Genomic DNA, 57,671 nt, shown 5'->3' with positions numbered 1-57,671 from the left:
CGGCCACGGCGACGGCGGCGCCGATGATCAGGAGGTTGTAGACCACCCACAGCGAGCTGACGATCACCGTGCCGATTTCCGCCGCCGGGCCGGTGAAAAGGCGCCACACGGCGAAGCCCAGGCCGGCCACGTTGAGCGCCGCCAGCCACAGGTAGGGTTGGGCGATGCGCCAGTCGAACTGCTCCTGCGCCATCAGGCCGCCCTTGGCGGTGACGTTGAACTTGCCCTTCTTCGGCGCGAACAGCGCGACCGTGGTCGGGCGGGCGATGTACCAGGCCAGCACGGTCTCGTAGACCTCGCCCCAGAAGGTCTGCCGGTACTCGCCCTGCATGCGCGAGTTGGTCAGGCTGGCGTGGATCATGTGCGGCAGCACGTACAGCAGGATCATCAGCGCCGGGGCGTAGATGATGTAGGCATGCAGCAACAGGAACGCCAGCGGCGCGGTCAGGAACACCAGCCGTGGCAGGCCGGCCAGGAAGTGCAGCATGGCGTTGGCATAGCAAACCCGCTGGAACAGGCTCAGCCCCCGGCCGAACAGCGGGTTGTCGGTACGGAAGATCTGCACCATGCCACGGGCCCAGCGAATGCGCTGGCCGATGTGCGCTGACAGGCTCTCGGTGGCCAGGCCGGCGGCCTGCGGAATGCTCAGGTAGGCCGATGACCAGCCCTGGCGATGCATGCGCAAGGCGGTATGGGCATCTTCGGTCACGGTTTCGACGGCAAAACCACCGATGCTCTCCAGCGCGTTACGGCGCAGCACGGCACACGAGCCGCAGAAGAACGCCGCGTTCCACATGTCGTTGCCATCCTGGATCAGGCCGTAGAACAGCTCGCCTTCATTGGGTCGACGGCGGAACGAGCCCAGGTTGCGCTCGAACGGGTCGGGCGAGAAGAAATGGTGCGGCGTCTGCACCAGTGACAGCTTCGGGTCCTTGAGGAACCAGCCCACCGTCATTTGCAGGAAGGAACGCACCGGCACGTGGTCACAGTCGAAAATGGCGATCAGCTCGCTGTCGGTCACGCCCAGCGCATGGTTGAGGTTACCGGCCTTCGCATGCTTGTTGTCCGGCCGCACGATGTAGCCCACCCCCACTTCGTCGGCGAACGCACGGAAGGCCTCGCGCCGGCCGTCGTCGAGGATATAGATGCGCAGGCACTCGCGCGGCCAGTCCAGGCCCAGGGCAGCCAGCACCGTGGTGCGCACCACCGACAAGTCTTCGTTGTAGGTGGGGATCATCAGGTCGACGGTCGGCCAGTGCGCCGGATTTGCCGGCAGGTTCGCCGGCTTGCGCTGCAATGGCCAGCAGGTCTGGATGTAGCCCAGGATCAGCACGAACCACGAGTAGGTCTCTGCTGCCAGCAGGACCAACCCGCACACCAGGCCGGTGGTGTCATTCCAGTTCAGGGTCGAGGTGTAGCGCCACCACAGGTAGCGGCAGGAGATGAGGGTCGACAGCACGATCAGCATCAGGGTCGGGAAGCGTCCCGGCATGTGCCGCACCAGCAGGGCGATGCCCAGCAGCAGGCAGATGAACACCAGCTGCGCCAGGTAGCCGAACGGTTCGGTCACGCACAACACGGCCAGGCCGATGGCGCCCAGGGTCAGCACGCTGTAGAAAACCCACCGGGCGAACACGCTCAAGCCGCGCAGGCGTGCCGAAGCTTGCTGCTTGAACGCGCTGGCGCGATAGCGCGCAGGCAATTGCTGCAGGCGGTCGATCAGCAGGCCATGGTAACGGCGCAGCACCTGGCGCACACCGCGCAGCTGCGCACGCACTGCACCCCAGGCACGGCGGGCAAACCCCGGTTCGCGAGGCTGCGGTTGGCGCCGCACCAGCAGCCACAGGCTCTGGATCAGCAAGCGCAGTGGGTCGCCCAGGCTTGGGCGCTTGCCCGCCAGTTGCGGGTACAGCCGCTGCCGCTCGGCCAGCAGGGCTTGCCAGGCAGGCGACTCCAGGCGCAGGAACAGGAAGGCCAGCCACACGCCAAGGGTAAACAGCCATGCGACTGGCTGCCGCGCGCCGCGTGTGCGGAACCAGGCGTAGGCCGACAGTGGGGTCAGGGTCACGGCTGGCGCCTCGTCAGGCAGCGTACCGCCAGGCTCTGCACGTCCCGGCTAGCCAGGCTGTGCGGCGCGTAGTGGCCAAGCGGTGCCTTGCACGCCAGGGCCTCGAGGAAGGCCTCGTCGCGGTGCACCACCTGGATCGGCAGGCGATCACGGAACAGGTCGCGCCACACCATCAACAGGTCGCTCTGCAAGCGGCTGGCGGGGTCGTAGCGGTTGACCAGCAGCAGGTCGTAGCGCTCGACCTGCCGGCGCCCCAGCAGCAGATGGCTGGCCATTTCGGCCTCGGCCACCAACACCCGCACATCGGTCTCGACGCTTTGACCAGCGGCATCGGCCGGCAGCTGCGGCAGGTCGAACAACAACCAGTCGAAGTGTTCCGCCAGCTCGGCCTGGCGAGCACGCCAGGCTTCAGCGTCGGGCAAGGGCGGCCGCGTGCCGGCAGGCAGATTGCCGAACGGTATCAGGCACAGGCCATCGAGCACTTCATACATGGCATCGCTGAAGGGGCGCCCTTCCCGCTCGGCAAGCGCCCAGCCCTCGCGCGTGTCCAAGGGCAGGTTGAAATGCAGGCCGAGCAGGTTGCTTGGGCACAGGTCGACCAGCAGCACCCGCTCACCTACGCCCTGCAACGCATGCCCCAGCGCGGCGAGCAAAGCACTGCGCCCCAGGCCACCGCGAACCCCGTGCAACGACAGGCTGGTCATGGTGACAGCACCTCGCGGCGCGGCGCCGCCAGGTACAAGGTGCCCAAGGCACTGCTTCGGCAGCTTTCACCCAGCAACGGCCAACGCTGCAAGGCCTGCTGGACACCCACCAGCAACGAGATGTCCTGGTAGTTCAGGTCCGGCATGTCCAGGTGCTGGCGCAACTGGGCGATATCGTCGCTGCGGTCGGCTGGGTCTGCCTTGCCAGTGATCATGGGCGCTCCTTCGGGACAGGCTGCCAGTCGGGCTGGCCTTGCAGGCGCATGTAGGCGCGCCCCTGGTAGCTCAGTACTTGCGCACCTGCGGTTTCCGCGACCTGTTCGGTGGTCGGCAGATCAATCAGCAGGCTGGGCACATCCAGCACCTGCTGCTGGCCCAGGCCCGCATACACGCGCGAGATAAGCTCGGACAGCGCCAGGTAGCTGGTGGGTGCCGAGACGCGCAGCGGTTCACTGCGGGCAGGCTGGCCCATGCCGATGAACTTCAGGCCCACCGGCACATGGGTGATCGATGGGGTGGGGATTTCACGCATGCCCGACAACTGCATGCGGTCACCATGCAGCGCAGCGCCATGTTCCGGGACAATGGCCACGACCACGCGACGGCCGCTGCGCTCCAGTTCATCGAGGAAGCTGCCCAGCTCGCCGAACAGCCGGGTGGCGCGGGTGGCGTAGTCGGCCACGCGGGTACCGCCGTCGGCGGTGACGATTCGGTTGCCGTCATGCAGGCTGATGCTGTTGTAGAACAGCGTCACATGCTCGGCCGGCGTACCTTTGCGCTGCCCCCACCAGCGGCGCAGCACCTCCAGGTCGCTGGCGATCGGCGAGCCGTCGAAGCCGACCAGTGCCCGCGGGAAGTCGGTGTTGCGCAGGCCGGGTTGAGGCATGTGCTGCTGGGTGATGTCGCCGATGAAGTTGTCGAAGCGGCCGCTGTGGTTGAGCAAGGTGTTGCTCTGAAAGCCCAGCCTGGCCAGGTTCTGGAACAACAGGCACTGCTCCGGGGCGGGCTGGTACAGGCCAGCGTGGGACGACTGCCCGCAACTGGCACGCAGCACGCGGATGGCGGCTGGCCCGCTGTAGGACGTGGCCGAGTTGAACTGGTCGAAGACCACGTCCAGGCGCGAGAACAACGGGTTGTCACGCAGCCCGACGGCGGACAGGTCATCCCAGGCCAGCGAGCAGATGTTGATCACCAGCAGGTCGAACGGCTGTTCATCGGCCTTCATGGCCGGGAATGTTGTCACCCGTTCACGCTCACTGGCGAAGAACCGCTCGAGCCAGCTGTCGAGCGTGGCATTGTCGGCCACCGCGGTGGCCTGCGCCTGTTCGGTGGTGACAGCCGCGGCACCAGGCGCCTGGCTCGCATCGCGCCCCAGCGCTGGCAGGCCGCCGACCGCCAGCCACGCCAGCCCCAGCAGGCTCAGGGTACTCAGCCGTAGCCAATGGCGCAGGTACAGGTAACCCACCAGCAACAGCGCCAGCGCGCCCAACAGGTTCCAGTTGATGAAGCGGCCGAGCAGTTCGAGCAGGTAGTCCCACGAGAAATCGAACACCCCCGGCTGCGCCAGCAGGCGGCTGAAGGGAGGCAGCCAGGTGTCCTGGTAGAACAACGCGATGCCAACCGGTACGGCCACCAGTTGCCGCGCAACGCGCAGCCACCTGCCTGGCAACGGCACCAGCAGAAACGCGGCGAACAACAGGTTCGGCAGCGCCTGGAAGTCGAGCATGCCAAGGGCGACCAGCAAGAACTTGGCCAGGAAATAGAGGTTCCACCCTCCCAGTCCAGGCCAGCGGGCCGGTACCGGGAGGGTGGCGGATGCATTAGTCATTACGGGGTTCCTGGCGTGCAACGCGGTGGCGTACGCCCAGCGGTTTCAGGTAACGGGGTGGAAGACGGCGGCGCAACCAGCCACGCAGCGTGGCGCGCAGGCGCAACAGCAGCAGGGCAAGCGCCAAGGTCACCAGCGCCGTGATGCCGACCACTTGCAGCAGCTGCACGAAGTTCATGCTGTACCCCGCTTGCCCAGGGCGACCCGGCGCGGCGCCAGGGCCGGCCTCGCCTGGGCGGGCAGCTGCGCCGCCGCGTCGAGCCGGGGTGGCTGTGGCACGTTGTCGTCGAGGAAGGCCGGGGTGGCCAGGCTGTCGACACCGGCAAGCACCTCCTGGCTGATGAACAGTTCTTTCCACGACAACTGGAAGATGTGGTCAAGCGCTTGCTCGACGCCTTCGGAGCGGCAGGCGAACAGGAACAGGAACAGCACCTCGCCGACCACGCAGGCGATGTCGCCGTCGCGGCGGAACACCGTGCGCGAGCAGGCTTGCAGCGGGGTCAGGCCAGGGGCCGGGCGCAACACCAGCAACTGGTGGGCGATTTCGCCGTTGCGCACACCGTGCCACATGGTCTGCACGGCTTCGGCGAACGCGCGCGGCGCCACCAGCCCGCAGATGGCCAGCGGCCGCAGGCGTGCGAGCAAGGCATCGAAATCGCTCGGCAGGCGCCGGCGCCAGAGGTAACCCTGGATGCTCTCGACCATGGTCAGGAAGCGCGAAAGGCTGGCGCCGAACGGCACGATCTGGCTGGCCCCGCAAGCCAGCAGCAGCTGTTCATCCTGGTAGCGCAGGGTCGGTGCCATCTCGCGCACCACCAGCTTCAGGGCATTGCCACGCAACTGGCGCAAGCGGTGCAACTGACGCGCCAGGCTATCCAGGCGCTGTCCGCCGTCCATGGCAAAGATGACCGTGGCGGAAACCGCCCTGCCAGCTTTGGCACCGAGTTCCTCGAGGCTCTCGCAGACCTGCCAGTGCTCCGAGAAGGCCGGGGCACCTTCCAGTACCGGGCGCTGGGCCAGGTACAACAGCTCGTCGCCACCTGTATCGCTGGGGGCCTGCGGCGCCCCGGTGGCGGCGAAGCCCGCTTCAAGCCGCGTCAGCTCCACGTCGAGCGTACCGGTCTTGCCGAGCGGGTTGCTCCAGAAATGCTGCAGGTAGCGCACCCCGCCTTTGCCGCGGTAAACCTGGGCCAGGCCATCGACGCCCTGGTTGAACGCACGCAGGCGCTCTACCAGCCCGGCGCTCTGGCCGCTGCTGATGACCAGCAATAGCGCGGCCTCGGCCAACAAGACCGGGCGCAGCGCGTTGCACCAGCGTTCGACGTTGCCGGTACCCCAGACGTCGGCGGGCGCCCGCAGCACCAGCACACGCCCGGCGGCGTCGATACGCGGCAGGTCGTCGACCAGGTGCCGGACGGCTTGCATGTTGGCTTCGTACAGCGCCAGTTCGCCGGGACCCTGCGCGGTATCGAGCGCACCCAGCACCTCGCCGATGGCTTGTGCATCGGCGACCAGGGCTGCCCGAACATGCTCGGGCAACCCCCCGATTACTTGGCGGCATAGCAAGGTGGCGTCTTCTGCGCTGTCACAGGCCAACCAATACAGTCCTTGTACATGAAGCTGGCTGCTTTCGGCGCCCAGGCCCGAAATAGCCAACCACGGCATTCCATTCGTCAAAACACTGGCCCTGCAAAAGTAAATTGAAGCGGGTTGAAGGGTAACTTTGACTCATCTGCCGCTGAGCTTTCATGATGTTCGTCAAAAAAACGACGAATCAAGCAAGCAACATAAAAACCCGTCAATTCTACAGCATCAAGGCAAAATGAAATCAAGCGGAAATGTAATAAATTGCAAAGTTTTGTTAACAACAACCGTAGGGGCAGTGTCAGTCAGTTAAGGTTTGCCGGCTTGACCGGGCTGCCTTGCAGCCCAAGCCCGGCTTATCGACAGCGCGTGCATCGCTGTGGGTCATGGCCATCGGCCAGGCAAGAATTGATTTCCGGAGACAAGCATGTTTCGTATCTTTGAGCGCTGGCTCGACCCCTTCCCCCCTGACGAGATACCACCGCCACCGCTTGGCCTGTTGCGCTTCATGTGGGCCTGCACTCGGGGGGCGCGCGGCTACATCCTGGCGCTTGCGCTGCTCAGTGCCGGGGTATCGATCTACGAAGCCTGGCTATTCGCCTTTCTCGGCCAAGTTGTAGACCTGCTCTCGGCGTGGCAGGCCGGCGGTGCCGTCGGCGCCGAAGAAACCCGGGTGCTGTGGGGCATCGGCATCGTCCTGCTGGCCAGCATCGGGTTGGTGGCGCTGCGCACCATGCTTCAGCACCAGGTACTGGCGATCAACTTGCCGCTGCGCCTGCGTTGGGACTTTCACCGGCTGATGCTGCGCCAGAGCCTGTCGTTCTTTTCTGACGAGTTTTCCGGCCGGGTCACCACCAAGGTGATGCAGACGGCGTTGGCAGTACGCGATGTGTTGTTCACCATCATCGAGATCCTGCCCGGGATCGGCGTGTACTTCATCGCGATCATTGCCCTGGCCGGGGGCTTTGCCCTGAAGCTGATGCTGCCATTCATTGCCTGGGTGGTGCTGTTCAGCCTGGCCATGCTGTATTTCGTGCCCCGCCTGAGCAAGGTAGGCCAGGAACAGGCCAACGCCCGGTCATCGATGACCGGCCGGGTTTCCGACGCCTACACCAACATCACCACGGTGAAACTGTTCTCGCACTCCAACCGCGAAGCGCACTTCGCGCGCGCAGCCATGGAAGACTTCAAACAGACCGGTTTTCGCCAGATGCGTCTGGTCAGCCAGTTCGAAATCGTCAACCAGGCGCTGGTAGTGGGCCTGATCATTGCCGCCGGTGGCTATGCGCTGTGGCTGTGGCACCAGGGCCAGGTCGGCACCGGGGCGGTGGCCGCGATCACCGCCATGGCCTTGCGTATCAACGGCATGTCCCACTGGATCATGTGGGAGATAACCTCGCTGTTCGAAAACATCGGCACCGTGCAGGACGGCATGGCTACCCTCACCCGCGGCCCCAAGGTAAAGGATGCACCGGGCGCCACCGAGCTGGTGACCAAGGGGGGCGCGGTGAGCTTCGACAAGGTCGGCTTCAACTACAACGGCGAGCGCCAGGTGCTTGACGACCTGAGCCTGCACATCCGCGCGGGCGAAAAGGTCGGCCTGGTCGGCCGCTCCGGCGCCGGCAAGTCCACCCTGATCAACCTGCTGCTGCGCTTCTACGACGTGGACCGAGGGGAAATCCGCATCGACGGGCAGAACGTGGCCATGGTCACCCAGGACAGCCTGCGCAGCGCCATCGGCATGGTCACCCAGGACACCTCGCTGTTGCACCGCTCGATTCGCGACAATATCGCCTATGGCCGCCCCGATGCGACCGAGGCGCAGATCCGCGCCGCTGCGGCCAGCGCCCAGGCCGATGGTTTCATCAGCCAGCTCAGCGACCGCCAGGGCAACAGCGGTTACGACACCTTGGTGGGAGAGCGCGGCATCAAGCTGTCTGGTGGCCAGCGCCAGCGCATCGCCATTGCCCGGGTGATGTTGAAGAACGCACCGATCCTGCTGCTGGACGAAGCCACCAGTGCGCTGGACTCGGAAGTGGAAGTGGCCATTCAGGAAAGCCTGGATGAGATGATGCAAGGCAAGACCGTCATCGCCATCGCCCACCGCTTGTCGACGATTGCCGCCATGGACCGGCTGATCGTGATGGATGAAGGGCGCATCATCGAGCAAGGCACCCATGCGGAACTGCTGGCGAAGAAAGGTACCTATGCACGCTTGTGGCAGCACCAGAGTGGCGGGTTCCTGGGTGAGGACCAGGGCGTGGCCGAGGCGATGGAGTAGGCTTGTATCGGAGCGGGCCCGGCGAACACCGGTAAAGCCGGTGCCATGCACCGCGTTGCCTGCTTCGCGGGTAAACCCGCTCCCACAGGGATAGCAGCCGGCCTGGGCCTGTTCCATGCCGGCAGAAACAACTGCCCTGACCAGAACCTCGAACGTTTGCACGGTTCAATGTGGGAGCGGGTTCACCCGCGAACACCGGCAAAGCCGGTGCCATGCACCGCGTTGCCTGCTTCGCGGGTAAACCCGCTCCCACAGGGATAGCAGCCGGCCTGGGCCTGTGCCATGCCGGTAGAAACAACTGCCCTGACCAGAACCTCGAACGTTTGCACGGTTCAAGGTGGGAGCGGGTTCACCCGCGAACACCGGCAAAGCCGGTGCCATGCACCGCGTTGCCTGCTTCGCGGGTAAACCCGCTCCCACAGGGATAGCAGCCGGCCTGGGCCTGTGCCATGCCGGTAGAAACAACTGCCCTGACCAGAACCTCGAACGTTTGCACGGTTCAAGGTGGGAGCGGGTTCACCCGCGAACACCGGCAAAGCCGGTGCCATGCACCGCGTTGCCTGCTTCGCGGGTAAACCCGCTCCCACAGGGATAGCAGCCGGCCTGGGCCTGTTCCATGCCGCCAGAAACAACTGCCCTGACCAGAACCTCGAACGTTTGCACGGTTCAATGTGGGAGCGGGTTCACCCGCGTACACCGGCAAAGCCGGTGCCATGCACCGCGTTGCCTGCTTCGCGGGTAAACCCGCTCCCACAGGGATAGCAGCCGGCCTGGGCCTGTTCCATGCCGCCAGAAACAACTGCCCTGACCAGAACCTCGAACGTTTGCACGGTTCAATGTGGGAGCGGGTTCACCCGCGAACACCGGCAAAGCCGGTGCCATGCACCGCGTTGCCTGCTTCGCGGGTAAACCCGCTCCCACAGGGATAGCAGCCGGCCTGGGCCTGTTCCATGCCGGCAGAAACAACTGCCCTGACCAGAACCTCGAACGTTTGCACGGTTCAATGTGGGAGCGGGTTCACCCGCGTACACCGGCAAAGCCGGTGCCATGCACCGCGTTGCCTGCTTCGCGGGTAAACCCGCTCCCACAGGGATAGCAGCCGGCCTGGGCCTGTTCCATGCCGCCAGAAACAACTGCCCTGACCAGAACCTCGAACGTTTGCACGGTTCAATGTGGGAGCGGGTTCACCCGCGTACACCGGCAAAGCCGGTGCCATGCACCGCGTTGCCTGCTTCGCGGGTAAACCCGCTCCCACAGGGATAGCAGCCGGCCTGGGCCTGTTCCATGCCGTTAGAAACAACTGCCCTGACCAGAACCTCGAACGTTTGCACGGTTCAATGTGGGAGCGGGTTCACCCGCGAACACCGGCAAAGCCGGTGCCATGCACCGCGTTGCCTGCTTCGCGGGTAAACCTGCTCCCACAGGGATAGCAGCCGGCCTGGGCCTGTGCCATGCCGTTAGAAACAACTGCCCTGACCAGAACCTCGAACGTTTGCACGATTCAATGTGGGAGCGGGTTCACCCGCGAACACCGGCAAAGCCGGTGCCATGCACCGCGTTGCCTGCTTCGCGGGTAAACCCGCTCCCACAGGGATAGCCGCCGGCCTGGGCCTGTGCCATGCCGGTAGAAACAACTGCCCTGACCAGAACCTCGAACGTTTGCACGGTTCAATGTGGGAGCGGGTTCACCCGCGAACACCGGCAAAGCCGGTGCCATGCACCGCGTTGCCTGCTTCGCGGGTAAACCCGCTCCCACAGGGATAGCCGCCGGCCTGGGCCTGTGCCATGCCGGTAGAAACAACTGCCCTGAACAGAACTTCGAACGTTTGCACGGTTCAATGTGGGAGCGGGTTCACCCGCGAACACCGGCAAAGCCGGTGCCATGCACCGCGTTGCCTGCTTCGCGGGTAAACCCGCTCCCACAGGGATAGCCGCCGGCCTGGGCCTGTGCCATGCCGGTAGAAACAACTGCCCTGAACAGAACTTCGAACGTTTGCACGGTTCAATGTGGGAGCGGGTTCACCCGCGAACACCGGCAAAGCCGGTGCCATGCACCGCGTTGCCTGCTTCGCGGGTAAACCCGCTCCCACAGGGATAGCCGCCGGCCTGGGCCTGTGCCATGCCGGTAGAAACAACTGCCCTGACCAGAACCTCGAACGTTTGCACGGTTCAATGTGGGAGCGGGTTCACCCGCGAACACCGGCAAAGCCGGTGCCATGCGTCGGCCTTCATCAGTGTTCCATCGCGACGATGGACTGAGCTCAATCCTGGCCCTCAACCAAACACATGCGAAGGCCGGCGCAGCACCGGGTCGAACGGGTTGACCCGCTCGCCGATCGCCGCCGCCTCGCGCTTGAGCAGTGCCACCACGGTCGGCATGCGGTTGGGCCCCAGGCGGTCGCTGATGGTCGCCACGCTCAAGGCCGCCACCGCATGGCCGTTACGATCGAGAATCGGCACCGCCAGGCCGGCCATGCCATCGAGCACTCCGGTGTTGCGCCCGGCATAGCCGAGGCTGCGCACATTGTCGATTTCGGCGCGCAGCATGACTTCGTCGTAATGGTGGAAATCCTTCAACCGCGGCAGGTTGTAGCGGATCACCTCGTCGCGCTCCTCCTCCGGCAGGAAGGCCAGGATGGCCAGGCTGCCCTGCCCCACCCCCAAAGCTACACGGCCGCCAATATCGCCGGTGAAGGTACGGATCGGGTACGGCCCTTCGCTGCGGTCCAGGCACACCGCATCGAACCCCGAGCGTGCCAGCAGGAACAGCGAATCGCCCAGCGACGCCGATAGCCGCAGCAGGCTGGGGCGCACCACATCGCGCAGGTTGCCGGCTTGCCCGGCCTTGGCCGCCAAGGCAAAAAAATCCAGGCTCAACCGGTAGCGCTTGCTGGTCGCGCACTGGTCGACCATGCCTTCTTCAATCAGGCTGCGCAGCAGGCGGTGAGTGGTGGGCTGCGCCAGGCCAACCCGCTGCGCCAGCTGGCTGACCTTCTCGCCCTCGCCGCCGCATTCTCCCAGCGCACGCAATACGGCGAACAATCGCGACACCGCACTGACACCTACTTCCTTGGGCTGCCCATTTCGTTTATCGGAATCCATCTTTCATCCAACCCTTAGAAATTCCACTCAGCGGAATAATTTCAAAATAGCTGTCACTCAGTGAAATTACCCTTTGTCGCCATCCTAATCATTGCCCTACTCTCCGGTCCATAGGGCGATATCACAACATCGGCCGCCGCCACAGAAGCGAGCGCCAACGTCCGTAAAAGCTTTGCTTTTGCCGCTGGCGCTCTGCCCACCCTGAAACTGCCGGTTGACCCCGGTTCCGTTTGCGATGGAGCACAGCCATGACCTTTCTGTTGATCGAAAATCTTTGCAAGCGCTATGGCGCCACGGAGGCAGTGGCCAGCTCGTCACTGGCCATCGAGAAAGGCGAGTTCGTCTCCCTGCTTGGCCCTTCGGGTTGCGGCAAGACCACCACCCTGCAAATGATTGCCGGCTTCGTCGAGGTCACCAGCGGTCGCATCGTCCTCGACGGCCGCGACATCACCCATGCCAAACCGGCCAGCCGAGGCCTGGGCGTGGTGTTCCAGAGTTACGCACTGTTCCCGCACATGACCGTACGCGACAACGTCGCCTTCGGCCTGCGCATGCGCAAGGTGGCCAGCACCGAGATCGCCCGCCGGGTCGACCAGGCCCTGGCGCTGGTGCGCCTGGACAAGCATGCCGAGCGCTACCCACGCGAGCTCTCCGGCGGCCAGCGCCAGCGTGTGGCCCTGGCCCGCGCACTGGTGATCGAACCGCCGGTGCTGCTGCTGGACGAACCGCTGTCCAACCTGGACGCCCACCTGCGTGAAGAAATGCAGTTCGAGATATGTCGCATCCAGAACGAGGTCGGCATCACCACCTTGATGGTCACCCACGACCAGGCCGAGGCCTTGTCGATCAGCGACCGGGTAGTGGTGATGGAAGCCGGGCGCATCACCCAAGTCGATGACCCCTACCGCCTCTACGAACACCCGGGCACACCCTTCATTTCCGACTTTGTCGGCAAGGCCAACCGCCTGCGCGGCGCAATCGGCCCCGGCGGGCAACCGCAGGCCAATGCCCTGGGCCCGCTGACCCTCAGCCTGCGCCCGGAAAAGATCAGCCTCGGCCCGGCCGGTAGCGGCAAGCTCGCAGGCCGCATCAGCTGCCGCTACTTCCTCGGCAGCCAATGGCTATATCGGGTCGACACCGCCCTGGGCAACCTGGCCGTGGTGCGTGCCAACGACGGCAACACACCGCTGGATGAAGGCACACAGGTCGGCCTGGACTGGAACGATGCCCTGCTGCGGGTGCTGAATGCTGGCGAGGTGGCGGCATGAGCGCGGCAAAGCTGCGCAGCAGCGCCTGGGGCTACGGCCTCAGCAGCCCGGCGCTGCTGTTGTTCCTGGCCTTGCTGGTAGCGCCACTGGGGCTGACAGTGCTGCTGTCGTTCAACGCATTCGACTACAGCAGCGGTATCCAGGCCGGCCAGTACACCCTGGGCCATTACCTGAGCCTGGTGACCGACACCTACTACTACCAGATCTTTTTCCGCACCTTCTGGATCAGTGCCCTGGTCACCCTGCTGTGCGTGCTGATCGGCATTCCCGAGGCCTTGGTGCTCAGCCGCATGGGCGCGCCGTGGCGCTCGATCTTCCTGATACTGGTACTGACCCCATTGCTGATTTCGGTGGTGGTGCGAGCCTTCGGCTGGAGCCTGCTGCTGGGCGCCGACGGCCTGGTCAACCAGGGCATCACCGCCCTCGGCGGGCAGCCGGTGAAGCTGCTGTATACGCCCTTTGCAGTGATCATCGGCCTGGTCCACGTGATGCTGCCGTTCATGATCATCCCGGTGTGGACCTCGCTGCAGAAGCTCGACCCTGCCGCCGAGCAGGCTGCGCTATCGCTGGGCGCCAGCCAGTGGACGGTGTTCCGCCGCATCGTGCTGCCACAGATCATGCCCGGCGTACTGTCGGGCACGCTGATCGTCTTCGGCCTGGCCGCCAGCTCCTTCGCCATCCCCGGCCTGCTGGGTGGGCGCCGGCTGAAGATGGTCGCCACCATGATCTACGACCAGTACCTGGCCGAACTGAACTGGCCGATGGGCGCCACCATCGCCGTGGCCCTGCTGCTGATCAACCTGCTGGTGATGCTCAGCTGGAACCGGCTGGTCGAACGCCGCTACAAACGCGCACTTGGAGTCTGAACCGATGACCCGTAACGGCCCGCTGGCCCTGTCCTTTCACGCCCTGGTGATGCTGTTCATGCTCGCCCCGCTGGTGGTGGTGTGCCTGGTGGCATTCACCCCGGAAAACACCCTGAGCCTGCCCACCGCCGGTTTCTCGCTGCGCTGGTTCAGCGCCGTGTTCGAGCGTGCCGATTTCCTCGATGCGTTCTACAACAGCCTGAAACTCGCGGCCCTGGCTGCCTCGCTGGCTACCTTGATCGCCGTGCCGGCGGGCCTGGCGATCACCCGCTACAGCTTCCCCGGCCAAGGCTTCCTCAACGGCCTGCTGCTGTCGCCGATCATCATCCCGCACCTGGTGCTGGGTGTGGCCTTGCTGCGGCTGTTCGCCTTGCTGGGGGTCAATGGCAGCTTCGCCTGGCTGGTGTTCGCCCATGTCGTGGTGATCACCCCTTACGTGCTGCGCCTGGTACTGGCTGCAGCCATCGGTATCGATCGCAGCGCCGAGCAGGCCGCGCAAAGCCTGGGGGCTGGCCGGGTCACGCTGTTCTGCAAGGTCACCCTGCCGATGATCCTGCCCGGCGTGGCCGGCGGCTGGCTGCTGGCGTTCATCAACAGCTTCGACGAAGTGACCCTGTCGATCTTCGTCACCTCGCCTGCCACCCAGACCCTGCCAGTGCGCATGTACGTGTACGCCACCGAATCCATCGACCCGATGATGGCCGCCGTCTCGGCGCTGGTGATCGCCGTCACGGCCCTGACCATGGTCGCCCTGGACCGCGTATATGGCCTGGACCGCGTGCTGGTGGGCAAGCAATGACAAGGAATGCCCCTATGCCCCTGTTCAAGCGCGTGGCCGAACACGACCGCGAGCCTGTGCCCTTCCTGCTCGACGGCCAACCAGCCAAAGGCATGAGCGGCGATACCCTGCTGACCGCCATCCTGACCAATGCCGGGCACCTGCGCGGTAGCGACTTCAGCGCCGAACCACGCGCCGGCTTCTGCCTGATGGGCGCCTGCCAGGACTGCTGGGTACGCCTGCAGGATGGCCGCCGGGTACGCGCCTGCTCGACCTTTCTGGAACCAGGCCATTGCGTGACCCGCGACCCGGGGCGCCAGCCATGAGTGCGATCGTGATCATCGGCGCCGGCCCGGCCGGCATCCGCGCCGCGCAAACCCTGGTGGCCCACGGCGTACGCCCGGTACTGCTGGACGAAGCCAGCCGCGGCGGCGGGCAGATCTACCGCCAGCAACCGGCCAACTTTCGCCGCCCGGCCAAATCTCTGTATGGCTTCGAGGCCGGCAAGGCCCAGGCGCTGCACAGCACCCTTGAACAGTTGCGCGAGCAGATCGACTATCGCCCCGAAACCCTGGTGTGGAACGCCGAGGAGCAGGTGCTGGACACCCTGCACCAGGGTCGACTGGCCGACCGCCTGGCGTTCGACCGGGTGATCGTCGCCACCGGTGCCACCGACCGGGTATTGCCGATACCCGGCTGGACCCTGCCTGGGGTCTATACCTTGGGCGCTGCGCAAATCGCGCTGAAGTTCCAGGGCTGCGCGATCGGTGAACGGGTGGTGCTGGCCGGCAGCGGTCCGCTGCTGTACCTGGTGGCCTACCAGTACGCCAAGGCCGGGGCCACGGTCAGCGCGGTGCTCGACAGTTCACCCTTCAGCGCCCAGGTGCGTGCCCTGCCACGCCTGCTTCTGCAACCAGGCACCTTTGCCAAGGGCCTGTACTACCGCGCCTGGTTGGCCCGCAAGGGTGTGCCGGTGCATCAGGGCGTGACCCTGCTGGGTATCGATGGCGATCAACGCGCCAGCGGTGTGCGCTGGTCGCACGATGGCCAGCAACACGAACTGCCGTGCGACGCCGTGGCATTCGCCCACGCGCTGCGCAGTGAAACCCAACTGGCCGACCTGCTGGGTTGCCAGTTCGCCTGGAACGCGCTCAACCGCGCCTGGCTGCCAGTACGTGATGCCCAGGGCCGGGCCAGCAGCCCCGGCGTGTACCTGGCAGGCGACGGTGCTGGCATCCTCGGTGCCGACGGTGCCGAGATGAGCGGAGAACTGGCCGCCCTGACACTGCTGGCCGACCTCGGCAAGCCCGGCAACCCGCAGCGCCAGCAGCAACTGCAAAAGCGTCTGGCCACCCTGCTGCGCTTCCGCCAGGGGCTGGAGCAGGCCTTTCCTTTTCCCGAGCAGTGGGCCCGCCAGGCCCCGGACCAGCTCACCGTGTGCCGCTGCGAGCAGATCAGTGCCGGGGAAATCCGCGCCACCGTGCGTGCCGGCCACTGGGAAATAAACCGGGTCAAGGCCATGTGCCGAGTCGGCATGGGCCGCTGCCAGGGCCGCGTGTGCGGTGCCGCTGCCGCCGAGTTGATCGCCTGCGAAAGCGGTCGGGCCATTGACCAGGTCGGGCGCCTGCGCGGCCAGGCACCGGTGAAGCCCCTGCCCTTCGGCCTGGAGATAAAACCATGAAGCTGATCGAAGTGGACGCCATCATCGTCGGCGGCGGCATCGTCGGCAGCAGCGCTGCCTTGGTCCTCGCCCGCGCTGGTCGGCAAGTGGCATTGCTGGAGCGCGACTTCTGCGGTTCGCATTCCAGCGGGGTGAACTACGGCGGTGTGCGCCGCCAGGGCCGCTCGTTGGCCCAGTTGCCGCTATCGATGCGCGCCCATGCCATCTGGGGCAATCTGCGCGAATGGATCGGCATCGATGGCGAATACGCCCGCAGCGGCCACCTGAAGCTGGCACGCAGCGAAACCGATTTCGATGCCTTGAAGGCCTATGCCCGGCGCACCCAGGCTTTTGACCTGCGCCTGCAACTGCTTGAACGACACGAACTGCGCCAGCGCTTCCCCTGGGTGGGCGATATCGCCGTCGGCGCCTCGTACTGCCCCGAGGACGGCCATGCCAACCCACGGCTGGTGTCACCGGCCTTCGCCCAGGCGGCCAGGCGCAGCGGCGCCCAGGTGCATGAGCAGTGCAAGGTAGTGGAGGTGGGACACGACGGCCACCGCTTCAGCGTACACACCAGCAGCGGCCAAGGCTTCAAGGCGCCCTGGCTGTTGAATTGCGCCGGCGCCTGGTCGGCGCAACTGGCCGAGCGGTTCGGCGAGCCGGTGCCGCTGACCGCAGCCCACCCAGCCATGCTGGTCACCGAGCCGCTGCCGCTGTTCATGACCGCCAGCACCGGGGTCGAAGGCGGCGGCATCTATGCCCGCCAGGTGGCGCGTGGCAACTGCGTGCTGGGCGGCGGGCGCGGTTTTGCCCTGACCCCGACCACCGCACGCCCGGGGCAGGCCGCAGTGCTCGACATCCTGCGCAACGCCACCGAACTGTACCCGGCACTGGCCGGCGCCCAGGCCATTCGAACCTGGAGCGGCACCGAGGGCTACCTGCCGGATGACGAACCGGTGCTCGGCCCCAGCCTGCACCAGCCTGGCCTGCTGCATGGCTTCGGCTTTGCCGGCGCCGGCTTCCAGATAGGCCCGGCCGCCGGTGAAGCATTGGCGCAATGCGTGGTGCACGGCGCACCGGCAATCAGCCTGGCGGCCTTTTCCATCAACCGTTTTCAGCCCAACCACCACAAGGAAAACCTGTCATGACGCACAAGCAACGTTTGCTCGCCCTGTTCTGCACCGTGCCCGGCCTGTTCGCCTGCCTGCCCGCCATGGCCCAACCCACGTTGTACCTGGGCATGAACGGCGGCACCATGGAGCGGTTGTTCAGCGACAACATCCTGCCCAGGTTCGAGCAGGCCAACGGGGTGAAGGTGGTGATCGTCCCCGGCACCTCGGCCGACATCCTGGCCAAGGTCCAGGCCACGCCGAACAAGCCGTCGATCCATGTGATGGTGCTGGATGACGGCATCATGTACCGCGCCATCGGCATGGGCCTGTGCAGCACGCTCAAGCCCAACCCGACCTTGGCCCAGTTGCCGGAAAAGGCCCTGATCAAGGACAAGGCCGCTGCAGTCAGCCTGGGTGTGACCGGGCTTGCCTACAACAGCCGCCTGTTCAAGGCCAACGGCTGGGCAGCGCCCACCTCGTGGAACGACCTGGCCGACCCGCGCTTCAAGGACAAGGTGGTGTTCCAGTCGATGGCATCGTCCACCTTCGGCCTGCATGGTTTCCTGATGTACAACCGCCTGCACGGCGGCAGCGATACCGACGTCAACCCGGGCTTCACTGCCTGGCAGAAGAACGTGGGCCCGAACGTGCTGGAGTACATCCCCAACTCGGCCAAGCTTTCGGAAATGGTGCAAACCGACGAAGCCGCGCTGTTCCCGCTCACCCCCACCCAGGTGACGGCGCTGAAGCTCAAAGGCATCCCGGTGGAGTACGCTGCGCCCAAGGAAGGTGCCGTGGTGCTCAACCAGGCCGAATGCGTCACGGCCAACAACGACCAGCCGGAGCTTGCGCAGAAGCTCGCCGAGTTCCTGCTCAGCCCCGAGGCGCAGTCGCCGGCCCTGGAGCTGGGTGACCAGATCCCGTCCAACCCCAACACGCCCACCAGCGACAAGACCCGTGGCCAGGTCGAAGCCATGCAGACCTACCTGCAGACTGCCGTGACCATCGACTGGGACCAGGTCAACACCCAGCGCCCCGAATGGAACGCGCGCTGGAATCGCCAGATCGAGAGATAAGCCAAGGGCCTGGTCGCTCCCACAGGTATCGGGACCAATACGTGATCCGTGCGCCCAGTCCTTTGGGCTGCGCGGTCACGCATAGAGCGGAGTACACAAGCGGTCCGCGTACCCTGTGGGAGCGGCTTTAGCCGCGAAGAATCCAACGCGGTGCATGGCACCGGCTGCGCCGGTGTTCGCGGCTGAAGCCGCTCCCACAGGGGCCCTGCTGATTCAATGAGTCATGTGCAGTTCCATGAGAGCAGGTTCACCCGCGAAACACGCCACCAAACCCTGACGCCTCAATCCAGCACCGGCCGCAACAACGCCTGGGCTTCATACAGGGTCGGCAAATACCGCAAGCGTATTTCGTCCACACTCAACCGCGAAGCATGGGTGGTGATAGTCAACGTCGCTTTCAGGCGGCCGGCGCGGTCCAGCAATGGCACACCCAACACGCGCATGCCGATTTCATACTCCTGGTCCACGATACAGAACCCCTGCGCCCTCACCTGCAACAACTGCGTCTCCAGCTGCAACCGGTCCGTCTGCGTATAAGGCGTCAACCCCCTCAGCGGGTTACGCGCAAAGTACGCATCCCGCTCCCCCTCCTCCAGCCAGGCCAACCAGATACGCCCGCCGGCGGTGCAATACATCGGCACCCGCGAGCCCGGCCGGATCGACAACGAGGCCACATGGCTGTAGCGGCTGCGTACCAGGTGGATGATCTCGTCGCCATCACGGGTACCCACCGACACATGCTCCTGTGTCTGCCGCGCCACCTGCTCGACGATCGGCCGCAGCATGCGCGGCAGTTGTGCCGAGTCCACATACGCCTGGCCGAGGCGCAACGCCTTGGGCGTGAGCCAGTACTCACGGCTGTCGGTTTCGGCAAACCCTTCGTGCACCAAGGTCAACAGAAACCGCCGCGCGGCACTGGGGGTAAGGCCGGACAACCTGGCCGCCTGCGGCACGCTCAGGCGCGGCTGCTCGGCGCTGAACAGCTGCATCAGCGCCAGGCCCTTCTGCAAGCCGGCGATCAGGTCACGGGGATGGATAGCGGGGGTGTTCATCTAGTCGACTCGCAAACAAGCAAAAACAGCCGATTAACGCGATAACCGGAGCAAGGCTGCGATTATCGCATCAAACGCCCGATCAGCGCATTGTTGCCCTGGCCTCCTTGCCTCACCCTTGCCCTCCATGACAACGCAAAAAAAGGGAGGTCAGCATGATTCGTGGTTCCACTGAACTAGTCGCCATCGTCGGTTCGCCCATTGCCCAGGTGAAGTCCCCCGAAAACTTCAACACCTGGTTCGCCAACAACAACTGCAACCTCGCCATGCTGCCCATCGACCTGCATGAGGCCGCACTGGATACCTTTGCCGGCACCCTGCGCGGCTGGCAGAACCTGCGCGGTTGCGTGGTCACCGTGCCATACAAGCAGGCCCTGGCCAGCCGCCTTGACGGCCTGAGCGAGCGCGCAGCCGCGCTGGGCTCGGTCAATGTTATTCGCCGTGAACGTGACGGTCGCCTGCTGGGCGACAACGTGGACGGCGCCGGCTTCCTCGGTGCTGCGCGCAAACATGGCTTCGAGCCGGCAGGCAAGCGTGCGTTGGTGATCGGTTGTGGCGGGGTCGGCAGTGCCATCGCCTATGCATTGGGCGAAGCCGGCATCGCCAGCGTCACCCTCAGCGACCCCAGCACAACGCGCATGGCCGCTGTGTGCGAGCTGCTCGGCAATGCCTTCCCCAGGGTTGCAATCGCCACCCGGGTCGACGAACTGGAGGGTTTCGATCTGCTGGTCAACGCCTCCCCTGTCGGCATGGGCGGCAGCGCGGAGCTGCCGCTGCCTGCCGCCCTGCTCGCCACCTTGCAAGCCGAAACACTGGTCGCCGATGTGGTCACCTCGCCCGAGATCACCCCGCTGCTGAAGCGGGCACGCCAGGTTGGCTGCGCGGTCCAGACCGGCCCGGAAATGGCCTTCGCCCAACTCGGCCATCTGGGCGCCTTCATGGGCGTCACGCCGCTGGAGATCTGAAGCCATGCCGACGCATGAACATACGCAACACAATTTTGACCTGGTCGTGCTGGGCAGCGGTGCCGGTGGCTTTACCGCTGCCGCCACGGCCGCCCGCCGTGGGCTGAAAGTGCTGGTGGTGGAAAAGGCCGAGCACTTTGGCGGCACCTCGGCGATTTCCGGCGGGGCGGTGTGGCTCTACGGTACCGATCAAGCCCGCGCCGCCGGGGCGGTGGACTCGCCCGAGGCCATCCGCACCTACCTCAGGCAGGTCATCGGCGACGGCTACGACCCCACCCTGGTCGACACCTTCATCGAGCAAGGCCATCAGGCGCTGCGCTGGCTGGAGCAGAACACCGAACTGCGCTACGCCCTGCGCCCGCATTCGCCGGACTACTACCCGGACGACCCGGGTGCCACCCAGTTTGGCCGGGCACTGGAGATGGTCGAGTACGACGGCAAGCAGCTCGGCTCGCACTTCAATAACCTGCAGATGCCGCCGCCCGGCATGCTGCTGTTCGGCGGCATGATGGTCAATCGCGTGGATATCCAGCATTTTCTCAGTATTCGCCGCTCACCCCGGTCGCTGTGGCATTGCCTGAAGCTGATGGCGCGTTACGCGCGGGACCGCCTGCGCCATCCGCGCGGCACGCGGCTTACCACCGGCAACGCCTTGATCGCCCGCCTGGCCAGCAGCGCCTTCGCCCATGGCACGCAGCTGTGGCTGCGCAGCGAAGCCCTGGAGCTGATCGTCGAACGCGGTGTGGTCACCGGCGTGGTGGTGCAACGCGAAGGGCGCCGGGAACGGGTGCTGGCCCGGGGCGGTGTGGTGTGCGCCATGGGCGGGTTCGCTGCAGGCGCGCTCGCCGACAGCTACCGGCCGGCCCGGCAAGCGCAGCACCTGACCATGTCACCGCCCACCAATGACGGCGCGGCCCTGCGCCTTGGCCAAGCCGTGGCCGCAGCCCAGGGCGAAGGCCTGGTGGCCAACTTCTTCTGGGCGCCTGTTTCCGAACTGCGCCATGCCAGTGGCGAACATGAACGCTTTCCGCACCTGGTCACCGACCGCGCCAAACCGGGCGTGATCGCGGTAAGCCCGGACGGGCGACGTTTCGTCAACGAGTCCGATTCCTACCACCACTTCGTGCAGACCATGTTCGCCAAAGGCATTGCCAGTTGCTGGCTGGTCTGCGATGCCGAGGCGATGAACCGCTACGGCCTGGGCCTGGCACGGCCGAAGCCGGTGGACAACCAGGCATTGATCGATGCCGGCTACCTGCACCGCGCCCCCACAGCGCAGACCCTGGCCAAGGCCATTGGCGTCGACCCACAGGTGTTCATGCAGACCCTGGAGCAGTTCAACGCCGACGCCCGCAACGGCATCGACCGCGCGTTCGGCAAAGGCGGCAACAGCTACAACCGCTACATGGGCGACCCGCAACACACGCCCAACCCATGCCTGGCGCCGCTGGCCAGCGGCCCGTTCTACGCCATCCGCATCCACACCGGCGACCTCGGCTCGGCCCGCGGCCTGGTGACCAACGCCCAGGCCAACGTGCTGAACCGCGATGGCCAGCCGATTGCCGGGTTGTATGCGGTCGGCAACGACATGAACTCACTGATGAGAGGCACCTACCCCGGCCCCGGTATCACCCTGGGCCCTGCCCTCACCTTCGGCTGGCTCGCTGCCAACCACATCGCCGCGCGCCTGCAGGCGCCAACCACCCACATGGAGACCCCAGCATGTACTACGAACTGAGAACCTACACCCTCGACCCACTGAAAATGGCCGACTGGCTGAGCCTGTACCAAAGCCACGCGCTGGAGGTGCAAAGCGAGCATCTCGGTAACCTGATCGGCTTTTTCACCAGCGAGTTCGGCGAGGTCAACCAGGTGGTGCATGTCTGGGGTTATGCCAGCCTCGACGAGCGCATGGCACGCCGCGCAGCCATGGCAGCGGACCCGCGTTGGGCCGAGTTCTCGCGGCGCAACCGCGAACTGGGCGCGGTGCTGCGCTTGCAGTCGCGAATGCTGCGGCCTACCGGCTTTTCGCCGCTGCAGTAGCCCTTCTTCCAAAGCCTGAGCGAAACCCACCATGCAACCCCTCGAATGTGACGTACTCGTCATCGGCTCCGGTGCCTCTGGCCTGGCTGCCGCCGTTACTGCCGCCCATCACGGCCTGCAGGTGATCGTCGCGGAAAAAGCCAGCCAACTGGGCGGTACCAGCGCCTGGTCGGGGGGCTGGCTGTGGATACCGCGCAACCCGCTGGCCATTGCCGAAGGCATCGTCGAGACCGACGATGCCCCGGAGCGCTACCTGCGTGCGCAAACCCACGTCAGCGAACTGGACCCGCGCCAGCGCGCCTTCCTGCACCATGGCCCGGAAATGGTCGCGTTCTTCCAGCAACACACCGCCGTGCAGTTCCAGTGCGGCAGCCGCATGCCCGACATGCGCGATGGCGACGGCAGCGCGCGCGGTGGCCGTTCGCTGTGCGCGCTGCCGTACGACGGGCGCCTGCTCGGCCCCTGGCTGCGCAAGCTGCGCCCACCGCTGGACATCGTCAGCCTGGCCGGCATGGGCATTGCCGGCGGCGCCGAGATGGCCGCCTTCTTCAACGCCACGCGCTCACCCACGGCCGCGCTGCATGTGGGCAAGCGCCTGCTGCGCCATGGCCGCGATCTGCTGCTGCACCGGCGCGGCCTGCAACTGGTCAATGGCAACGCACTGGTGGCACGGCTGCTGCGCAGCGCCCTGGACCTTGGCGTGACGCTGCTGACCGACAAGCCGGCCAGCGGCCTGCTGGGCGAAGGCCGGGTCAGCGGCGCGCAGTTTGCCGACGGCCAGCTGATTCACGCCCGCCGCGGTGTGGTTTTGGCCTGCGGTGGCTTTGCCCATGATCGCCAGCGCATCGCGCAACTGATGCCGCATGCACCGGACGGTGGCCAGCACTACTCTGCCGCACCATGGGAAAACAGCGGTGACGGCCTGCGCCTGGGCGAACAGGCCGGTGGCCTGGTCCAGGCGACCCTGGCCCATGCGGGTGCCTGGGCACCTGTGTCGCGGGTACCGCGCAGCGATGGCAGTTTCGGCCATTTCCCGCACCTGATCGATCGTGCCAAGCCCGGTTTCATCGCCGTGTGCCGTGATGGCCGGCGCTTCGTCAACGAAGCCGATTGCTACCACGACTTCATGAACGCGCTGTTCGCCGCCACGCCGCAGGGTGAAGCGCCGCAAGCGTGGCTGATCTGCGATCATGCAGCGCAACGTCGCTATGGTATCGGCTGGGCCAAGCCCTTCCCTTTCCCCACCCGCCACTATCAACGCTGCGGTTATTTGCACAGCGGCCGCACGCTGGCGCAGTTGGCACAGCGCTGCGGGATCGATGCCGAGCAGTTGCAACGCACGGTGGATGACTTCAACCACCATGCAGCCCGGGGTGGAGACCCGGTTTTCCAGCGCGGCAAATCGGCTTACAACCGGGCCCAGGGCGAGCCGTTACAGGTACCCAATCCATCGCTGCGCCCCTTGCTGAACGGGCCGTATCACGCAGTGAAACTGTTGCCGGGCAGCCTGGGTACCTTTGCCGGCCTGGCAACGGACAGTGCCGCCCGTGTGCTGGACCACGCGATGCAGCCGATTCCTGGGCTGTATGCGGTGGGCAACGACATGCACAGTGTGATGGGTGGGTATTACCCGAGTGGCGGGATTACCCTGGGGCCGGGGATGACATTCGGTTACCTGGCTGGTAGAGCGTTGAGCGGCCTCTAAGGAAATGAGGGTACGTTTTTCCCGAGGATGAGTTGATCGTCGCCTGTTAGCGCGCGTTGCCATTGCTCCTTACACGCCCTCGCCGCTTCCAACCAAACGCCCTGCAGCCTCAAGTTCTCCACACGCACTAGACTCAGGCACTAAACGGATGTCCACACGCCGATTTGCTGCTCGACCAGACGGAGTATGGTTGCTGCTGATCGGCTGACCGGCCGCCATTCCCTGAACAGCAAAACAACTGTCCGGGATATCTCCCATACGCTGCATCCAGTCGCGGACAGCAGAGGCGCGAGCACGAGAGAGATCAAGATTCCTGGTAACGTCACCCTGGGCATCGGCATGACCGGAAATAACGATTAACCACCCAGGTTGGGCTTTGATACCAACCAGTGCACCGATCAATAACTTGGTTGAACCGGGTTTGAGCTCGGCACTGCCAGGATCGAACAGCGTCAAGCTGTCGAGCTGGATTGGCTTAGGCATGGAAGGCTCTTGGATTTGTCTAGAGACCCACTCCTGCCAGCCTAACCAACCCGCAAATGCGCAAGTGATCGTCAAAGTCAGCAGCCACGGCAGTGCAGCGCGCCTCTGCGCGGGATGCTCGACTACAAATGTGTAGGTCGATGGCGCAGGCACAACGGAGGTGATCTGAGGTCTGACCGATGGTTCAGCAAACGATATCCATGGCTGTGACAGAAGCGGCATCGGTGCCGCCATGCTTCCAGATATGCGCTGCAGGAGGCTGACTATCTGGTTTCGAAAAACCTGCAGCGACACCAGTGGCGCATGACCAAGGCTTTCCAAACGGTGCTCCAGCCGGTTTAACTCAACAATCAGCTCGCTCAACGCCGCCGAACTTGACCTGCCCCATTCCACCATGCGAACCAAGGGATGCAACTGAGTAAACAGCCATGCTATGAGATCAATGCGTGCTGACGCCTGCACCGGCCACAGGCGCGGCCATTCATCGGTCAACGTAGAGAGCAATGCCAACCCTTCCGTCAAGCCCGCGAGCCCCGTGCGGTAGCTACGCGCCAGGACGAACGCCACCGCTGTTTGCAGCTCAACCCCGTTCAGCTCGAAGAGGCGCAAAGACAACCCCTCAACTTTTGCCCAGTCCACATCTGGGCAGGCAGGGTGATTGAGCTTTGCCAACTCACCGCGCAGCATTTTGAACTCATCGAAGTTGCCCGGATCCCCACCCAGGCGTACACGCATCTCGAAAAGCGCCGTCATCTGGCCCCCTGTCAGTTCCATTGCACGGGAAGGTAGCCTTCCTGCTTGAGGTGACGCACCACAACCCTGCCTTCGGCGCCGAGTGTGGTCCCAAAGGACGCCCTGCCGCCGCCCCTGATGAGTACGTCAAGGGCATAGTCAAGATGGCCAGGGCGAGACTGAGGTATCAGCTGAACGCTCACCTGCGCCAGCCGGGGCTCATAGCGGCGCAAGGTGCGGGCGATGTCGTTCATCAAGCCATGGGCTGAAGCCGGTAGCCCTTGCAGCACCGTGCCCATGTCCGGCAAGCCATAGTCGGGCAGATGCGAGAGTGAACCTGCACGGCTGTTGAGAATGCGCTGAATGTTGTCCAGCACCGAGAGGGTCAGCTGGTCATCTTCATTCACCTGGTCCAGCGCTAGCTCACCGCGGAAGTTCTGCAAAAGGATTTCGTAAAGAGAAGGACTGGACTCAGGCATGTATTCAGCCCTCCGCGCGCTGTCGAAGCGTCAGTCGGTTATCGCCCAATTCGAGCACTCTGGCCTGATCCGGTTCGAGGTCGTCACGATGCAAGACAACGCGCCACGTATTTTCAATAACGTCTGGACTTCGGAACAGAGCAACCACGGCAACGTACTTGGCTTCGCCTAGCAGTGGTGCACTCAGTTGCGCCGCCTCACCCGGCTTGACCACTACAACGCGCTCATCGAGCAGATCATCGCGAAGCACTCGCTCACCTTGGCCTACCAGATCGTCGTAGGTGGCGATCTCCACCGCCTTGCTGCCCTTCAACTGGTAGACCCGCACCAGCACCGGCACCGACAATCCGCTCATTTCTTTGCCATCGGTATTTATCGCTGACCGGCCGTTGAGATCCAGATGCAGCGTCTTTACTTGCTTGTAGAAGATCGCCTGGGCCGTAGACGCCGTACCGTCTGCGACCTTTTGTGCAAGGCCACACCCACTCAACACCGCAACAAGTGTCGATGCCGTGAAGCATTTAAAAACGGTACGCCACATGCTGTACCTCCTTCCTGCAAGGGTTCGGCTGCAGACCTTGATATCGGCCCAGGTTGATCGTGATCGTGTCGTCTTGGGCCGATGCGAGTACGCCCTCTGTCCGCATCAAAACAGCGGTCATGCCAAGCATCGACCGAGTGCGTCCTAGTACAGGAGCCGGCACCATCTCGCGTGGAATCGAGAGCTGTAGCAGCGCTGTGCAACGCCAGCCCAGATACACCTCAAGCAACACACGCAAATCGGCGATCAGTCGGCCACCAGGAAGCCATTCCCGCGCTTCATCCTGGTCCTCGGTACACAGCCGCAGGCGCAGCTGGCTATTCGCGTCGTGCCCGACAGCACCCAACGGCATACCGTCGCCCAGCCTCACCGGGTGCTCTGGTGCCAAGCTGGCGGGCTGTTCAAGCACAACGCTCTGCGGCCAATGACCGGTCACGTGCGTATCCGTATGCGGTGCCAGCAACTTCACCAAGGCACCGATCCCCTCCGCGTTGCGCGTGGGAAGGCGCATCACACTGAGCAGGGCCAGAAAACGTGACATCGGTGTGGCGATGCGCTCTGCCGTACCGGGAATGCCCAGCCCGATCAAGCCCAACAGACACTGTGAAGTGGCATCGCGCCCGCCCGGCTCGAACGTTGCCGGGTAGGAGTACTTGCGCCAGATCCGGTAGAACTGGGTGAATAGCCGATGGTTGAAGATATCGAGGAAGTGCTCCAGCGCCTCATGGCCTTCACGTCGCTGGGCGATATCATCCAGATAGCCCGTGGGCAAAGGAGAGTCGACGCCATACAAACCCAACAACCGGGTACGTATCGTCAGCGGTCGGTCCGGAAAAGCTTCGTCGACTTCAATGGCCTTCAACTCGCCTGCTGGAAATCCCATTCCAGGGTCGGGCCGGAACCTGACCCGGTCATCGCCGGGATGTGCAGTGCTGCCCAACGGTGGTTGTTCAACCAACACCTGCTCCAGCACCTGGCAGAAGCGGTAGACGTTGGCCGTCGACACCTGATCAGCCAACACATGCAGAATGCCCTCGGCCTTCAACCGGGAATACGCTGACTGTGATGTTCGTTCCATCGCAGGCACCTCCCCGTCGGTTGCAGAATCATCGTCAGTTGAGTGCATAAATGAATGTCCGCGTACAAGGCGAAGAACCGGCTGAGCATTTCACCAAACAGGCAGATGTCCCCCTCTCCTGAAAAGCCGTTGCCATCGACCGTCACCTCGATATCCACACCTCGTAGCAAGAAGCCTTTTTCGAAGCGCTGAATCAGGTGATGCCTGACGTCAACAATGGCCTCCAGACGGCGGCGGTTCGTTTCGCTGCCCGTCCACTCATACAAAGCCAATGTGCCACGCAGTACTTCAGCACTGTTGAGCATCGGCAGGAAATTCGATCCCAGGTGACTGAGTACACGCCAGTGAAAACGGTCGCGATTGGGCGGGTAGCACGGTAGTGTCGGCGCGGTCAGGTTGCGCACTCGCAAACCTGCCTGGGTGGACTGCGCCGCAGCATCGAGCAAGGTGCTGCGCAAGGCTTTGCGCGGCAACTGGCCATTGGTACCGGTCAGGCGCAACGACAGGCTTTTGCGGTTGAGCAGCACATCCTTGTCAAAGCCCTCCCCGCCAAGGATCAACCAGGTGTCATGAAGACCATTGGCACCGCGCCTCAAGCGGGTATGGAAGTAGCGCTCGGGGGCCTCATCGCGAAGCATGCCCCCTTTGTGGCGAAAGCTGCTGAAAGGCACGTAGTCCTGACGCACGCTGTCTTTCGTTCCAGAAACCTTGTCTACCGAGTAGATCTCTGTATGTCCGTCCTGCAAGCGCATTGGCCGCAGTAGGTATTCATTCTGCAACGGGTCCAGGGTGAGCGGGTCCGCCTCCAGTGCAAACAGGTTGATCACGGGAACCGCGTGTAGACGAATGTGCTCTTGTGTAGGCGTGAACGCATGCGACCAGGTCTCACTGAGCACGACTTCAAGCTCGAACCATGGGGCGTCTGGTGGCAACGCGAGCGATTCGAGGCCACAGAGTGTGACGAACATGAATTTCTCACGGAACGTGAAGTACTCCAGCAACAACTGATAACCACTGAACGCGCTGTCGCCTTTAGGCCAAAGGCGATCATCGTCGGCAAACCCCTTTGGCTTGAAATGCCCCGCAAATGCCTTGCGTTGCGCCGCGCCTGGCAAGCGCACATGCAGCGCCTGCACGTTCAATGTCAACGCCTGATGCAGCACACTGGCAAGCGCTGCGTCGGCATTCAGATACAAGGGGATATGCGCGAGGTCGAGTTGATCCCAGTTGGCCAGCGCTCCACGCGCGAAGCGCAGGCGTAGAACTGCACGTCCATCTGGCTCATGGTCAAGTCGCACGGTTTCCAGATTGAGCGGCCGTAACGTCAAATCCTGCGTGGTGGAGTAGCGGCAGCGGGTACGGTGTTGCCCCACCGGTTGTGACAGCACCTGAAAGCCTCTTGCAACCGCCTCGCAGCCTTTCATCTGACTGACATCTGGCATCAGTTCGACGATGGCCAGTGACGGAATGGTGCGCAAGTAGTGGGGCCATAACAGGCTGACCAGCCCCTCCGTCAGCTCGGGCAGGTCATCGTCCAATTTCTCGCGCAGACGCCCCATCAGGAACGCAAAGCCTTCGAACAAGCGCTCCACAAAGGGGTCTTCAGCGCCGGGTTTATCCAGGTTGAGCTGCGCCGCACGGTCCGGAAAAGCCTGGGCAAACTCCTTGCCCGCTTCGCGCAGGTAACGCATTTCAGCGTCGAAGTAACGCAGGGTTAGGTTGTCCGTAGTCAAAACAGATTCCTGATCAAAGTGAATTAGCTGCACAGCACTGCAGCACGTACCGGGTCAAGGGATACGAGGGTTGCCAGCTGATGTTCCATTTGCCGCGCCAACGCAGGCCGGTCAGTGTCGTTGCGCTGGGCCTTCAAACGCAGCAGCTTGAGCAAGCGCGCCTTGACCTCGAAGAGCAGGTCAGGCTCCCAGTCGGCAAATGTGTGGCGTTGCGCGGCAGCGTCCAGCTCAGTGAACAAATGAATGGCCAGCTCGGCCTTGCCGCACTGCTCGGCCACTCGCGCCATCAGCAAACGCAGTAACCAACGCTGTCGCCCGGTCTGCACATCGGGCCGACTCGCCAGCCAGGCCAGCGCCTGCTCGACACCGTCAGCATCCGCTTGCGCCAGTGCCTCGGGTTCCAAGGCGAGTATTTCGCATGCGGCCGCCGGCAGTGCGGGGGCCGCTGCGGGCAGCCATTGTTCTGGGCGGTTACCGCTGACCTGCTGGTTGATCCACTCACGCGTGGTTTCATCAGCGAATGGCGAGCCATCGCTCCAACACAGCAGCTCCACGCCCGGCAGACGTTGCAGCAGCATGGCCAGATCGTGTTTGACGATATCCGCCCAGCTCTTGTGAGGCTCAGCCGATTTGCTCAGTGCCTGATGGAGGTACCATTGCAGATCCAACCAGAAGTGGTTGACGCCTTCGGCATACATCTGCTCGACCAAGTCAATCAGCTCGCTCCAGCTTTGCTGCAAGTGCAAGCGCTTTAGCTGTGCGCGATACTCGCCGCGAGGCGGCGCCAGGCGGGTAACCCCCTGTGCATTTTGCGGCGGCACCTGGTGCACGGTGTCCCAACGCAAGCTTTTCATCAGCCTATGCGCTGCCAACCACCCTTCTGGTTGCTCACGCAGGTAGGTGGCCAGGCCCCGGCCACTGTCCAGCAAATCGCGACCGGACTTGATGGGTGATGCGCTCGGGCCAGGGGTGCTACTTCTCAGCGGTGAATCACTGCTGGTCTGCGGGACGATTGCATCAACACCTCCCGACACGGCGAGTCGATTGCTGAGGGCGCCGTACAAGGCGTCCAGCCGTGGCCGCTGGTCTTCAGGCCAACGGCTGAAGCCGTGCTCCAGCCACACCAGCGCAGCCACCGTTCGCTCGGTTTCAGCCTTGACCACCTGGGGGTACAGCGTCAGGCTTGCCAGGACCCTGCTGCCGGCAAGCCACTCCAAGGCCATCTTGCGGCTATTGGGGCGCACCGGCAGGATGTCGCAGGCATAACGTTCCATCAGTGCCGCCAGCAAACTCAGGCCATCTGCCAAACCGACCTCACCGTCCCGGTGCAAACGAGCCCAGAGGTAGTAGGTGGCAACGCGAAGGTCTTTGCAGGACTGCTGGAGCAGCTTCTGCGCCAGTTGCGCCACAAGGTCCACATCCGCCCCGGAGAGTTTGTTGACCTCTTCGCGCATGCGCTGGAAATCGTCGTCGTAGCCTGGGTCCTCTCCCACCGGTACATCGCCGTTGATGGGCGTTAGCCAAGGCTCCCAGGATTCGCTGTGTTTGCGGGCAATGACCAGCGGCTCGCTGGCGGGCAAACAGCTTTCGACCAAGCTTTTCAGGCTCATTCGAAGCCCCCGTTCTGCGTGTACTGCGGGGTGTCTCGGCCCTCTGCCAGAAAGATCTCTCGCGGCAGGCTGAACCCGCGCAACTTGAGCAGTGCCAACGGGCCTTCGCCTAACTCCGTGCGCAAGTGCCAGGTCAGGCCCAGGCCATCTGGCGCATCCAGCACGACCCGAAAACGACTGTCGCCGTCATCCAGCGCCGTGACATTGGCCTCCTCCAGTAGCCGAATCAGCCCCCAGGTGCCCTGGTAATCCGCAAACAGACGTTCACCGGTGTGGACGCTGCTCCACGTCAGGCTGATGCCGGGATGGTCGCCCTGCCCGGGCCAGCGAAAGCGTTGCCAACTTTCTCGCTGGTTGAAGTAGTGATGCTTTTCACCGTTGAGTACGAAGGTGGTCTGCACCACATCACGCACAGGCTTGCCTTGCAGCTCGAAGCTCAAGCCCATACCGCCATCGGTGTACAGCACATCGGCCAGCTGACTGAGCTGATTGATCGCGGTGAGAAAGTCCGGGTTGAAACGCAGCCCCTGGCTTTGCCGCGCGTCGGCCACCCAGCGGCTGCCTTCCTTGCGCAGAAGCCCCGTGAGCTGCTGAGCCAGGAACTGCTCGATCCGCCCGGAATCGGCACGGATCATCTGCCCCAGCATGGGCAAGGAAGCATCACTGCTGGTGGCGGCGAAGGGATAACGGCCGCTGAAAGCGCCCTGCCACTCATCGACGATCGCGCGCTGCCACGCCCGGTTGAGGCCGGCCGACGACGGCTGCAGAGTCTGTTGCCATGCCTGATCCAGCGGCTCCACGAACAACGTATTAGCCGCTGGCCCCCAGTCGGCGCCGAGGCTGGCGGCGATCAGGTTGCCATAGGCCTGGGTATCGGTCAGGTCCGCGCCTTTGCCTTGGAATACCGTCTGCGCCAAGGTCTGAATCATCGCCTCGGGGTCGGGTGCATTGACGACCTGTTGCAGCTTCAAGCGCACGCCGGTGATCCGGGTAAGGAAGGCTTGCAGGCTCAGGCGGCCATCGACTGATCGCCCTTCAGACTCCTTGCCCAGCAACGCCATCAAGGGGCCAAAGGTGCTGTCGAGCGGGCCGCTGGGTGTTTGGGGAAGTTGATCGACGATCGGCGCTGCTTTTTGCCCCACCAACTTCTGTGCCGATTCGATCAGGGAATCGGCCAGGGCCTGACCACGAACGCCGGCCTTGCCCTGGTAACTCAGCGTGTTCATCAGGGCAATCAATGGCGACTGACGCACATCACTCATCAGCGTCAACTGTGCAATCACATCGCTCAGGCCATGGCCCTGCTGCCAGCGCAGGCTGTTGAGGAAGCCCAGCCAGGCACTGCTGTAATCCTGGAAGTAGCGTGCGGTCAACCGCTCCCTGAGTTGGTCGGGGCTCAGCGCCTTGGCGATGTCGTTAGGGTGGTCGCTGAGTACCCAGTCGATCTCTTCGCGCCGCGCTTGCGCCGCGTCTTCAATGGCTGCACGAACCTGCCCTTCCCACGCTTGGCGGGTGAATACACCGGGGACCTGTTCTGCACTGGCGAACAGGGCGCTTGCATCGGTGTCGCCGACCATCTGCTGCAAGCCCAACGCCGGGTAGTGGTTCGCCGCGGTGTCGAGGACTTGTTGGTAGAGGCTACTTTCAGCGTTTCGCTGACCTAGTTCACGCAGCAGCACCTGGCGTGTTTGGGCGATCAACCTGAGGTCGGCCTTGATCGCCCAGTCAGGGTGCTCGGGCAGATGCTGGCCGTAGAACGTCCACAGTGCCGGTTCGGTACCGCCCAGGGTCTGGGCCAAGAACGCGGCATCGGCCTTTTCCGGGCGCGCCAGCATCAGATAGGCTTTGAGGTAGTCGTACGTCTGCTGTGCCCGCTGAGAGCTCGCCGGAGGCAAGTTGACCAACGCCTTGAGCCGTTTTTCCAGCTCAGCGACGGCTGGGTCACGGAGCAGCTGGTTATTGGCTTGCATATAGAGCGGCCACACCACGTCACACAGCTCGTGCGACCGGTTCAGGCCAAAGCGCTGGTACCACGGTGCGCCGTGTTCTGATCGGTAGTCCAGGCGGGAGAGTTCGCGTACCAGCTCGCCCAGTGCCTGTTTGGTGTCGGTGCCTGCTACGGGCTGCTGCAGCGTCCTGTACGCCGCCGCGATCTGACCGACCTCGGCACGGTTGCTCGCAAACGACAACAGCAAGCCGATGCCCCAAATGAAAGCGAGGCCGAGCGCAGAAACGTAGGCGACTCTGGCTGGGTGCCAACCCAGTCGGCGGGCTCGGGCGGAGCGATCATTGAGGATCCCGGACCATGCTGGGTCTTCAGGCCAGTGATGATCCACGCGAAGGTTGTTCTGGAGTCGCAGCGGTAAGCTGAACCACACTCCACGCAACCAAACGTCGCGTCGCCGGAACAGCGCGGACAATGCAGCGCACCATCCGGAGACACCCTCGGTCGCAACATCGCGTGACAATCGAAGCAAGAAATCATGATCAGAGTCTTTTTGAAGCTGCGATAGACCCTGCTCACGTAAGGGTTGTGCGAGCATGCCTAAGTGGTCGGCGAGCCGCACTGGCGATAATGGTACCGGGAGCATGCAGCCTACCGCTCCGATTTCTCGCGCGTGCTGCGGCCACATACTGTCGCAGACCTGCCACACATGCAGCAGCAATTGGCAGCGAAGGGTTTTGGCCAGATTCTGCAAACGACGAACGCTATCGTTCATCGCGCTCACGTTATTGCTTTGGTCTTTGTTCAACACCCAGACCACCCCATTGAGCGCACGGTTGCGGCATAGGCCGCGCCACTGCAAAAGCAACGCGTCTTGCGGTTCACATTGGATGCTGCCGGCCCACAGCAGCACGGTGTTTTGCCCTTCCAGCCAACGCTGCTCGCTCAACCCAGGGGCAATCGCCTCGATCTGCTCAGACTCACCGACCACCAACAACAGTCGAATTTTGCGCCGCCAGAAGAAGCCGTAGCGTCCCTTCAAATGCGCCCTCAACTCGGGTACGCCGAATGGATCCTCAGCATTAGAAACCATGTTACTACCAGTCGAACGAGTCCAGTTGACTCCGTGCTTTTGTCCCATCAGAGCAATAAAATCTCTCGCGCCCAACATTCGGATAGCCAATTCGCCGACGCCATCGAGAAAGAGAAATATCAAACAGCCGATCAACAACACTGCTGACCATTGCAAGCGTGCAGTCTCACTCCTCACCTGCACTACGGGATTATCGACCCAGATCAATACCCCACCCGCAACGAGCAAACACAGGATCACTATCCAGACGCTGATTCTCTTCTTTTTCACGATCAATCCCTATTTCAAGATCTCATGCAGGCCGGACAATAAAAATTTGAGCAGAGGCATCGTGTAGCAGGACCACCTGCGGACCGTCCTCCGCCTTGGCACACTCACTAGCAACGATTAATGCGACATTACCTACTGCACATCCAGGCAAACCAAACGAATCATCCAATCGATGACACCTGGCCACGTTAAAAGGGAAACGTGCTGCATTCACAGCGATACTTGTCTCACGTAAAACGTCACCAGGCACCTGAGCCTGCCAACTGAAGTACGTTTCTTCTCCGGCACGCAGTTGCCCCCAAAGAAATGCATCCGTAACTGCATCCTTGATAGAGCGACCAGCGCACTCAAGTTGGACAGGGCGATGAACCAGGGCGATCGAATCAATTTTTTGCGTGTTACACCACTGCGAAGAGCCCAACAACACAGCTGTCACGGTCTCGGCCTGTTCAGCAACGGGGTTTAGAAAAAGATTAATTTCGACGGACACTAACAGTTGATGTCGTTCCGGCGCATCCAACCAAGTGTCCAGCCACATTACGCCATCATCGTCCATTGCAAAGACCACGTTATCAGTTAAACGGTGGCTGGTGGTAACTGCAGACCAAATCGACAGAAGCTCTTCATTGCAAATCACTTGGTTATGCCTGATACGAACATCCACAGCAAGACTGCGCACCCCGATCTCTAAATCAGACTCCAACCCACGTACAACTTGTTGTAAAAATCTATGTAAACGCTTAGCGTATTCGGACTTTGAGTGATTTTGTACCCACGGTTTTAATTGGCTCAACCGCATTGTCAAGGCTTGTCCTTCCAGAAAAATAGGTTGGAGAGGCTTACTACCCAAACGCAGGGCCTGAGCAAGTTTATTATTACCCGCCCCGGAACAATAGGATACGGCCAATACGGCAACCGTACGCTGGCCGCGCCGAATGAGTGACCGCTCCAACTCATCGCGACTCTCATTCCAACTCTCTATATAATCTCGATGTTTTTCGTACGCCAACAAACGCAGTGCGTAGCACACTAACCCGGTAATCAAAACTCCTAATAATGCGCAGATCCAAAACCAAAATGATGTATGCCAACTGTCCACCCGCCAAAGCAGGACCATCAACCCGCCAACTACGAGCGAACAAAGCAAGATGACCACACCCCATCGCCAGTGCCGAGGTTGCCGGGGTAGCAATCGCCTCTCGGGTAATGAGTTCAGGTCAACTGCCATCTCACAGCCTACCTGCTTGAGGAAGTGACGTGATCAACTCACAACCACAGGAGCAGCAATGACCGTCTAAAGCAATGGGCCGACCTTTAACTTTCGAACCTGTATCCCCCTCTGCTATTTCATTCACGCCGTGCCCAGGTATTGGGCAAAACACAGCATCACCTACGCAAGCGACATCAAGCTGCATAAATTTCAACCCACTGGTGCCGGCAAGTACCTTGCCTCCCGAAGACAGTTTGTCGCCAACACGAATAACTCCGCGCATATCAATAAGCACCCAATAATAAAATCACTACCCGCCTTTCAGGCAGCCCAAATTCAAATGCCCCCTGAAATATAGAGCTCACCGCTACTCAATCCGATTGTCACTATTAACAACACACCTAGCCGTTTTATCGCCCAACACAATCATTTTATGTTCAAATGCATAACCATGCGGATTCTCAGGGGTTCTGTGCACATTCACTCCTCCTCCCCAGCTTGGATTGGCATATGCCTGACCACGTGCAACTTTTGTATCCCGGCCATAGTAGTCCTTGGTCACTGGTGTTTCCGGCCCCTGAGGGTCAATGTCAGGGGAGTACTGATAATAATTTTCGTCATACCAATCCTTGACCCACTCCAGCCCATTATCCGACATGGCATAAAGGCCCAACGGATTGGGAGGAAACCTGTCTACCGGCAAGGGCGTAAGCCCGCCCGTGCTCCACCCCATTTGTCTAGCAAAATCCTCACGATCTCGATAAGTAGAAATGTTAATTCCTTTCGGCCCTCCCCCATATTTAGTAAAACCATCATTTGTCTGCTTATAAGTACCGTCATCAGTGGCCACCATCAAAAACTGCCCGCGGCTGCGTGCCGCGTACTCCCACTGGGCCTCAGTGGGTAATGAGAAAGGAAGATTGGACACTTTAGCCAGCCAGTTGCAATAGCGGTCGGCTTCATACCAGTCCATATGCGCTGGCAAATTAGGTAAAGAATGAATGTTCTTCCACTTTTCCTGTATCCCCCCCACTTCAAAAGAACGCAACTTAAGACCAGTGCTTTTAAGATACATCTCAAACTCTTTATTTGAGATCTTAAATCTTGCAATAGAAAAGGTACTCAACTTGACCTTATGTACTGGCCGGCTATCTCCATCACTATCATAAGACATTTGCTCCGACCCATACTCCAAGCCATAATCCCCCATCAAATATTCACCACCCTCAACAAACACCAAGTCCCTTTTTACTTCTTCGACAAAATGCTTCATCTCTATCGGCGTTATCCCGAGTTCCTTATAATCAACTCCGCTCGCCAACTGGTCACAGCCTGACAAACTCAAAAAAACCAAACAAAATATAGACACCTTAAAAATCTTCACGACCACTCCAATTAGATTTACTCAGACAATATCCGCACTACAAGGACCAAACTTGCAGCGTCGCGGGTAATTCGGATTACGACCAACGTTTAGCTTATAATAGACTGTATCATTCATAGCGAGCGCATAACCAGAAGAACCAAACTCCTTCAACCGATCATAAATTATGGCCAATTCGCTTCGCTCATATTTTATTTCATAGAATTCTCTGTCTCGATCCCTCCCTAACTCAAGAAAGTCTACCAAGCTTCGCTCATGCCGCTCGACGGCGTCCAACTCATCGTATCCCTCTGATGGGCCATTCCCTTGCGCATTGACACGAGACAATACTTTATGCCACTCCGGCTTGCTCTGAATACTTCTGAGCACACAAAGCACCGCCTCTTTTCGTTCGCCGTAGCGATCGAGAAACCCTATGTTTCCTGGATCTATATTATCCCACTTACCATGACGCGTTAGAAGGTGAAGCAATATACCCTTAGCTTCAGGTGTGTAGCGCAACAGATCCAACTGTCGAGTGATAACATTTTTAGCTAACTGATTCCGTCGTCTCGAAGCATCAATACTCTTCTTCGTCTCATCAGCCAATTCACCAACCTGTTTTGTGAAATCATCTGCAATGTTTTCAATTGATTTTTTTACGAGTGAGTAATACTCATATACATTAGCTTCAACTACCTCCATTTGCATAACACAATACTTCGTATACACACTAAATGCTTCCTTATCCATGACTTTAAAAAAACCATAATCCCTTTGGTTCAGTTGATAAATCAACCAAGCACCGAACTCCAGAAAGGTATTGCCATCCACCTCACAAATAAAGCCACCTTTGGCACCCGCCCCTTTGCATAGAGAGGCTGCAAAACTAAAACAAAACTTCCCATTAATAAAAGTACAATAAAAACTTAAGCCGGCGCCCACCCCCGCCAACCCTGCAATGCTGGGTCCTATTTTACAAAAATCGACGTACTCTCCAGTAGTCTCCAGTATACCGCCATTTGTTTCCCCTGCCGCTGTCGGCTTTAACCATTGCAGTGATCCCGTCAGTGTTCCTTCCGCCCTCGCACCCGCAAAAGCTTCTGCCGAAAGTTTTATCCCTTCATCTTCACTGTTCATCTGCTGATGAAAATCGTAAGCTTTGCTTTTTCTTTCACTGAAAGGTCTCAAACGACCAGGTTGGCCCATGACGGTTTGCTGGTCACCACTCCTGACCACCTGGAATTGAGCCTCCACCTGAAGCGTCGCTCCAATAAATGCGGCCAAGCGAACGTTCAAACTTAGGCGCATCATCCCTAAGTCAAACGGGACCTCGTTCCCATCAGAGGGATTAACTGTAAGCCTCCATCCGATGCGATCCGGGGCGTAAATTGAAAAGGACGCTATGCCGGCAGCCGCAGTTAAGCTGCCGCCACCCTCTCCTTTGATGGAGAATTGTTGCTTACGTGGATCAATTTCAACATTTGCGCCGAAATTGGAAACAAAGCGCATAAACTGTGCTCCACCCTCAAAATCAATATGATCCCCCCACGTTGCCTCACCTTGTGCGGCAGCATTCCAGCTATCCGCCCAGTCAAAAAGTGAACAATCCATACTCAGCGCCTCAGGATCAAAACCAAGGCCTGCCCATTTAACAACATCCTTCAGATCAATTTTTATTTTTGGCCAATTCAATCCGGCAAGTTGCCTCTTAAGCTTCTTGTCGTCTATGCGTCGAATTTTTCCATCACTGCGTCGCTCAAAGATACTTTCAGCGCCGCCTTTTTTGTCACTACTTTTCAACGACACAGTATGGAGTTTTCTGCCATCCTTGCCTTTACTGTAGTAACCTTTTTTTACATAAACTACAGGCGCTCGTTTCTCACCAGCTTTTCTTTTAGCAGTCTGCCCCCTAACAGGAACAAGCTCCACAACATCATTATATTTCATGTCTTGGGTAGAAAACTCACCAATTTTTTCTTTTAACTTTTCTCGCTTCAACTCCAAATTTTTCTCAGCTCGCACTACAGCGTCATTAAATGACGCCTCAGGCGCTGCTGTGGTTTCTGCAGCAATTCCATATTTTTCAATTGCAACGGAGTAATTAATTTTTTCCTGATGAAAATCATTTACGCACTGCTGCATTTCCTTCCAATGCGCCTCAAACTCTGCAGCCTCACTGTCAGCAATAAAAACCAACTCCTCGGTTTCCGGACAAAAATAACACTGTACCGATTGATGATGAGCCACTACAACGGGTTTACTTTTGCAAACCCTGCTCTCTGCTACCAAGATATCCGCTCCGCCCATTTCCTATCACTCCGAAGTTACTCAAAGAATAACTTTATGCTTTGAAGATCAATTCCATAGTGGGACTGTGTATAACCATTCCCATCTGTCATGCCTCTCAGCACGCTGCCATCGGCAGCTTCAATTCGATACCGTACGTAAGGTTTTGGCTTGTCACTGACTTTATCTCTAACTTGAAAGCCACCTTGCATGGGATTGCTGTAAACAGGATCTTCCAGAATCATCGGTGCCAGGGCCTTCTCCAGTGAGGCAGTGCCTCCCCAAGCGATATTGTCATTCTTGATATGCAGTTCACCCGGGGCACCGATCTCAACAGATCCGTCTTTTATCTTGATATAGGCACCTCTGCTAACCAGAGTGATGCCGTGTTGGGCATTGAGAACGATCTCGCCATTACTGCTATTTAAAGCAAGTTCCTTGTCTGCTTGTAACGTCATCGCATCGCTTTGTGCCTGAATGTCCACAGGGCCACGAGCCGCAATTAATCTGAGCCCTAACTTTTGGGCGAACAGACTGATTGCCTCACCTGCGGCCACGCTAAAACGTTTGAATAGGCTGAAGTCAGCACTATCACCAGCCGTAGCTGTAATAGAGTTTTCTGCCGATAGTTGGATGTTTGCAGGTGTAACCATAGCTATCCCGGCAGGTGCCGAGGCAAGGAGTCCCGCATCTTTGAGCCGCGCCAATGCCTCCCGCAGGCTCTGTTGGGCCTGATTATCAGCTGGTAATGCTCCCGACACAGCTGCGCTTTGTGCCAGTGCGTTCACCAATGCCAGAGCGTTATTGAGCTGAGCCAACGCTGCTCCCATCTCCAGCATTGTCCCTCGGGCTTGAGGCTGAGCATCAGCACTGATGAAGATGCCACTGCCGCCACGGATCGCGGCATGCCCATCGGTGCGCAGTTCCGCGCCCTCCCCGCGAGGCCGGCGATCGGCATCGACCAGATGCCCGAGATTTAGTTGAGTCTTGCCACTGTGCTCCGTACTGAGCTTGATGTGCTCCTGCCCACGCGTATCGTCCAGGCGGAACTTGTTGTTGGCCGGGGTGCGCAGCACATTGCGTTTGTAGTTTCGCAGCGTCACGTGGTCGGGATGTTCACTGTCGTGCAACGCATGAGCGATGTAGGGGCGGTCCGGGTCGCCTTGTTCGAACGCCACCGCTACTTCGGTACCGCAGATCAACGGCAGGTGCAGGCCATGAGTGTCCCCCGCATAAGGGCGTGCCAGACGTAGCCAGACACTCTCCTCGCCTGCCCGCCAGTTGTCCCGGTCGAACAGGAAGTTGACCCGGTAACGTCCCTCCATATCGATATGGCCGTAAGGATCATTTTTTTGGGTACTGGTGACTCGCGCCGGCACCGTACCGGCGATCTGCGGCTTGCTCAGCAAGCTTGGCCGAAAGCCTATCGTCTCCGAGTAGGGAATCGCGTCAAACTTGGCTTCCAGGCTCCGATCGCGAGCTGCCTCGACGGTCAAATGCGTGATGACCACGCCAGGTTCGAAGACCTGTGGCGCCCCGTCAGAGACCGTCAGCACTTGCCCTGGGGCCAGCCTCACGCTGCTGCTGACACCGTTACAACGGGTCTGATCGTTGAGAAAGCGCTCATGATTCAGGCGTGCATAGAAGTAGCCGCTTTCGCTGAGCAGGTCCTCATCCTGGTCAATTGCGTCACCCAGCGCGGTATAGGGCTCACCGTAGTGATAGCCTTCGCCGTACGTAGTGGTGGCACCCCGGCTGTGATCAACCTCACCATCCAGGAAAGCAGCCGCGTCCCGGTGGTGATACGCCCGCACGTTGATGTGCTGTTCCACTACCTGATGCTCAACCTGCAGCGCCCACACGCCGTCCTGCCCATTGCTGGTCAAGCCCGACAGGGGCCGATGCGGCAACTTGACGCCAAACTGGTAATGCCGTTGATGGTCGTGAAACTCGACCACATCAATGTAAAGCCGATCGTCGTGGGTGAAGCGATACCAGATGCCGACTTCCGCCAGCAGACGGCTGATGAAAGTCAGATCGCTCTCACCGTACTGCATGACCTGTTCACGCTTGGGGTATTCGCGCGCCAGGTCGAACACGAAGTGCTGCCCTTCCAGCTGATGGCGACTGCGCAGGATGCTTTCAACAATCTCCGGTACCGACTGATGCTGATAGATCCGGTACTGCTTGCCACGTCCGAGCAATGCCAGGTGCGCTTCAAGTGCGACTTGGTAGCGGGCTTCATCCCGGGAGCCGGAGACACGCTTGAAACCCGTGATCACGCCATGCACTGTGCGTGATGCCCCGTCAGGCATTGGAAGCTGAGTGGTCAGTTCAGACTTGCCCAGATAGAAGCTGGCATCTTTCCCGAGGATTTGCGCCGCCTCGATATCCTGCTCTTGGGAAGTGAACGCAATGGTGTACTTGAATGGCTGGCTTAGCCATTCCTCGCCTTTGAATGACAGTACATCGAGTTCGGCCGTGAGGTCTTCAACTTCTAACTGATAGAGGTTGTGGGTGGAACCCATTATTGACTTCGCCATGATCAGGTCCTCTCGGTAGCCAGCAGCGCCGGGTCGTGTTCATCCGAAAAGCTCAAACTGATACCAGCGTCTTCGCAGTACCCGAGCGTCACAGCTTGTGTTGGCTGACCGAGGGCTTGGCGCTGCAGCAACTGTTGGCTTAGCACCGGCAGGATCTGCTGGTTCAGCAAGCTATCGATGTTGCGAGCGCCGGTATCGGGCAAAAGGCAGGCGGCGACCAGTGCTTCGTAGAGCGTGTCATCAACCTCACATTGCAGGCCGTAATGGCGCAGCAAGCGTTTGGCCACTTGATCGAGCTTGATGGCGACTATGCGTTTGAGTGCATCGCCCCCCAACGGGCGGAAGATCAAGGTCTGGAAGCGCGCCAACAGTGCGGGCTGAAAGTGCTCGCGCAATACTGGCCGTAACAGTTCATGAAGAGCGGCGTCTTCAGTATCTGGCTGCCGCTCGACACAACCCTGCAACAGGTCGCTGCCGAGGTTGGACGTCATGAGGATGACCGTATTGCGAAAATCGATCTCCCTTCCCTCTCCATCACGCATGAAGCCGCGGTCGAACACCTGATAGAACAGGTTGAGCACATCACGGTGGGCTTTCTCGACTTCATCCAGCAACACGACGCTATAAGGGCGCTGGCGGACGGCTTCGGTGAGCACCCCGCCCTGACCGTAGCCCACATACCCAGGCGGCGAACCTTTAAGTTGGCTGACGGTATGCGCCTCCTGGTACTCCGACATGTTCAGCGTGATCAACGATTTCTCACCACCGAACAGGCTGCTGGCCAATGCATGGGCCGTCTCTGTCTTGCCGATACCACTGGTCCCGACCAGCAGGAACACGCCCATCGGTGCTTTGTCATCAGTGAGGCCCGTTCGGGCGGCGCGCAACCGTTGGGCAAGTGCAAGCAGCGCGGGGTCTTGACCAACAACACGCTCGGCCAACTGATCTTCCAGGTTCAACAAGCTGGCATGTTCGTCCTTCAGCAAGCTGCCGAGAGGCACGCCCGTCCAGTCGGCGATCACTTCAGCCACACTGCGGGCGCACACGTCGAGTGACAGCAGTGGCCGACCGCCCTGCACGTAGTTGAGTTGCTCTTGTAGACGAGCGCAGACAGTTGTATCGACCTGCTCGGCCTGGCGAGCATTGAGCAGCTGGTGGGTGAGATCGAGCTCTTGTTGGTACTGCAACTCCAACGCGGCTTGCTGACTCTCCAGCTGCACCAGTTGGTCAGTGATCTTCGCCAAGCGAGATTCATCCGAATTACCGGTAAGCTGTGCGTCGTCTACCAGCGCCATCCGCTCTGCGGTGAAAGCCATCTTCTGCGACTTCAGCTGGACCAGAGCCTGAGGTTCGCAGTCCAAGCTCATGCGAACCCGCGCACAGGCGGTATCAATCAGATCCACCGCTTTGTCCGGTAAACGTCGCCCCGTCAAAAAACGGCGAGACAAGCTGACCGCCGCCTGCACCGCAGCGTCTTGAACATGCACGCCGTGGTAGCTGGCATAACGCGCTTTGAGCCCTCGCAGCATCACACAGGCATTGGCATCATCTGGCTCATCGACCTTGATCATCTGGAAGCGACGCTCCAGCGCCGCATCGCGCTCGAAGTACTGCTTGTATTCACTCCAGGTGGTGGCAGCGATGGTGCGCAGCTCGCCACGCGCCAGGGCCGGCTTCAGCAGATTCGCCGCGTCTGCGCCCCCAGCCTGGTTGCCAGCGCCGATCAAGGTGTGGGCTTCATCGATGAACAGCAGCACCGGAGTCTCTGACCGCTGGACTGCATCGATCACGTTCTTCAAGCGTTGTTCGAACTCGCCTTTGACCCCGGCGCCCGCCTGGAGCAACCCCAGGTCCAGCGTACGGATGCACACCGGTTTCAGGCTATCGGGGACATCGCCGCTGGCGATGCGTAAAGCCAGCCCCTCGACCAGCGCGGTTTTGCCGACACCTGGATCGCCTACCAGAATGGGGTTGTTCTTGCGCCGACGGCTCAGCACATCGATCACCTGACGGATCTCATCGTCGCGACCGAAGACCGGATCGATCTGCCCTGCTGCAGCCTTGGCAGTAACGTCATGGCTGAACTGATCCAAGATGGCGAGTAGTGCCGAATCACCACCTGTGCCGCCCACAGCCTCAGACTCTCCTGGCACTTCTGGCTTGAACAATGAATTCTGCTCTGATTGACGTTCTTCCGAATCGAATTCAAGCAGCGCTTTCACTTGCTCCGATTGCATAGGACCGATGCTCAATGCAGGCCAAGCGGCTGAACACTTAAGCAAGTTTGGCGCTTCAAATAGCGCCCCCAGCAAGTGAACGGATCGCAACTGCTCACAGTCACGATCCAGCGATGCCAACAACCAGGCATTGGTGATCAGCTGCCGCACTTCACCGCTCAGCTGAGGTTTGCTGAGAACGCTGCGCGGCAATGTATTGAAGTGGTCAAGCAGTCCCTGCCAGATGGCATCCATATCCCACTCATATCGGCGGGCGATGACCACGAGATCGCCCTCGCCTTGTTCAAACAATTTCAACAGCCAGTGTTCAACGGTGATATGACTGTGCCCACGTGCCTGGCAAAGTGAAGCTGCTGCCGTGAGTGCCTGGGTACAATAGGCGTTTAGCCGGCGAAGCAGGCGTGTAGGATCGTGTGCCATACAGGGCATCCTTGTCGTCAATGATCAGCATGTCGCCACAAGTGCGAGCGCGTCTGAATATCTGAGGTGTATTTGGCTGAACGCCCGCGCACGGGCGCTCAACCCAAGACACTGGAAACCATCAACCACCATTGGCTGCTGGCCAATATCTATCAGGCGGTGGCGCGTTCACTCCACGCATCGGAGTGAATGATGTTGCCATCCTTGTAAGTCCAGATAATCTTCTCGTAGCGAAGCTCGACCAACTCCAGGTGATTGTGCTTTTCCTTCGCAGGGTCTTTGATATCGTGCATTTTGGGTGCAACCTTTACGACCTTGACGTTCTCCAGCTTGGTATTGAAATACTCAACCTCCTGCCCGGCATCATTGATTTTGTACCATTTGAATTCGGCCTCTTTCAGCGTCTGCCCAGTCGTGACAGCCTTATAGAGGTAAGGCGTGGACGAATCGATTTCCTTGGTAAATACGAAAGCGGTATGAATCCGGGTCCCCGTCAACTTTCCGGTGTTGTTATCAGTCGGTATATAGAGATCATGATCCTGGGCAACCACTTCAATACTGCCCTCGCGATCTTTGACATTGACAGAGCCTTTGATTTCAGAGCCGCCATCGTCTTTCAGCCACAGGTAAACAGGAATAGCCATTTAGAAGTTCCTCATTTCAAGCGTTGGGCGTCGCGAAGTGCGACAGGGGTTGCAATCCCGAGGCCGTAGTCGAGGACTGACAAGCCCCCGCCTCCGGCACCAGGCGAATTTCAACTCGGCGATTGGCCGACCGTCCTTGTTCCGTGTCATTGCTTGCTACGGGCTCACTCGCCCCCAAGCCTTGTACTGCGAAGCAGTTGCTGGGTATGTCACCCATGTGTTGAATCCAGTCGTGAACCGCAGCGGCGCGTGCTCGCGACAAGCGCAGGTTCTGTTCGTCACTGCCCGTCGCATCCGTGTGGCCCGTGATCACGATTAGCCAACCTGGCTGGGCCTTGATGCCCGCAAACGCATTTACCAGGAACTTGGTCGACTCTGGCTTCAACTGCGCGCTGCCACTGTTGAACAGCGACAAGCTGTCCAGGCGAACCGTGCGTGGCTTGTCAGGCAGGCCTTGAGGCACGGTCGGGATGCGGTGGCCGTTGATCGCCGCCAGCAGTGACGGACGTAATCTTTCGCCTTGATACAGCCCGATACCAAGTGACCACGGCTCCCCCTGGCGGTAGTAGTGATCCAGGCGCTGCGCATCCTGGCGAAGCACCATCAGTGCCTCCTGGCGCTGCGATACGCTGGCCGAATCGGGGCTCAGCGAAGCGGTGCTGTAGCGTCGCAAATCATCGGTGACCTGACGTATCAGGAGCGTGTTCTGCCTCGCCGAGCTGATCAATGCGACGCAAGCCGCTAGCACCAACAACCAGACCCCAATCACCACAGCCCTGCTTCGCGGACTGTACGGAGCCCTGCCGGGCAGCAAATGAAGCAGTGAATCAGGAAAGGGTAACGACGCGTTTGCGTGATTAGCCCCATCACGAATGTAGGAAAGGCCGGTCCGCTGCTGGAGCCAGCGGTGCCAAAGATTGCTGTCACGCGCCCCCTCAATCCTCGGAACAAATGCAACCGCAAGGGTGAGCGCAGTTGCGATCTGCTGACGGGGACTTTCTGTGTCCATTTCCGCCAAGCACGCTTCGTTCAGCCAACCGACGGCAGCGTTCAACTGCACCGTGGTGCGTAGTCGGTCAGCCTGGTGCTCAGGATCTTTGCCCCTGCGCTGCCATTCGGACAGGCTCAGGCAGTCACCCGCCTCTCGTACTCGCACACTCGACTCTTCAGCCTCCCAGCTGAACCAGGGCGAAGCCCCGCTCGCGCTGTGGAAATAGCTCACAATCAGCAGCGGCAGCGGTGTACCTCGCTTGCGCACTATCGCGACCTGATGGCACAAGCTTTGTATCTGGTTCGCAAGCACTGCGCCGTCTGTATGGGCACTGGGGGTCACGACCCACATGATGCTGAGCTGCCCACCCCACTCTGGCCGCTCCAGCAAGAGATCGGCTACAGTTGCGGGCAACTTCGAAAGGTCGGGCACTGGCACATAACACCCCTCCCCTGTTACTCGTGGAACCAACTGCTCGGCAGACGAGGCCTCAAACAGTTCAGTCAAACTATCGCCGACCACCAGAACAACGGGATGACGATACGATCCAGCAGGCAGGCTGGCACCACTGCTCCACTGCAGCTGTGTACGTTTTCCGGCAGCACGCGATATCCGGCGCCAACCCACCATCACCAAAGCACTGACTAGCAGAGCCGCGATGGCTTGAACCGCTGCAGCCAGCGGCAACGTGGCAATCAACAACAAGGACAGCGCACCGGCCCATAGGCAAAGCCCCTGTTTGTGTATCCGCGGCATTACGCTCACTCCTGCACCGGCAAGAGTGAGCCCACGGCCTCACCTAACGCGTTATCAAGCCCCCACCAGGCGCCTACCAACAGGGCAGCGGCCATCACGATGTGAACCAGAGGAGAGCGCAACCAATGCCACATCGGCATCCGCGGACCAGTGCCTAACGGGATGACCAACGACTGGCTTGTGACCAGAGGCGGCACCTCGGCAGAGATGGCAGTCAACAACTGCTGGCGCTCCGGGTGATTGACTTCTCGGTAGCGCCCCAGGAATCCAAGCATCAGGACTCGATGAAATACAGTGAGTACATGAGGGTGCACAGAGGCTTCGCGCAGCGCAGTGCGCATATCCTCGTAGAGCGACTCACCCGCCTGGTGGCTGCTGAAGAACTTTGCCTGCAAGGTCTCCATCGCCCAATCCTCATGGGCTCGACCCTCCGCGCAAGCAAGCACCGTCTCGTCCAGCAGCGCACATTGCGCATGGCTGATCAGATCGATGCTACGGCGATCCAGGCCACGCTCCTGAAGCGTGGCGCGTACATGCTCGACATCAGCAACACAGCGCGACCATAACTGCGGGCTGCTGTGCGCCTCGGTACCGTGTCGCAACTCGACTACCAGCAGATAGGTATCCTGCATCAGCGCGTCTATATCCACCTTGGCTGCGGCGTTCTGTGGGGTCGCATGGTTCATGAGCGAAGCACCGCGAACAATTCGAGCTGGACATCCTGAAACACGCTCGGAACATAGAGCGCACAGACCCCATCAGCCAGCATCGCACGCCCTTTTGCATGGCTAAGGTCGAGTGCGAAGTACTGATTATCCAGACGCAGCGGTATTGCCGCCGGCACATGGCTCAAAGGTTTCAGAGGAACGCCATCGAGCGCCGCATTGACGAGATGATCCACATCATCGGGGGAGCCGACCTTGCACAGCCGGGGGAACTGGCTTTGAACTTGAACGGCCGGCAGCCGACAGCGAACCGAGAGATAGAAGTCAGCACCTTCTGGCTCAAGCAAGCGTGGATCGCTCAGGGAAACCTGCCAACGGTTTGCGCTGCGTGCCTCCAGGGACAAGGCCAGCACACGTGACGGCAGGCTCGCCTCCAGCAATGTAGAAAGGGTACGCATCAACGGCGGGAAGACTGCTTCAAGATCTGCGTGCTGGTAGGCAGGTATGTCCTCGATATGCTGGTCCAAGGAAAAGGTGAGCAGACCGCCTGCGAACTTCACCAACTGCTGATACACCTGTTCCGGATGCCGACCAGGCTGCGCTTTCAGGTCAGCCAGCACTGGCTGATACGTGTTCAGCGCATTGAGCAACCAGAACAGCGTGACATCCGCAACAGCAAACTCCGCCATGCGCTGGTTGCTCTCCCGACGCATCCCCATCAACCGCTCACGCTTGGCGGACAGCTGGGTCAGCAAGTTGTCGAGCTGAAGCAACAACCCGGCATGAGCATCAAATCTCAGCAAGGGCGGGATGTAGCTATCATCAATTGCCCACCCATCCCGGCCATCACGCAGCAAACGGGCCACCGGGCACGTGAGATAGTCCGCATTATCGTCGTCAGCCAGACGCAAGCTCAGCGCCTGTTCGAGCACGCTGATTGACTGCATTTCGCCGGTGTACAGATCCTTGGTATCACGCCATACCTGGTGATATCTGACTGGCCGCTCGACGCTGTTGCCCTCAAACAGGCAGTTGTTACCATTGGCCTGTTCCAGTGGCAAAGCGAGCACAACCGTTGCCGTCTGGATATCACCGGGCAATACCCGAGAGAGTTCCAGGGCACCGGGCAGTCGATCCAACCGATCGGTGTCAATCAAAGTACCGTCTGGCAGGCACAACTGAAGCCGAGTGGCCATCAGCTTGCCCAACCTCAGCGCCTCTGCATCAAACGCTACATGACGGATGCCCCAAGGGTGAACCAGGGCCAGTGAGGCAATACATTGATTAGTCCACGATTCAAAGCGGGCCTGCTGCTGAAATTGCTGCGCAGACAACACCACGCCGGACGCCCATAAAGGCCGATCGATTTTCACGTCATACACTCCTGCAACCGCAATCAAGATTTTGCTTTGGGCATCTGCGAAACCAAGGAAAGATTGATGTCCATACCTTCAACCTGGAAATGCGGCACAGCAAACAACTTGACCCTGAAGAAGCCCGGATTGTCATCAATGTCTTCGACAACCACTTTTGCCTGCCTCAGTGGGTGAGAAGCCTGTAAGTCATCCCCTGGGTCCGTCATCTCGGTGACCAAACCGCTTACCCACCTGTTGAGTTCCAACTCCAACAGGCGACGGTCTTTGGTTGTACCGATATTCTCCCGCTGGATCAGTTTCAAATAGTGCGCAATGCGAGAAAGCAGGAACACATAGGGCAACCGCGAATTGATACGGCTATTTGCCGTGGCTTCCGCTGTGTCATAGATGGCCGGCTTATGCGCTGAGTTGGCCGAGAAAAAACACGCGTAGTCGCGATTTTTGTAATACGAAAGTGGAATCAAGCCCAGGTTGGCAAACTCAAATTCTCGGGTCTCCGGAATCATCACTTCCGAAGGGATCTTGACTTGACTACCTGTCCCCAGGTCGTACAAATGGATCGGCAAGTTCGTGACAGCGCCACCGGACTGTGGTCCGCGAATCTGCACGCACCAACCATTAGCGATGAAGCTCTTGACCATGTTGGCCGCGAACGCGAAGGTTGCACTTATCCACAAATACTTGCTGTGGTCCGGCCCCTTGACTCGCTCCTCATAGTTGAAAGATCGCACAGGGTTCGTGGCAGCCCCATAGGGAAGACGCCCCAATGTGCGCGGTGTCATCCCGCCCGTATACCGGGCATCGTCAGTTTGCCTGAAACCGTTCCACTTAATATACTCAGCCCTATCCATGTGACTACCCAGATCCTTGATCGCGGCAACTTCCTCCATGGTGTTCTTTCCGAAAAATTCCGGACCAACCGAGTATAAGAATGGCATATGCGATGCAGCCGCCACTTTCGAGACATTCCGCAACAATGCAATGTCTTGCGGCTCTCGCCCAAACTCGTAATTCGAAACCGCCGCCGCAATGGGCTCACCACCAGGTGTATCGTATTCCTGAGTATAGGTATGCAGATACAAACCGCTTTGCGAGATCTCAGGCGCGTCCTCAAAGTCCTGCGCCAAATGCTCCTTACTGATATCGAGCAGCTCAATTCGGACGTTTTGACGGAAGTCCGTTTGGTCAATCAATGACTTCGCGCCGCGCCAGATGGATTCGACCTTCTGGAAATCCGGGTGATGCATGACCGCATCCAGCTGACTGCTGATCTGAGCATCAATTGAGGCAATGTGTTCATCCAGCAGAGCCCTGTCCAGTTTCTCCACCTTCGGAGAGACCTGCTTGAGCCGGTCCAGAAAAACGCTCACCGATGCAGTCACGCGCTCATTAGCCGTCGCTTCTGACAACGCATCGACACTTTGGAACGCTTCAATGCCACCCATCTGATCAAGCGGCTCAAGGTTTATTCTTTCAAACAGCGCGTGATAGACGCTCTGGTTTTCTTCCACCTGCACGGTGGCGCCACGCGATTGCGCAGAAGATTGCTCTTCGGACATTTTTAGCTTCCCGTCTGTCGAGATGATGGTTTCTAGCGTTCGCTTTGCGATGCAAGGGCAGCGAGTTCTTTACGCAACTCGTCACTTAACGCTTCATCTTTAAGTATCCGCTCCAGTTCAGCACGGAACGTTGCGTTATCCAGAAGATTGGCCTTCAGCTCGCGCAGTAAATTTCGCATCGCCAACAGTGCACGCAACTGGGGGATCTGTCGAGCAACCTGCTCTGGCTCGAAGTCCTTCATGCGCCGAAAGCTCAGTTCGACCGGCGTCTCGCCACCGTCGCCCGACAGCGTATCTTCAACAACAAGCTTGAGACTCGGAGAGAGGTCGGACAGCACACTATCAAAATTATTCTTGTTGATATTTACTTTGGGCCGCTCTGACAGCGGACGCTGCTCCTTCCCATTACTGTAGTCCCCCATCAACATGAGTTTTAGCGGAAGCTCCACCTTGCGCTGAGCACCGCCTGTATGCAGATCAAGCTTGATATTGACGCGCGCCTTTGGCACCTCATTCTGAAAGCTATTTGAAGCCATGATCTCTCCCGAAAGTAGTCCCGGATATAGATGCCCCGAATCAAACCGTCACCACTTGGTGAGACTGGGCTCACTCAGTAATGGCGCCTCACCCCGCTGGCATCCCAAAATATTTCCCCACCAAATGTGTACCATGTTTTGCTTTTTTGCTACCCCTCACACCAAACTAGGAAACGTCCTACAAAAAAACGCACAACAGTCTATAGTCGATGAACCACATCCATTTTGCAGCCAAGCCAACCGCGCCCTCTCACACAAGAGCAACTCGCCCACCGACAACGCATTGATCCATATCAACAACAATCCACGATCAAACCACACAACCCCGAATGCGCAAATATTAGCTAAATTCCACCTACCCGAGTCAATTCGGAAACGTCCTACAATCGGCGTCATAAAGATTTAATTGAACTATTTCTTCCAGTAGCACCCATGGACTGTCGCAAACTAAAAATTTACGCCTTAGCCCTATGCACTTTCATTTGTAAGATTCTCGGATAAGTATCGTAGGAATATTTACCTGTATTCTTTCGCCCGCTCACCAACAGAGGTCTCGTCACGCCGCAACCGTTGAGCACTGAAACATCATGGAGTGGCAGTATGCGATTGGCACGTGGCGGTCGACTGCTCTATCGGTACTGCCCATGGAGGGCGCTGCGACTTACGGCGTTGAGATCACACACCCAATAGTGACAAGCTGAACGAGACACTTTCCTGATCATGACAACCTGCCCCGCTAAGCCAGTCCCCCGTCATCTCAACATCCTTCATTGATCACGCAGGCCAACGCAACCGTTCGATAACCGAACACTAGCCCCTCCCTTGAATTGACGCTGCCGCCTCCACTGCTCACCATGCACCGGCCTTGCGTGCCCCCTGCCTGGGACTTGGTCACGTACCCGTAGCACCGCAGCCAATACAATTTCAAGAATCGAGCAGTTTATGAACCACTCCAGGATCACCCCCGCCGCCCCCCGGATGCCCCAGGGTTCGATCGGCGACAAGCTTCGCGGCGCCTTTGGCGTCGGCAAGACCCGTTGGGGCATGCTTGCCCTGGTGTTCTTTGCCACCACCCTGAACTACATCGACCGTGCCGCGCTGGGCATCATGCAGCCGGTCCTGGCCAAGGAAATGAGCTGGACGGCGATGGACTACGCCAACATCAACTTCTGGTTCCAGGTCGGCTATGCGGTCGGCTTCCTGCTGCAAGGCCGGCTGATCGACAAGGTCGGGGTAAAACGCGCGTTCTTCTTCGCCGTGCTGCTGTGGAGCCTGGCCACCGGCGCTCACGGCCTGGCCACCTCGGCCGCTGGCTTCATGGTCTGCCGCTTCATCCTCGGCCTGACCGAGGCCGCCAACTACCCGGCCTGCGTGAAGACCGTGCGCCTGTGGTTCCCGGCAGGCGAGCGGGCCATCGCCACCGGCCTGTTCAATGCCGGCACCAACGTCGGCGCCATGGTCACGCCAGCCCTGCTGCCGCTGATTCTGGCCGTGTGGGGCTGGCAGGCCGCGTTCATCGCCATGGGCAGCCTGGGCCTGGTGTGGGTGGTGCTGTGGGTGCTGAAGTACTACAACCCTGAAGATCACCCGCGCGTGCGCCAGAGCGAGGTGGAGTACATCCAGCAGGATGACGAGCCCGAGCCGACCCGCGTGCCGTTCAGCCGTATCCTGCGCCTGCGTGGCACCTGGGCCTTCGCGGTGGCCTACGCGATTACCGCACCGGTGTTCTGGTTCTACCTGTACTGGCTGCCACCGTTTCTCAATCAGCAGTACAGCCTGGGCATCAATGTGACCCAGATGGGCATCCCGCTGATCATCATCTGGCTGACGGCGGACTTCGGCAGCATCGGCGGTGGCATCCTGTCATCCTGGCTGATCGGCCGTGGCATGCGCGCTACCACGGCGCGGCTGGTGTCGATGCTGATCTTCGCCTGCACCATGGTCAGCGTCATCTTTGCAGCCAACGCCAGTGGCCTGTGGGTCGCGGTGGCGGCCATTTCGCTGGCGGTGGGCGCGCACCAGGCGTGGACGGCGAATATCTGGAGCCTGGTGATGGACTACACGCCCAAGCACCTGGTGAGTACGGTGTTCGGTTTCGGCAGCATGTGCGCGGCGATTGGCGGGATGTTCATGACGCAGATCGTCGGTAGCGTGCTGACCGCTACCAATAACAACTATGCCGTGTTGTTCACCATGATCCCGGCGATGTACTTCCTGGCGCTGGTGTGGATGTACTTCATGGCGCCACGCAAGGTCGAGAGCGCCTGAGTCAGGACATGCGCTGTACCTGTGGGAGCGGCTTCAGCCGCGAAGAATCCAACGCGGTGCCTGGCACCGGCTGCGCCGGTGTTCGCAGCCGCTCCCACAAGGGCTCCACAGGGCTCAATCCATGCGCTGTACCTGTGGGAGCAGGTGTCTTGCTCCATTTCTAAAAGCTGGCGCGATCCCTGTGGGAGCGGGCGTGCCAGCGAACACGGGCGGTAGCCCGTGCCAAGCGCCGCGCTCTGTCAATCAGACTCTGGCCAACACTGCCATGGCCTTCTCCAGCGCCATCCGCGCGCGCTGTTCGCCGCTCATGCCCTGCTCCAGCAACTGCCGTGTGGGGATCTCCAGGCTCAACGGCACACTTGGCGGCAAGCCGCGCAGCAAGCTGACCAGATCGGCATCGCCCTCACCCGGGAAGCGCCGCTCGTTGCGTGCCTGGCGCAGGATCTCGTCCATGTCGGCCGGCACCGGGCCGGCAACGTCGCACAGCTGGGCATAGCGCATGCGCTGAGGCGCCAGTTGCGCCAGATCGTCCAGTGAAGAACCGGAGCGGTTGAAGTGGAAGGCATCCACCAGCACGCAGCCATTGGCGCGGTCGGCGTTGGCCACCACCCGCATGGCCTGGCGCAGGTCACGCACATCCGTCCAGGGCATGAACTCCAGATGCGGATGAATGCCATACCCCGCCGCCAGGTCACACAACGCAGCAAAGCGCTCGGTCAGCCGCGCTTCATCAGGGTCGTTGCCTGCCACCAGCAGCTCCGTGCCGCCCAGCTCGGCGCCCACCGCCAGGATCGGCTCGAAGTCGGCTACACAGGTTTCCGGCTTCAGCCTCAGGATCTCGAGGTCGAGCACCTTGATACCGGTGTCGCGCAGGCGCGCCTGGGTCTGCCGGCGCAGGTCGGCGTCGGCCACCAGCGGGAAATGCTGCTCTTGCTCGGTGGCGGGCACCAGGCGCAGGCCTACATGGCTGTAACCGGCGCGGGCTGCTGCCTCGACCATGTCCGGCGGGGGCAGTTCGAGTACCGTCAGGGCCGCCAGGGAGAAAATTCGATCAGTCATTATCGTCACCAGACCAGTCAAGCAATGTGCTCGGGCGCACAGGCCCGGCCAGTTTCCGCTGCCAGGCGGATCGCCTCGATCAGCGCCAGGGTGCGGCCACCGTCGGCGGCATCGATCAGCGGCGCCTGTTCACCCCGGGCAACCCGCACGAAGTGTTGCAGCTGCAAGGTCAATGCCTCGCCGGCGGGGATGCATTCCTCGCTCTGCAACAACGGCGTGTGCCAGCCCGAACCGACCTCGGCGTAGTGCCAGCGCTTGAGTTGCGGAATGCTCAGTGCCCCTCGGGTGCCAGCCAGCAGGTAGCACGGCTGACCATCCTGGCGTGGGTAGACCGGGCTTTCGCCGGAATCCAGCTCCCAGCTCCACGGCGCGGCCACCGCGTCGGAGCCGGTCAGGCTGCCCAATGCGCCATTGGCGAACTGCAGTAGCACCGCGGCGCTGTCTTCGTTGGCAAAACCGCGCACATCGTTGCGGGTGAATGCCTGCACCTGCACCACTTCGCCGCACAGGTGGCGCAGCAGGTCAAGGTCATGGATCAGGTTGGTCAGCAAGAAACCGGCACCCGGCTCGCGGCGCCACGGGGTTTCGAAATAGCTGTCGGGCTTTTGCAACTGCCACAGTGCGGTGACGTTGATCAACCGGCCCAGCTTGCCTTCGGCAATCACTTGGTGAGCCTTGGCGATCAGCGGGTTATGCCGGCGGTGATGGCCGACCAGCACCGGTACATTGTGGCGGCGCGAGGCTTCCACCAGCGCGCGGACTTCATCCAGATGCACGCCCACCGGTTTTTCGACCAGCACCGGTACACCAGCTTCGACGCAATCCAGGGCGGTGGCGACATGCAGGTTGTTCGGGTTGGCGACAATCACTGCCTCGGGGCGTGCGTGCTCCAGCATCTGGCGGTGGTCGGCAAAACAGGGCACGCCGCATTCGGCAGCGAAAGCCTCGGCCTGCGGGCCCGGGTCGGCCACAGCGCACAGCTGGGCCTGCGGTACATTTAGCAAATGCTGGTAATGCTGGCGGCCCATGATGCCGGCGCCGATCAAGGCAATACGAAGGGGTGCGTTCAACAGCCTGTCCTCTTGTCATTATTGTCATGCAGATTCCGGAATCTGATTCCATAATCCACATTGAACAATTTAGAACCAGGTTCAGCTTTTCAGAAGAAGCCGCAGAACAGAGTGTGCGGTAATCGACCGGAAATGCACTTCAGGCAAACAACTCACTGGCCCGGCTGGCCGCCGACAGTTCCTCCGCCGCCGCCAGCAACAGCGGCGCCAGTTCTGCCAGGCGGCTTTGCGCCAGGCGCGCACTGGGCCCGGCGATACTCAGCACACCGATCACCTCGTCACCTTGCGGGCGGCGCACCACCGCAGCCAGGGCCGAGGTACCAATGGCCGAGGTTTCCTCGACCCAGGCATAACCGCGTTCGCGGGCGCGGCGCAGGTAGGTGAGCAATTCGTCGGTGGAGCGCGGCGCATTCGGGCCGAACTGCGCCGGGTCGGCAATGCCCTGGCGCAACACCATCTGCAGCGCCTGCTCATCATCCAGACTGGCCAGCCAGGCATGCCCGGACGCGGTATAGAACAGCGGTGCGTCGCGGCCCATGTCCGGGTCGTAGCGCAGCCCGGAGCGGGCGCCCTGGGACTTGGCGATCCAGGTCTGGCGCGCGCCGTCGATCACGCCAAGGCGCACCAGTTCGCCGCTGTCCTGGGCCAGGCGGTCAAGAATCGGCTGGATGATGTCGGCACCACTGCTGGCCAGGTAGCGGAAGCCCAGCGCCACCAGCTTGGCCGACAGCTGGTAGCGGCTATTGTCACGGTTCTGCCGCACATAGCCCAGCCGCACCAGCTCGGTGAGCATGCGATGGGTGGCGCTCTTGGGGATGTCCAGGCGCTCGGCCAGGGTTTGCAACGGCAGCCCCTGCGGCTCACCGGTAAGGCTTTCTACAAGACTGAAGGCGCGTTCGATCTGACTACCAGCCATGACACAGGTCCCTGAAAATTTTTGCGAATTCTAGAAGATGATTCCATACCGCTGATAGCCACCGCGGCTAGTGCTGTAGGAACTGTCCGGTTATCGCCCATTTCTTGCCCGGCAAGGCCGTCATGCCCTTGCGGACAGACTCACTGCCGACAAGAATGTGGAACCTTGTTCCAATAACAATACAGGAATCCCGCAATGCCTTCCGCTCCCTACGAAACCGAATGCGATGTACTGGTCATAGGTTCTGGTGCCGCCGGGCTGGCTGCGGCCGTGACGGCTGCGTGGCATGGGCAGAAGGTGATCGTGGTGGAGAAGGAACCAGTGTTCGGCGGCGCCACCGCCTGGTCCGGCGGCTGGGCCTGGGTGCCGCGCAACCCGCTGGCGCGCCGGGCCGGCATCGAGGAAGACATCGAGCAGCCGCGTACCTACCTGCGCAATGAACTGGGGGCGTATTACAACGCCGAACGCGTCGACGCCTTCCTCGAAGCCTGCCCGCACATGGTGGCGTTCTTCGAAAAGCACACGGCGCTGCAGTTTGCCGACGGCAACGGCATCCCCGACATGCATGGCGACACACCGGGCGCGGCCCAGGGCGGGCACCAGGTGATTGCCGCGCCCTATGACGCCCGCGAGGTGGGTGCGCTACTGCCACGCCTACGCAAGACCATGCGCGAAACCTCGTTCATGGGCATGCCGATAATGGCCGGTGCCGACCTTGCCGCGTTCCTCAACATGACCCGCTCGCCCAAGGCCTTGCTGCACGTGTGCAAACGCTTTGGCCGCCACTTGTACCACCTGGCCCGGTATGGCCGGGCGATGCACCTGGTCAACGGCGTGGCACTGGTGGCCCGCCTGGCCAGGTCGGCGCAGGACCTGGGCGTGCAGCTACAGGAGTCGGCACCGGCCAAACGCCTGTTGGTCGAGGATGGCGAGGTGCGCGGGGCGCTGGTGGCTACACCACAGGGCGAGCAACTGATCCGTGCCAAGGCCGTGGTGCTCGCGGCGGGTGGTTTCCCTAACGACAACGCCCGGCGCCGGCAATTGTTTCCGCGCGATGCCAGCGGCCATGACAACCTGGCCCTGCCCCCCAAAGGTTGTTCGGGCGACGGCCTGCGCCTGGGCGAGTCGGCCGGCGGTGTGGTCGCCACCGACCTGAAGTCGCCGGTGGCCTGGGCGCCGGTTTCGCGAGTGCCGCACCGCGACGGCAGCGTTGGCCACTTCCCGCACATCATCGAACGCGGCAAACCGGGCATCATCGGCGTGCTGGCCGACGGCAAGCGTTTCGTCAACGAAGCGCATGGCTATTACGACTATGTATCAGCGATGGTCGCGGCGGTGCCGCAGGGCGAAGAGGTGTGTTCGTGGCTGGTTTGCGACCACCGTTTCCTGCGTCGCTACGGCCTGGGCCACGCCCGCCCGGCGCCGCTGCCGGTGTGGCCGCACGTGCGCAGCGGCTATCTCAAGCAAGGGGCCACCCTTGAACAGTTGGCCCAGGCCTGCGGCATCGACCCGGGAGGGTTGCGCGCCACGGTCAGCGACTTCAACAACCATGCCCGCAACGGCCATGACCCGGCGTTTGGCCGTGGTTCCACGCCGTTCAACCGCAAGCAGGGCGACCCGCAGCACAAAGGGCCAAACCCTTGCGTGGCGCCCATCGAGCAAGGGCCGTTCTATGCGGTGAAGGTGCAACCCGGTTGCTTTGGTACCTTT

The 57,671-nt window shown here is 60.9% G+C and carries 44 protein-coding genes (2 of these 44 cut by a window edge); 14 read left to right on the top strand and 30 right to left on the bottom strand.

From position 1 onward, the window contains the following. The 6 genes in view from bcsA to RIN61_RS22405 are tightly spaced (each overlapping or abutting the next) and all read right to left on the bottom strand, a layout consistent with a single transcriptional unit that may run on beyond the window. Window positions 1–2,068: the 5' portion of a UDP-forming cellulose synthase catalytic subunit gene (gene bcsA, locus RIN61_RS22430; protein ID WP_313854191.1), read on the bottom strand. Its footprint begins 542 nt before the window's first position; only the first 2,068 of its 2,610 coding nucleotides appear in the window; it begins with the start codon at window positions 2,066–2,068; its stop codon lies beyond the left edge, outside the window. Further along, window positions 2,065–2,772, bottom strand: a complete 708-nt coding sequence (gene bcsQ, locus RIN61_RS22425; RefSeq protein ID WP_112254269.1) for a cellulose biosynthesis protein BcsQ — start codon at window positions 2,770–2,772, stop codon at window positions 2,065–2,067. The genes bcsA and bcsQ overlap by 4 nt, the downstream gene beginning before the upstream one ends. Beyond that, window positions 2,769–2,987: a cellulose biosynthesis protein BcsR gene (bcsR, locus tag RIN61_RS22420; RefSeq protein ID WP_112254270.1), complete on the bottom strand. Its 219-nt coding sequence runs from the start codon at window positions 2,985–2,987 to the stop codon at window positions 2,769–2,771. The genes bcsQ and bcsR overlap by 4 nt, the downstream gene beginning before the upstream one ends. Continuing rightward, window positions 2,984–4,600, bottom strand: a complete 1,617-nt coding sequence (gene bcsG, locus RIN61_RS22415) for a cellulose biosynthesis protein BcsG (protein ID WP_207879963.1) — start codon at window positions 4,598–4,600, stop codon at window positions 2,984–2,986. Before bcsG ends, bcsR begins: the two co-directional genes overlap by 4 nt. Continuing rightward, window positions 4,593–4,778, bottom strand: coding sequence for a cellulose biosynthesis protein BcsF (bcsF, locus tag RIN61_RS22410; protein WP_112254272.1), 186 nt, complete (start codon window positions 4,776–4,778; stop codon window positions 4,593–4,595). Before bcsF ends, bcsG begins: the two co-directional genes overlap by 8 nt. Then, entirely contained in the window at window positions 4,775–6,265 is a 1,491-nt protein-coding gene (locus RIN61_RS22405; protein ID WP_112254273.1) for a BcsE family c-di-GMP-binding protein, read from the bottom strand. Before RIN61_RS22405 ends, bcsF begins: the two co-directional genes overlap by 4 nt. Before the next feature lie 346 nt (window positions 6,266–6,611). Between RIN61_RS22405 and RIN61_RS22400 the strand changes: the two genes are divergently transcribed. Beyond that, the gene (locus RIN61_RS22400; protein WP_112254274.1) at window positions 6,612–8,465 is read left to right on the top strand and encodes an ABC transporter ATP-binding protein; all 1,854 of its coding nucleotides are present in this window, start codon (window positions 6,612–6,614) and stop codon (window positions 8,463–8,465) included. A gap of 2,274 nt (window positions 8,466–10,739) precedes the next feature. On the opposite strand, the gene RIN61_RS22395 is transcribed toward RIN61_RS22400, so the two are convergent. Further along, window positions 10,740–11,567 (bottom strand): IclR family transcriptional regulator, encoded by an 828-nt coding sequence (locus RIN61_RS22395; RefSeq protein ID WP_207879422.1) that lies wholly within the window; start codon window positions 11,565–11,567, stop codon window positions 10,740–10,742. A 248-nt stretch (window positions 11,568–11,815) separates the two neighbouring features. Between RIN61_RS22395 and RIN61_RS22390 the strand changes: the two genes are divergently transcribed. The 7 genes from RIN61_RS22390 to RIN61_RS22360 are packed head-to-tail and all read left to right on the top strand — an operon-like array spanning window position 11,816 to window position 18,330. Continuing rightward, entirely contained in the window at window positions 11,816–12,835 is a 1,020-nt protein-coding gene (locus tag RIN61_RS22390) for an ABC transporter ATP-binding protein (RefSeq protein ID WP_112252179.1), read from the top strand. After that, window positions 12,832–13,701, top strand: a complete 870-nt coding sequence (locus RIN61_RS22385) for an ABC transporter permease (RefSeq protein WP_112252180.1) — start codon at window positions 12,832–12,834, stop codon at window positions 13,699–13,701. Before RIN61_RS22390 ends, RIN61_RS22385 begins: the two co-directional genes overlap by 4 nt. 4 nt (window positions 13,702–13,705) lie before the next feature. Next, window positions 13,706–14,500, top strand: a complete 795-nt coding sequence (locus RIN61_RS22380) for an ABC transporter permease (protein ID WP_025339622.1) — start codon at window positions 13,706–13,708, stop codon at window positions 14,498–14,500. Between the two features lie 14 nt (window positions 14,501–14,514). After that, window positions 14,515–14,805 carry a (2Fe-2S)-binding protein gene (locus RIN61_RS22375; RefSeq protein WP_112252182.1) on the top strand — a complete coding sequence of 97 codons (291 nt, stop codon included), beginning with the start codon at window positions 14,515–14,517 and terminating at the stop codon, window positions 14,803–14,805. After that, on the top strand, window positions 14,802–16,160 hold the full coding sequence (locus RIN61_RS22370) for an FAD/NAD(P)-dependent oxidoreductase (protein ID WP_252378984.1): 1,359 nt from the start codon (window positions 14,802–14,804) through the stop codon (window positions 16,158–16,160). The genes RIN61_RS22375 and RIN61_RS22370 overlap by 4 nt, the downstream gene beginning before the upstream one ends. Then, window positions 16,157–17,290, top strand: coding sequence for an NAD(P)/FAD-dependent oxidoreductase (locus RIN61_RS22365; protein ID WP_112252184.1), 1,134 nt, complete (start codon window positions 16,157–16,159; stop codon window positions 17,288–17,290). The genes RIN61_RS22370 and RIN61_RS22365 overlap by 4 nt, the downstream gene beginning before the upstream one ends. Continuing rightward, window positions 17,287–18,330 carry an ABC transporter substrate-binding protein gene (locus RIN61_RS22360; RefSeq protein WP_112252185.1) on the top strand — a complete coding sequence of 348 codons (1,044 nt, stop codon included), beginning with the start codon at window positions 17,287–17,289 and terminating at the stop codon, window positions 18,328–18,330. The genes RIN61_RS22365 and RIN61_RS22360 overlap by 4 nt, the downstream gene beginning before the upstream one ends. 281 nt (window positions 18,331–18,611) lie before the next feature. Here the strand turns inward: RIN61_RS22360 and RIN61_RS22355 are convergent, their stop codons facing one another. After that, window positions 18,612–19,382, bottom strand: coding sequence for an IclR family transcriptional regulator domain-containing protein (locus RIN61_RS22355; protein WP_207879429.1), 771 nt, complete (start codon window positions 19,380–19,382; stop codon window positions 18,612–18,614). Between the two features lie 155 nt (window positions 19,383–19,537). Here RIN61_RS22355 and RIN61_RS22350 point away from each other — a divergent pair, with 155 nt between their 5' ends. From RIN61_RS22350 to RIN61_RS22335, 4 genes are read left to right on the top strand one after another with little or no spacing between them, the layout of a single operon-like run. Then, window positions 19,538–20,347 carry a shikimate dehydrogenase family protein gene (locus RIN61_RS22350; RefSeq protein WP_112252187.1) on the top strand — a complete coding sequence of 270 codons (810 nt, stop codon included), beginning with the start codon at window positions 19,538–19,540 and terminating at the stop codon, window positions 20,345–20,347. 4 nt (window positions 20,348–20,351) lie between these two features. Next, window positions 20,352–22,085 (top strand): FAD-dependent oxidoreductase, encoded by a 1,734-nt coding sequence (locus RIN61_RS22345; RefSeq protein ID WP_313854175.1) that lies wholly within the window; start codon window positions 20,352–20,354, stop codon window positions 22,083–22,085. Continuing rightward, window positions 22,070–22,390, top strand: coding sequence for an NIPSNAP family protein (locus RIN61_RS22340; protein WP_112252189.1), 321 nt, complete (start codon window positions 22,070–22,072; stop codon window positions 22,388–22,390). Before RIN61_RS22345 ends, RIN61_RS22340 begins: the two co-directional genes overlap by 16 nt. 31 nt (window positions 22,391–22,421) lie before the next feature. Next, on the top strand, window positions 22,422–24,095 hold the full coding sequence (locus tag RIN61_RS22335; protein ID WP_313854172.1) for an FAD-dependent oxidoreductase: 1,674 nt from the start codon (window positions 22,422–22,424) through the stop codon (window positions 24,093–24,095). Window positions 24,096–24,164: 69 nt separating this feature from the next. On the opposite strand, the gene RIN61_RS22330 is transcribed toward RIN61_RS22335, so the two are convergent. The 19 genes from RIN61_RS22330 to tssB form a co-directional block, all read right to left on the bottom strand. Beyond that, on the bottom strand, window positions 24,165–25,331 hold the full coding sequence (locus RIN61_RS22330; RefSeq protein ID WP_215521468.1) for an OmpA family protein: 1,167 nt from the start codon (window positions 25,329–25,331) through the stop codon (window positions 24,165–24,167). An 11-nt stretch (window positions 25,332–25,342) separates the two neighbouring features. After that, complete coding sequence (gene tssE, locus RIN61_RS22325; protein ID WP_313854169.1) at window positions 25,343–25,789, bottom strand: type VI secretion system baseplate subunit TssE; 447 nt, start codon at window positions 25,787–25,789, stop codon at window positions 25,343–25,345. Window positions 25,790–25,793: 4 nt separating this feature from the next. Then, a complete protein-coding gene (gene tssJ / locus RIN61_RS22320) occupies window positions 25,794–26,330 on the bottom strand; it encodes a type VI secretion system lipoprotein TssJ (protein WP_313854167.1) in 537 nt (178 codons plus the stop codon). Beyond that, window positions 26,311–27,408, bottom strand: coding sequence for a type VI secretion system baseplate subunit TssG (tssG, locus tag RIN61_RS22315; protein ID WP_313854165.1), 1,098 nt, complete (start codon window positions 27,406–27,408; stop codon window positions 26,311–26,313). The genes tssJ and tssG overlap by 20 nt, the downstream gene beginning before the upstream one ends. Next, window positions 27,372–29,141, bottom strand: coding sequence for a type VI secretion system baseplate subunit TssF (gene tssF, locus RIN61_RS22310; protein WP_254466101.1), 1,770 nt, complete (start codon window positions 29,139–29,141; stop codon window positions 27,372–27,374). Before tssF ends, tssG begins: the two co-directional genes overlap by 37 nt. Window positions 29,142–29,164: 23 nt before the next feature. Further along, the gene (tssA, locus tag RIN61_RS22305; protein WP_207879446.1) at window positions 29,165–30,751 is read right to left on the bottom strand and encodes a type VI secretion system protein TssA; all 1,587 of its coding nucleotides are present in this window, start codon (window positions 30,749–30,751) and stop codon (window positions 29,165–29,167) included. After that, window positions 30,748–33,789 (bottom strand): ImcF-related family protein, encoded by a 3,042-nt coding sequence (locus RIN61_RS22300; RefSeq protein ID WP_254466102.1) that lies wholly within the window; start codon window positions 33,787–33,789, stop codon window positions 30,748–30,750. Before RIN61_RS22300 ends, tssA begins: the two co-directional genes overlap by 4 nt. A gap of 292 nt (window positions 33,790–34,081) precedes the next feature. After that, window positions 34,082–35,215, bottom strand: coding sequence for a hypothetical protein (locus RIN61_RS22295; RefSeq protein WP_313854157.1), 1,134 nt, complete (start codon window positions 35,213–35,215; stop codon window positions 34,082–34,084). Between the two features lie 73 nt (window positions 35,216–35,288). Further along, window positions 35,289–35,552, bottom strand: coding sequence for a PAAR domain-containing protein (locus tag RIN61_RS22290; protein WP_115274372.1), 264 nt, complete (start codon window positions 35,550–35,552; stop codon window positions 35,289–35,291). 84 nt (window positions 35,553–35,636) lie between these two features. Continuing rightward, entirely contained in the window at window positions 35,637–36,653 is a 1,017-nt protein-coding gene (locus RIN61_RS22285; protein ID WP_254466104.1) for a formylglycine-generating enzyme family protein, read from the bottom strand. A 21-nt stretch (window positions 36,654–36,674) separates the two neighbouring features. Further along, complete coding sequence (locus RIN61_RS22280; RefSeq protein ID WP_313854149.1) at window positions 36,675–38,942, bottom strand: hypothetical protein; 2,268 nt, start codon at window positions 38,940–38,942, stop codon at window positions 36,675–36,677. A 17-nt stretch (window positions 38,943–38,959) separates the two neighbouring features. After that, on the bottom strand, window positions 38,960–41,464 hold the full coding sequence (locus RIN61_RS22275) for a type VI secretion system Vgr family protein (RefSeq protein ID WP_313854147.1): 2,505 nt from the start codon (window positions 41,462–41,464) through the stop codon (window positions 38,960–38,962). A 2-nt stretch (window positions 41,465–41,466) separates the two neighbouring features. Then, a complete protein-coding gene (gene tssH, locus RIN61_RS22270; protein WP_313854144.1) occupies window positions 41,467–44,121 on the bottom strand; it encodes a type VI secretion system ATPase TssH in 2,655 nt (884 codons plus the stop codon). A gap of 152 nt (window positions 44,122–44,273) precedes the next feature. Beyond that, complete coding sequence (locus tag RIN61_RS22265) at window positions 44,274–44,765, bottom strand: Hcp family type VI secretion system effector (protein ID WP_207879464.1); 492 nt, start codon at window positions 44,763–44,765, stop codon at window positions 44,274–44,276. Between the two features lie 16 nt (window positions 44,766–44,781). Beyond that, complete coding sequence (locus RIN61_RS22260) at window positions 44,782–46,512, bottom strand: OmpA family protein (RefSeq protein WP_313854141.1); 1,731 nt, start codon at window positions 46,510–46,512, stop codon at window positions 44,782–44,784. Between the two features lie 5 nt (window positions 46,513–46,517). After that, the gene (gene tssL / locus RIN61_RS22255; protein ID WP_313854139.1) at window positions 46,518–47,198 is read right to left on the bottom strand and encodes a type VI secretion system protein TssL, short form; all 681 of its coding nucleotides are present in this window, start codon (window positions 47,196–47,198) and stop codon (window positions 46,518–46,520) included. Beyond that, window positions 47,195–48,550: a type VI secretion system baseplate subunit TssK gene (gene tssK / locus RIN61_RS22250; protein WP_313854137.1), complete on the bottom strand. Its 1,356-nt coding sequence runs from the start codon at window positions 48,548–48,550 to the stop codon at window positions 47,195–47,197. Before tssK ends, tssL begins: the two co-directional genes overlap by 4 nt. A 23-nt stretch (window positions 48,551–48,573) precedes the next feature. Continuing rightward, window positions 48,574–50,112 (bottom strand): type VI secretion system contractile sheath large subunit, encoded by a 1,539-nt coding sequence (gene tssC / locus RIN61_RS22245; protein ID WP_313854135.1) that lies wholly within the window; start codon window positions 50,110–50,112, stop codon window positions 48,574–48,576. A 32-nt stretch (window positions 50,113–50,144) separates the two neighbouring features. Next, a complete protein-coding gene (gene tssB / locus RIN61_RS22240) occupies window positions 50,145–50,648 on the bottom strand; it encodes a type VI secretion system contractile sheath small subunit (protein WP_207879475.1) in 504 nt (167 codons plus the stop codon). A 942-nt stretch (window positions 50,649–51,590) separates the two neighbouring features. Here tssB and RIN61_RS22235 point away from each other — a divergent pair. Next, the gene (locus tag RIN61_RS22235) at window positions 51,591–52,916 is read left to right on the top strand and encodes an MFS transporter (protein WP_313854133.1); all 1,326 of its coding nucleotides are present in this window, start codon (window positions 51,591–51,593) and stop codon (window positions 52,914–52,916) included. A 243-nt stretch (window positions 52,917–53,159) separates the two neighbouring features. Here the strand turns inward: RIN61_RS22235 and RIN61_RS22230 are convergent, their stop codons facing one another. From RIN61_RS22230 to RIN61_RS22220, 3 genes are all read right to left on the bottom strand, one after another. Next, a complete protein-coding gene (locus RIN61_RS22230; protein WP_112252194.1) occupies window positions 53,160–53,975 on the bottom strand; it encodes a sugar phosphate isomerase/epimerase family protein in 816 nt (271 codons plus the stop codon). Between the two features lie 17 nt (window positions 53,976–53,992). After that, complete coding sequence (locus tag RIN61_RS22225; RefSeq protein WP_207879477.1) at window positions 53,993–55,045, bottom strand: Gfo/Idh/MocA family protein; 1,053 nt, start codon at window positions 55,043–55,045, stop codon at window positions 53,993–53,995. Between the two features lie 139 nt (window positions 55,046–55,184). Continuing rightward, on the bottom strand, window positions 55,185–55,961 hold the full coding sequence (locus RIN61_RS22220) for an IclR family transcriptional regulator (RefSeq protein ID WP_207879479.1): 777 nt from the start codon (window positions 55,959–55,961) through the stop codon (window positions 55,185–55,187). A gap of 195 nt (window positions 55,962–56,156) precedes the next feature. On the opposite strand from RIN61_RS22220, the gene RIN61_RS22215 reads away from it, so the two are divergent. Then, window positions 56,157–57,671: the 5' portion of an FAD-dependent oxidoreductase gene (locus RIN61_RS22215; protein WP_207879481.1), read on the top strand. The gene runs 198 nt beyond the window's last position; only the first 1,515 of its 1,713 coding nucleotides appear in the window; it begins with the start codon at window positions 56,157–56,159; its stop codon lies off the right edge, out of view.

Source organism: Pseudomonas inefficax (assembly GCF_032164165.1).
Taxonomy (GTDB): domain Bacteria; phylum Pseudomonadota; class Gammaproteobacteria; order Pseudomonadales; family Pseudomonadaceae; genus Aquipseudomonas; species Aquipseudomonas inefficax.
The sequence above is the reverse complement of the archived record's forward strand: the minus strand, read 5'-3'. Positions and strand labels throughout refer to the sequence as shown.

What these genes read in the sequence shown, in the direction of transcription:
- bcsQ (WP_112254269.1), bottom strand. Translation starts at nt 2,772, where the DNA reads ATGACCAGCCTGTCGTTGCACGGGGTTCGCGGTGGCCTGGGGCGCAGT.
- bcsR (WP_112254270.1), bottom strand. Translation starts at nt 2,987, where the DNA reads ATGATCACTGGCAAGGCAGACCCAGCCGACCGCAGCGACGATATCGCC.
- bcsG (WP_207879963.1), bottom strand. Translation starts at nt 4,600, where the DNA reads ATGACTAATGCATCCGCCACCCTCCCGGTACCGGCCCGCTGGCCTGGA.
- bcsF (WP_112254272.1), bottom strand. Translation starts at nt 4,778, where the DNA reads ATGAACTTCGTGCAGCTGCTGCAAGTGGTCGGCATCACGGCGCTGGTG.
- RIN61_RS22405 (WP_112254273.1), bottom strand. Translation starts at nt 6,265, where the DNA reads ATGCCGTGGTTGGCTATTTCGGGCCTGGGCGCCGAAAGCAGCCAGCTT.
- RIN61_RS22400 (WP_112254274.1), top strand. Translation starts at nt 6,612, where the DNA reads ATGTTTCGTATCTTTGAGCGCTGGCTCGACCCCTTCCCCCCTGACGAG.
- RIN61_RS22395 (WP_207879422.1), bottom strand. Translation starts at nt 11,567, where the DNA reads ATGGATTCCGATAAACGAAATGGGCAGCCCAAGGAAGTAGGTGTCAGT.
- RIN61_RS22390 (WP_112252179.1), top strand. Translation starts at nt 11,816, where the DNA reads ATGACCTTTCTGTTGATCGAAAATCTTTGCAAGCGCTATGGCGCCACG.
- RIN61_RS22385 (WP_112252180.1), top strand. Translation starts at nt 12,832, where the DNA reads ATGAGCGCGGCAAAGCTGCGCAGCAGCGCCTGGGGCTACGGCCTCAGC.
- RIN61_RS22380 (WP_025339622.1), top strand. Translation starts at nt 13,706, where the DNA reads ATGACCCGTAACGGCCCGCTGGCCCTGTCCTTTCACGCCCTGGTGATG.
- RIN61_RS22375 (WP_112252182.1), top strand. Translation starts at nt 14,515, where the DNA reads ATGCCCCTGTTCAAGCGCGTGGCCGAACACGACCGCGAGCCTGTGCCC.
- RIN61_RS22370 (WP_252378984.1), top strand. Translation starts at nt 14,802, where the DNA reads ATGAGTGCGATCGTGATCATCGGCGCCGGCCCGGCCGGCATCCGCGCC.
- RIN61_RS22365 (WP_112252184.1), top strand. Translation starts at nt 16,157, where the DNA reads ATGAAGCTGATCGAAGTGGACGCCATCATCGTCGGCGGCGGCATCGTC.
- RIN61_RS22360 (WP_112252185.1), top strand. Translation starts at nt 17,287, where the DNA reads ATGACGCACAAGCAACGTTTGCTCGCCCTGTTCTGCACCGTGCCCGGC.
- RIN61_RS22355 (WP_207879429.1), bottom strand. Translation starts at nt 19,382, where the DNA reads ATGAACACCCCCGCTATCCATCCCCGTGACCTGATCGCCGGCTTGCAG.
- RIN61_RS22350 (WP_112252187.1), top strand. Translation starts at nt 19,538, where the DNA reads ATGATTCGTGGTTCCACTGAACTAGTCGCCATCGTCGGTTCGCCCATT.
- RIN61_RS22345 (WP_313854175.1), top strand. Translation starts at nt 20,352, where the DNA reads ATGCCGACGCATGAACATACGCAACACAATTTTGACCTGGTCGTGCTG.
- RIN61_RS22340 (WP_112252189.1), top strand. Translation starts at nt 22,070, where the DNA reads ATGTACTACGAACTGAGAACCTACACCCTCGACCCACTGAAAATGGCC.
- RIN61_RS22335 (WP_313854172.1), top strand. Translation starts at nt 22,422, where the DNA reads ATGCAACCCCTCGAATGTGACGTACTCGTCATCGGCTCCGGTGCCTCT.
- RIN61_RS22330 (WP_215521468.1), bottom strand. Translation starts at nt 25,331, where the DNA reads ATGACGGCGCTTTTCGAGATGCGTGTACGCCTGGGTGGGGATCCGGGC.
- tssE (WP_313854169.1), bottom strand. Translation starts at nt 25,789, where the DNA reads ATGCCTGAGTCCAGTCCTTCTCTTTACGAAATCCTTTTGCAGAACTTC.
- tssJ (WP_313854167.1), bottom strand. Translation starts at nt 26,330, where the DNA reads ATGTGGCGTACCGTTTTTAAATGCTTCACGGCATCGACACTTGTTGCG.
- tssG (WP_313854165.1), bottom strand. Translation starts at nt 27,408, where the DNA reads ATGGAACGAACATCACAGTCAGCGTATTCCCGGTTGAAGGCCGAGGGC.
- tssA (WP_207879446.1), bottom strand. Translation starts at nt 30,751, where the DNA reads ATGAGCCTGAAAAGCTTGGTCGAAAGCTGTTTGCCCGCCAGCGAGCCG.
- RIN61_RS22300 (WP_254466102.1), bottom strand. Translation starts at nt 33,789, where the DNA reads ATGGTTTCTAATGCTGAGGATCCATTCGGCGTACCCGAGTTGAGGGCG.
- RIN61_RS22290 (WP_115274372.1), bottom strand. Translation starts at nt 35,552, where the DNA reads ATGCGCGGAGTTATTCGTGTTGGCGACAAACTGTCTTCGGGAGGCAAG.
- RIN61_RS22280 (WP_313854149.1), bottom strand. Translation starts at nt 38,942, where the DNA reads ATGGGCGGAGCGGATATCTTGGTAGCAGAGAGCAGGGTTTGCAAAAGT.
- RIN61_RS22275 (WP_313854147.1), bottom strand. Translation starts at nt 41,464, where the DNA reads ATGGCGAAGTCAATAATGGGTTCCACCCACAACCTCTATCAGTTAGAA.
- tssH (WP_313854144.1), bottom strand. Translation starts at nt 44,121, where the DNA reads ATGGCACACGATCCTACACGCCTGCTTCGCCGGCTAAACGCCTATTGT.
- RIN61_RS22265 (WP_207879464.1), bottom strand. Translation starts at nt 44,765, where the DNA reads ATGGCTATTCCTGTTTACCTGTGGCTGAAAGACGATGGCGGCTCTGAA.
- RIN61_RS22260 (WP_313854141.1), bottom strand. Translation starts at nt 46,512, where the DNA reads ATGCCGCGGATACACAAACAGGGGCTTTGCCTATGGGCCGGTGCGCTG.
- tssL (WP_313854139.1), bottom strand. Translation starts at nt 47,198, where the DNA reads ATGAACCATGCGACCCCACAGAACGCCGCAGCCAAGGTGGATATAGAC.
- tssC (WP_313854135.1), bottom strand. Translation starts at nt 50,112, where the DNA reads ATGTCCGAAGAGCAATCTTCTGCGCAATCGCGTGGCGCCACCGTGCAG.
- tssB (WP_207879475.1), bottom strand. Translation starts at nt 50,648, where the DNA reads ATGGCTTCAAATAGCTTTCAGAATGAGGTGCCAAAGGCGCGCGTCAAT.
- RIN61_RS22235 (WP_313854133.1), top strand. Translation starts at nt 51,591, where the DNA reads ATGAACCACTCCAGGATCACCCCCGCCGCCCCCCGGATGCCCCAGGGT.
- RIN61_RS22230 (WP_112252194.1), bottom strand. Translation starts at nt 53,975, where the DNA reads ATGACTGATCGAATTTTCTCCCTGGCGGCCCTGACGGTACTCGAACTG.
- RIN61_RS22220 (WP_207879479.1), bottom strand. Translation starts at nt 55,961, where the DNA reads ATGGCTGGTAGTCAGATCGAACGCGCCTTCAGTCTTGTAGAAAGCCTT.